Consider the following 57,671-nt stretch of genomic DNA (forward strand, 5'->3'; position numbering starts at 1 on the left):
AGCAATATCAAGTGCAAGACTTCCGGAACTCATCACCTGAACTTTTTGCTCAGCACGTTCTCCAAGGCGCATAACAGCTCCTTTTCCGAAATCTTTTTCAATGTTTTTTAAAGCGGTATTGAGGGCTTTTTGGCGCTCATCGCCGAATTTTTTAGTAATTTCTTCTGTTTTTTTTGCTTTTTTTGCCAATGTTTTCTCCTTTATTACAATGATAAAAAGGTTTAGATAGTGCGAAAAAGTGATAAGAAAAGCTTTCTTGACATTGGGAATCAGCCCTTTTCTTATTGTCCCATCTTTTATTATCACAAAAATAATATCATGCTAACCTTATATATTATAGCAAATTTCAGCCTTTTAATAAAGCTTGACGTATCAAATTGAAAGCAGACAGCGCGGCAATATAGCGCACATCGGAACGGCTGCGTCCCCCTAAGCTGAGCTTAATCGAATAAAGTCTGTCTTTACTGGAAAGACCGATAAAAACTGTACCTGCCGGCTGCTTTTCCAGCTCCTCCGGTCCTGCGACTCCTGTCAGTCCTATACCAAAATCCGCACCAGTCAACAAGCGAGCTTGTGCAGCCATTCGCTCAGCAGTAAAAGAGCTGACTACTCCGTTAGCCCGTAAATCTGCAAGCGGGATTTTCAGCATTTTTGCCTTTTCTTCTATACTGTAAGTTATAAAACCGCCGCTAAAAACCTGAGAAGCACCGGAAAATTCTGCCAAACTGGATTGAAATAAACCTGCCGTGAGACTCTCTGCTGCCGTCACAGTCTTTTTATTTTTTTTAAGCAGTTCAAAGACAGTTTGGGCCAGACTGTTATCATCACCATATCCATAATGCAAATCGCTTAATCTAAGTCCATCCAGAGTTTTTACTGCCAAAATCTTCTTTTCCAGCCGGTCAAGTTTTAAATCAGCATCCTTTTGGCTGGGGGCTTTAGTAGATAACCGTAGAGTCACCTCGCCGATTTTAGCGTAAGGAGCTACAGTAGGGTCTGTCTGCTCTTCAATAAAATCCGCTAAAACAGTAACCAGCTGACTTTCGCCAATGCCAAAAAACCGTAAAACACGGGAGTACAGCCGCTGTTTACCCTGTCCCAAAAGAGGAACAAGCTGTTCTAAAACCATAGGTTTCAGTTCACTAGGAGGGCCCGGCAGAACAACATAGGTTACTCCGTTCTGCTCAAGCACACCTCCCACTGCCAGACCGTTATTGTTTTGCAAAGGGGATGAACCGGCAATCAGTTGAGCCTGCCTCTCATTATTCGGTGTTCTGGTATGCTGAGGACGTTCCGCAAAAAAAGCATCTAAACGCTGGACTGCCTGACCGTCGAATACCAAGTCCCGGCCTAAATATTTTGCCAGAGTTTGCTTTGTTAAATCATCTTCTGTCGGACCAAGCCCTCCGCAAAGGACAACAAGATTGCTGCGTCTGCTGGCAATATCAATCACAGATAAAAGACGCTTTTCATTATCTCCTACCGCTGTTTGAAAAAAAACATCGATACCCAGCTCAGCAAACTTTTCAGATAGAAATTGAGCATTGGTATTTACAATCTGCCCTGTTAGCAATTCAGTCCCTACCGCAATAATTTCAGCTCTCATTTTTACCACCTTAATTGATTTATTCGTAATTTTCTCCTATTTTTAAGCACAAGTCCAAAGAAAAGAAAAAGAACCGTTCCTTAACTGCCAGCAGGATTGAAAACACAGTTCTCTTCGTGATCGTTAACCAGACCTGCAGCCTGCAGAAACGAATAAACAGCCACAGGACCGACAAATTTACAGCCCTGTTTTTTCAAATCTTTAGCAATTTTCTCTGAAAGTGCTGTTTTTGCAGGCGCCATTTTGTAATCGGCAATCTGATTATGAATCGTTTCATACCCGACAAAAGTCCAGATATAACTGTCAAAAGAACCAAATTTTTTCTGTATTTCTAAAAATGCCTGTGCATTCGCCCGTGTTGCAAAAATTTTCAGACGATTGCGAATGATATTTGGATTTTCCAAGATTGCTTCCAGCTGATCATCTGACATGGCCGCTACTTTTTCAATTTCATAATCGGCAAACACTTGCTTAAAAGCTGAACGTTTGTTCAAAACTGTTTCCCAAGACAGACCAGCCTGATATGTTTCCAAACAAAACAGTTCAAACAGCGCTCTTTCATCGTGCAGAGGCTGCCCCCACTCTTTATCATGATATTCTACATACAAGGGATTGTTTTCCTTAACCCAACCGCAACGTTTCATTGACAACTCCTTATTAAGATACAAAGGCCGTTAAGAACGCAAAGTAAAAATAGGAGCCTGACCGCCGAGTCACTAAAGACTCAAGGGAAGGCTATCTTTTTTACACAGCGTTTAGGCCGTGTTCAATTACAACAAGATACAAAGGCCGTTAAGAAATCCGTATGAAAATAGGGACTGACAAGTGATGCAAGCATCACGCTGACAGGCATCTTTTTCACTAGGATTTTAGGCCGTGTTCAATTCCACTAAGATACAAAGGCCGTTAAGAAATCCGTATGAAAATAGGGACTGACAAGTGATGCAAGCATCACGCTGACAGGCATCTTTTTCACTAGGATTTTAGGCCGTGTTCAATTCCACTAAGATACAAAGGCCGTTAAGAACGCAAAGTAAAAATGACGGTAAGTCCGAAATCTTTGATTTCGCAGACGCACCTCTGCCAAGACGACTAGAAAGCTGCGGTCGACTGTTAGGCGACAAAGCTTTCAGACGTCTACGGCTAGTTAACTTGAAATCAATTCTAAACTTAGCTGTCTTTTTTACACAGCGTTTAGGCCGTGTTCAATTACAACAAGATACAAAGGCCGCGAAAGAAATCAGCCGAAAAACAAGGCCTGAGCACTGTATTACTCGAATATACTCACCAAAAACCGTCTGGCGTAAGCACCGATGCCTGCTGCGATTGCAGCAGGCTTCCTTCCACAGCATCGTTTCAATCCTACCCTTATAAGCCTGTTCCTGCATCAGGAATCAGCTGCTGAAAGCAATTGAGAGGGTAATATTATTTCATAAGTTTTTTCAAACTGGACTTGATATAGCTTTCTGTTGTTTCATTAGTTCCTTCAAAGGAGGGACGAATTTTCTTGAGTTCACTGGGTTTATATCCCAGAGCCAAAAGAGCCTCGAAAGCTTCATCAAGTGCAAGATTGCTAGCCGGAACTTCTTTTTGCGGCTTATCAGTATCCGCTTTTGAGTCAGCAGCAAACTTCCCTGCAAGATCCAGAACCATTTGCTGAGCTGTTTTTTTCCCGATTTTAGGGAATTTTGTAAGGTACTTAATGTCATTGCTGTCAATCGCTTTGACCAGACCCTCATTATCACTGACCGCAATAATAGCAAGAGCTGTTGTCGGACCAATTCCTGAAACGGAAATCAGATTTAAAAAAACACTCTTCTCATCTTCTGTATGAAAACCATAAAGCAGCTGTGCATCTTCTCTGACAACATGATGCAGATAAATCTGGATATCCTGACTGACCATGTCTGAAAAACTGTAAGGGTTGGCAACATGGATAATATATCCGAGTCCACCAGCTTCAATCACAATATATTTTGCCGTAATCTTTGTTAATCTTCCTTTGATATAATCGTACATTTTTTCTTAACTCTCTCAATATTTCCCCAGTTCTCTCAAGCTGCTGTGATTTTCTTGAATACGCCGGAACATCTTTTCCATATCCGATTTAGTGAAATGGATCAGAACCGGCCGGCCATGCGGACAGTTGTAAGGATTTTTGCACTGGGACAGCTGAAACAGCAAATCACGTGCAGAATAGTCATCTAAAGTATGATTGGCTTTTATAGAACGTTTGCAGGACATCATAATAGCCAGCTCAGCCCGATAAGTTTTAACTGAAAGTTCATTTGTTAAAAGAAGTATATCGCACATCTCATAAACCCCAGCTTCAATCTCATCTTCTTTCATCCAGATAGGATGTTCCCGCAGAATAAAAGTATTCTCACCATAGGGTTCCAGACGAATACCCACTTGATTCAGCAAAGGCATTCTCTCCTGCAGGCTGATAAAATCGGCTGCAGAAAATTCAAAAAGCTGAGGAACCAGAAGCTGCTGTAAACTATTGTCAACCTCTCCAATTTTTTCACGGTAATATTCATATTTAACCCGCTCTTGTGCAGCATGCTGATCAATAATATAAAGTCCTTCAGCATTTTGTGCAAAGAGATAGGTGCCGTGCATCTGTCCGAAATATTCTAATTCAGGAAAGCTGGATTGCTCTTCATTATCCAGTTTATCAATCAGCTTATTTATTTTTGTTTTGTTATTAAAGTCAAATTCAGGATGCTCGTTATCATCATCTTCTTTCAGCTTGCGGCTGGCATATTTAACCGCAGAAGAACTGTCAACTTGCTTTACAGCTTTGTCAACGTCCTCCAAAGAAACAGCTGCTTCTTCAACAGTATCTTCCTTGATAAAAAAGTCCCTCTTCTGCCGATCATACTGAAGTTGACTCTGCTGTAAAGGCAAGCTGGTCTGTTCCGCTTTAGAACTCGTACGTGTACTAGATTTGGCGAGGTTTTCCAGTGCATCTGGGATAAGAGTCTGCTCATGAAGACTCTCTGCAATGGCTGAACTGATAAGCTGCATCAGTTCCTGTTCCTTTGAAATACGTACTTCCTGCTTGGTAGGATGAACATTGACATCAGCCAAATAAGGGTCAATCTGAATGTCGATAACAGCAATAGGAAAGCGCCCAACCATCAATTTAGATCCATAGCCGGACAAAATAGCACGATTGAGCAAAAAATTCCTGATATAACGGCCGTTGATGAGGATAGTAATATAATTGCGGTTGGCACGGGTCAGCTCCGGCAGACTGACATAGCCAGACACTTCAAAATCCAAGTCCGCATTAGAAATTTCCACCATTTTTTTGGCTGTATTAAGGCCGTAAACACCAGCAATTGCCTGACGTAAATCACCAGTGCCGGATGTTTTGATCAGCTGCCGTCCATCGCTGATTAAGGTAAAGGAGATTTCAGGATGAGCCAAACTAAGTCGGTTGACAACATCGACAATATGCGCCAGCTCTGCTTGGAGGCTCTTCATATACTTAAGCCGTGCGGGAGTGTTGAAAAAGAGATTTTCAACAGTTACTTTTGTTCCTGCCGGAGCTGAAACCGGCTCTTCTCTTTCAATCTCTCCGCCTTTAGCGACTATGAGAGTCCCGTGCTCTGCATCTGCAGTTGCTGTTCTCATCGTAAAAGTACTGACAGAAGCAATCGACGGAATGGCTTCCCCTCTAAAACCTAATGTTCGAATACGGAAAAGATCTGCCTGATTTCTAATTTTACTGGTTGCATGCCGCTGCAGACTTAAAGCAACATCTTCCAGAGCAATTCCTTCGCCGTTATCAGTTACTTGAATTTTTTGAAGGCCGGATTCTGCAACTTCAATAATAATCTGTGTGCTGGCTGCATCAATAGCATTTTCAGCCAGCTCTTTGACAACACTGGCAGGCCTTTCAATCACTTCCCCGGCGGCAATCTGATTGGCTAAAATTTCAGGTAATTCAATAATTTTTGACATTGTTTTCCTCACTTATAGATAACCATTATAGCACAAAACAGATTCGAAAAGAATCTGCCGGTTTTTAAGAAAATCTGCCTATTTCAGGCGCTGCTGGATTGGCAGCTACAGTAAGTTCTGCAGTTCAAAAAGCGCATTCAGCGCCTCCAAAGGCGTCAGATTGACAGCATCAAGGCTCTTTAATTTTTGAATAACGGCTTGATGAGCGCTTTCTTCTGCAAATAAACTTAATTGTTCCGACTGAGCAGGAGAAGCTGGTGAGGCAGAGGCTCCTATTTCTGACAAAGGAATATGTGCGGCATCAGCTTCCAAATTACTTAAGATTGAATCTGCCCGTTCCAGTAAGGCATCGGGCAGACCAGCGATTTTTGCAACATGAATACCGTAGGACTTATCAGCAGGACCGTCTGCAATCTTATGCAAAAAGGTCACTTCCCCGTTTTTTTCCAAAGTGGTGACATGAACATTGACAAGATGAGACAGTTCATTCGCAAGTTCCGTTAATTCATGATAGTGAGTTGCAAACATGGTTTTAGCGCCGATATTATTATGAATATACTCGATAATGGACTGAGCCAGCGCCATACCGTCATAAGTGGCTGTCCCCCGCCCAAGTTCATCAAAGAGAATCAAAGAATTCGCCGTTGCAGATTTTAAAGCCTGATTAGCCTCCATCATTTCTACCATAAAGGTTGACTGTCCGGATATGAGGTCATCTGCAGCACCAATACGAGTATAGATAGCATCAAAAATCGGCAGCTCTGCCTGGTCGGCAGCCACAAAAGAACCCATTTGCGCCATAATAACCGTCAAAGCCAGCTGGCGCATATACGTTGATTTCCCGCTCATATTCGGCCCTGTAATCAGCTGAATATGTGTTTCTTCATCAAGGGAAATACTGTTGGGAATATACTCTTGTGCCCCCATAACGGTTTCGATTACGGCATGGCGCCCGTTCTCCACAGCGATTTTTTGCTTATTGTTGAAGTGCGGACGTATGTAATGATTGTTTTCGGCAACAGCTGCCAAACTTTGCAGAACGTCAACTGTTGCTATCGCTTTGGCCAAGTTTTGCAGGCGGGAAATATAACCTTCTACCTGCCGGCGGATACGCATAAAAATTTCATATTCAAGATTTGCCGATTCTTCGCGTGCTTCCAGCATCTCCCCTTCAATTTTTGCCAGTTCGGCTGTTCCGAAACGTTCGGAATTTTTCAAGGTTGCCTTGCGGAAAAAATGATCAGGAACTAAAGACAGATTAGAATTAGTGACATGGAAATAATAGCCGTCTTTTCTGTTGTAGTCTATTTTCAGATTAGTAATTCCGCTGGCTTCCCGTTCTTTGCTCTCAATATCAGCAATCCATCCGGTTCCTTCGCGTATGACTCTGCGGTAATTGTCGAGTTTTTCATCGAAACCTGTGCGGATGATGTTTCCTTCTGTGATAACTGCAGCAGCATCTGGGTCAACAGCAGAACGGATAAGACTTTCCAATTCTGGAAGTGTGTCAAGCTGTTCGATGATTTTATCCAGCTCAGAAGCTTGGAAATTGCCTAAAATTGTTTTAATCAGCGGCACTTGAGCCAGAGTATGTCCCAACTGCAGCAAGTCTTTAGGATTGGCTTTTCCAAATGAAACACGGCTGACCAGACGCTCAATGTCATAAACCCCTTTTAAGCTGTCTGTTAAGTCACTGCGCTCAAAAAAGGAATCCAGAAAAACCTGAATAATATTCTGCCTTTCCAAGATGCGCTGAGGATTTACCAGCGGACGGTCAATCCAGCTGCGCAGCAGGCGCATTCCCATAGCAGTTTTAGTCTTATCTAAAAGCCAGTATAAACTGCCGTGCTTTTTCCCAGTTCTGGCATTTTCCAGAAGGTCTAAGCTGGTTTTACTGGTATAGGACATTTGCAGATAGTTTTTAAATTCGTAATGAATTAACGGCTGTAAATGACTGAGTTCGCGCTTTTGTGTCTGCTGAACATACTGCAGAAGTTTTTCTGCTGCGGAAATTTCAAGGGGAGACAGACTTCCGTCAATCAGATGAGGTGCTTCCAGCCTAGTCTGCTCCTGTGATAATAAAAGATTCATCTGCCCAGTAAGGATATGCGCATCCTCTTCAGACAAGCTGTAGCCAATGACAACCTCACGCGCCTTCAGATTCATAATTTCACTGCGAACACTGAAAAAATCGCCAAGCACTGTCGCATAAAACTCACCGGTTGACAGATCCATATAAGATAAACCAAAGCTAGTACCGTCTGAATCAACGGCAACTAAAAAATTATTAGCGCTGTCGGGTTTAGCAGAATCAACAACCGTTCCTGGTGTGATGACCTGAACAACTTCACGTTTTACAACACCGACTGCCTGTTTAGGATCCTCCATCTGTTCAGCAATGGCTACCTTATGGCCTCTTTCGACAAGGATATCAATATACTGCTGCGCCGAATGATATGGAACTCCCGCCATCGGAATCGGCTGATCAGCGTTTTTATTGCGGCTGGTCAGGCTGATTTCTAAAATCTGTGCAGCTTCCACTGCATCATCATAGAACAGTTCATAAAAATCTCCCATCCTAAAAAGCAAAAAAGCATCTGGATATTCTTTCTTAACATCCAAATACTGCTGCATGCCTGGAGACAGTTTTTCACTTGGCATCAGTTAACTCCTCATTAATCTTTTTCTCTAAGGTCTTAGTGATATACTGCAAAAGATCGCTGGCATCCTGCATTTTATCGCGGTAATCCTGGACAACAGGCAGCTGAGACAGTTCCTGCTCAAGCTTGTCCGCTTCCTGCCCTGCTTTAGAGGCAGCCTGATCTTTTTCAATTTTCTGAAATAAGACAGCATCCTGCTGGTAGGCTTTCATTTTATGAGCTAAATGCTCCAGCTCAGGTAATTTTTTAATATGCTGTTCCGCTTTTTTAAAGGCTTGAATGCTGTCATGCTTACGAATAGCTTCCAGCAGCGCCTCTACAGATTCATCAAACTTACTATTCATACTACACATCAATTACAAACCTGCCAGCAAATCCTGCTCAACTTCTGCTGCAACGGTTCCGTCTTTACAGATAAGGAGCAATGTGTCGGCACCGGCCACTGTTCCCAACAAATCCGGAAGCTGAGCGCTGTCAATAAGATTGGCTAAAACATCGGCTTCGCCTAGGTTCGTATGCAATACCAAAATAAAGTCTGCCCGCGCCACTTTTAAAATATAAGAACGAATAACAGGCGTAAAACGGCTAACTGAGGAACTCGATAGGCTGTAATAAAGTTTGCCGTCAGCATCGCGACGTTTAAGCAGGCCAATTTCACGTAAATCACGGGAAAGAGTGGCTTGGGTGACCTGAATCCCTTCATCCTGAAGAGCCCGTTTAATAGCTTCTTGTGTGCTGATATGGCCATTTTGGATAAGATATCTGATTTTTGCTTGTCTCTCTGCTTTATTCATCAATTTTCCCTTTAACTGTCTATTTGTACTTAAAATTATAGCAAAAAAGCCTGAATATTTCAGCTATCCTCCTTGCGGCTTATCAAACAGACACAGAACCTGTTTCTAAAACACCGCTTCTCCTCCGCAGTGCTTTTTTCTCGACTTTTCTTAGCCTTTGTTTTCCTGAGCTTTTAGGGCTGGGACAAAAGTCCTGCTTCTTTTTACTTTTTAACAGATGAGCTTGGCGCAGCGGCTGATTGGAAGATCCTATCCCTTGTCGCGCAAAGGATAGAGACTCCCTGATCAACTGTACGGAGGCGGGACGACAAAAGCGAAAGCGTCATGTTATGGCAATTTAACGATTTTTGTCCCACGCTCATCGCATTGAACTTTTGCTGTCTATTCCTCCTTGCAGCATAATTTACATCGATGACTCTCGTCTAATTTCAAGTTTTGTGTTAAAATAATGTGACTACTGTTTGAGGAGAAAGTTAAGATGGATACAAAAGATTTGGTTGCCGAGCAGATAAGAAAAGCTGTCCCTGACTTAGAAGCGGCAGCTGTCACTGATTTACTGGAAATTCCCAAAAATTCTGACATGGGTGATTGGGCTTTTCCAGCCTTTAGTTTGGCTAAAACCTGGCGCAAGGCACCTCAGCTGATTGCAGAAGAAATCATTCAAAAAATTGATAGCAGTCAGTTTGAAAAAGTACAGGCCGTAGGACCTTACGTTAATTTCTTTTTAGATAAAAGCCAAATATCAGCAGCCCTTATCGGCCAAGTTTTGGCAGAAGGCGCTGACTATGGTCAGGAAAAGATAGGAGCGGGGCGCAATGTGACCATTGATATGTCCAGTCCTAATATTGCCAAGCCTTTTTCAATCGGACATCTGCGCTCTACCGTTATCGGAGACAGTTTAGCACAAATTTTCCAGAAATTAGGTTACAAAACAGTCAAAATCAATCATTTAGGGGACTGGGGCAAGCAGTTTGGTCTCCTTATCCTTGCTTACAAAAAATGGGGACAGGAGGAAGCCGTTAAAGAACATCCGATTGAAGAACTTCTACAGCTTTATGTCCGCATCAATGAGGAAGTTCAAAAAAATCCTGAACTGGATGAAGAAGCGCGTGAATGGTTCCGCAAACTGGAAGAAGGAGATGAGGAGGCGCAGAATCTTTGGCAGTGGTTCCGCAAAGAAAGCCTGCTTGAATTCAGCCAGCTTTATGATGAGCTGGGAGTCACTTTTGACAGTTATAACGGGGAAGCTTTCTATAATGATAAAATGGCCGAAATTGTTGACCTCTTGTCCGCAAAAGGCTTGCTTAAAGAATCACAGGGCGCACAAGTTGTTGATTTAGAAAAATACGGCTTTGAGCATCCAGCTCTCATTAAAAAGTCTGATGGGGCAACACTGTACATCACACGTGACTTGGCTACAGCGCTCTACCGCAAACGGCAGTATGATTTTGCCAAATCTATTTATGTCGTTGGCAGTGAACAGGCCGGTCATTTCAAACAGCTCAAAGCTATTCTTAAAGAAATGGGTTACGACTGGACAGATGACATCCACTATGTTCCTTTCGGTTTAGTTACTAAAGGCGGTAAAAAGCTTTCTACACGAAAAGGAAATATTATCCTTTTGGAACCCACGCTTGCTGAGGCTGTGAACCGTGCCGCCCAACAAATCAATGCCAAAAATCCCGATCTTGCTGATAAAGAAGCTGTTGCCCATGCCGTAGGTGTAGGAGCTATAAAGTTTTATGATTTAAAAACTGACCGAATGAACGGCTATGATTTCGATCTTGAAGCCATGGTATCTTTTGAAGGAGAAACCGGCCCCTACGTCCAATATGCACATGCACGCATTCAGTCGATTCTGAGGAAAGCCGCTTTCTCTCCTGATACCGGCGCTTCCTACAGCCTTAATGACAAAGAAAGCTGGGAAATTGTTAAACTGATTCAAAACTTTCCAGACACTGTCAAACGCGCCGCTGACAGATTTGAACCGGCTCTTATTGCAAAACATGCGATTCATTTGGCGCAAAGTTTTAATAAATACTATGCTCACACTCGTATTATTGCTGCTGACCCTGAGCGCGACAGCCGGCTTGCTCTTTGCTATGCAACGGCCACAGTATTAAAAGAAGATCTGCGCCTGCTTGGCCTTGAGGCGCCAAATGAAATGTAACAGAAAAGAGTATGGGACAAAAATCGGTAAATTGTCATAACATGACGTTTTCGATTTTGTTGTCCCGCCTCCGCACAGTTGATCAGGGAGCCGCTAACCCTTTCGCAACATTTCAAACAGTCACTGCGCCAAATTCATATGTTTAAAAAAGTAAAAGGAGGCGGGACTTTTGTCCGAGACCGCTGGAAAAGTCTGCGGAAAAAACGAAGCCAATAAAAAACGGCTCATTGTCAACTGTAGTGGGTGACTTATAGCTAAGCACGAGAGAGAATCAGAGAGGTTCTCTCTTTTTGAATGTTCAAAGCGATTAGAATTTTAGTTTTAAAGTTTTTGAAGTTCCTAAAACCAAAGGCATTTCGCTTAATGTCTTTGATAATCTTATTGGTAGCTTCGAGTTTGGCGTTGGAGTAGGGGAATTCAAGGGCGTTGGTAATCTCTTTTTTGTATTTCTTGAAGGTCTCAAAGGTCGTTTGAAGCACTGAGTTGACCGTGCCCATGTGTTCTTCGATCAGTTCGAAAAAGTACTTGGAATTCTTTTGCTGAAAATGGAATAAGAGCAGCTGATAAAGATCATAGTAATAGCGAAGTTCGTCTGAGAGATTTAATGTTTTCTCAATGATTTCACGAGGTGTTAAAGTCTGTCTGAAAGTTCGTGAATAGAAGGGTTTGTCAGAGAGCTTCCGACTCTCTTTTTGGAAGAGTCGCCAGTGATTTTTTAAGGCACGATAAGGTAATGAGCCTTTATCAAAGGTTTTCATGATGGCAATTCTGGTAGCCAACATAGCACGTCCTAGGTGCTGCACAATGTGGAAACGGTCCAACACAATCTTGGCGTTTGGAAATAATCTTTTGATTAGGGGGATATAGCTTCCAGACATGTCTGCGGTCACGACCTTAACCTGCTCACGACCCTTTCGAGAGTACTTAAAAAAGTGGTTCTTGATAGTTGTTTGCCGGTTGTTGTCTAAAATGGCCATAATCTTTTTGGTTTGAAAATCTTGAGCGATAAAAGCGAGTTTTCCTTTTTGATAAGAGAATTCATCCCAGGATAAGACCTCAGGAAGTCTTGAAAAGTCCTCTTTGAAGGTCAATAGTTCTAACTGTCGTTGGACGGCAGAAACGGAGATATGAAGGGCTTTAGCGATGTCTGTATTGGTCCGTTTTTCGGTATGAAGCTGGGTGATTTTCTGCCAGACAGGATGCGAGATTTGGTGATTCTTCTTAACCAAACTTGTTTGAGCGACCCTGACTTTACGGCAGGACTTGCATTGGAAGCGTCTTTTTTTGAGTTTAAGGAGGGTTGGCATGCCTTGGATATCTAAGATTGGAATGGTAGATGGCTTTTGGAAATCATATTTAATCATGTGGTGATTACAGAGAGGACAATGTTTTGGTGGATAATCCAGCATAGCGTTGATGACAATATGACTATCGTATTTAACAGCACTCCCTATGATGATATTTGGGTCTTTCATTCCGATTAATTCTGTGGTATGCTTAAGATGTTCCATATGAGCCTTTCTAATGAGTTGTTTGAACGCTTTTCATTATAAGTCATATGGGACTTTTTTTCTACAGTCAAAAAGCTCCATAATCTCCAGAGTGGAGTTACCCACTACAGAAATTATAGAGCCTAAAAAACGAACGATTTATGCTAGTCAAACAGGACTTAGTTTATATCGTTCGTTTTTTAATTTGTTTTTATTGCTTTTCTATCAGTTTATTTGTTGATAATTTCATTGAGATGACTTTTTCAGCGGCCTTCTTTTGTCCCCTGCCTCTTTCCAGTGTCATAAAATGTTTAGATCAGTAAGATTTCAATTATATAAGAACAGCTCCTTCTTATTTATCATAATTTCTCCGGCGGATTTTAAAATCAGAACTGATTACCTCATCAACATCCATAATCGAAATAAAAGCATCCGGATCTAAGTGGGCTAAAATAGCCTTAACAGCTCTAACCTCACCGGGATTAAGGACAACATAAAGAACCTTCTGCTGCTGGCCAGAATAAGCCCCTTGGCCTTCCAGATAGGTAACGCCTCTATTAATCTCCTGAAGAATTGCCCTTGCTGCTGCTTCTGACTGTTTGGTAATGATAATCATGCCGCGGACAGAGTAACCGCCATTTTGAACAATAGTCAGCACCTGACTGAATACAAAGCTGGCAATCAGAGTATAGAGCATATGCTGAAGATCAATGTAAATCAAAGAGGCACAAAGGACCAAAGAATCGATAAAAAGCAAGGTCTGTCCAAGCTTAAACCCCAGTTTTTCCTCCGCCAGTCGGCCGATAATATCCGTTCCTCCCGTTGTTGCTCCATAGCGAAAAACCAACCCGCTCCCCGCTCCGGAACATAGACCGGCAACCACAGCTACCAGCATCATATCATGCTGCAGAACGATTCGCAGCGGAATGAGCTGCCAAAACCACATGAAAAACGACATTAAAACTGTCCCGTAAACCATCAAAGTCAGAGACTTTCTGCCTAAAACTCTGGCACCTATAATAAAAAGCGGGATATTAAAAAAAAGCGATGAATAAGCGGGATTAATCCCCAACAAAGAATGAATAATCAACGTGATTCCGGCAACACCGCCTTCTGCCAACCGATAAGCCATATTCAGCTTTACAAAACCGAAAGTATAAATCGCCACCCCTAAAGTGATTAATAATAAATTCCGAACCTGAATAATTTTCTCCTCTTTGACCATCACATATATCCTTTCCTAGCTAATCAGATCTAATTGAGACTCAGTCAAAATCAACAGTAGGCCGGCAGACTTGAACACTGACTGCCATAAATATCCGAATTTTTACATGCTCAGCAGGCTGCCGCTCCAGCAGCTTTTCGTCTTGACAAAGGATACTGAGACATAAAAACCAACCCTCTTATTCTGAGAGCCGGTAGACTTTTTCATTTATTGAAAGCCGCAAAGAAGACGGTGCTCCATTGCTGAAACCTTTTGAAATATCATCTTAGGGAGCAGTCATGCTCTCAACATTTCCTAATTGCTACTCCTCTACAAAATGCCCCATAATTTTCACGTTTTCCGCAATCGAAACGAAGGCATCAGGGTCGGCTTTTCTCATAATATCCTTGAAATCTTGGTACTCAGCTCGGGTGATAATGGTGATTAAAACAGCTTTTTTCTCATGATTGTAAGTCCCTTGGGCATCATTGATAGACGTTACACCGCGGTTAAGCTTCCGGTGAATTTTCTGTGTAACTCTCTCCGGTTGATTTGTAATAATCATAGCCTGCAGTTTCTTCTGCTTGGTAAAAACAGCATCTGTCACACGGCTGGATACAAAAATAGTTATCATTGAATACAGTGCGTACTGCCAGCCAAAAAGCAGACCGGCAAAGATCATAACCAAACAGTTTATAAAGAGTGAAATACTCCCAACATCACGCCCGGTTTTCCGCCGTATAAGCAGGCTGACAATGTCAGTTCCGCCGCTGGAAATATTAGCCCGCAAACCATAGCCTACACCAAGCCCCATAATCAAGCCGCCAAAAATAGCATTAATCAAAGGATCATCTGTCAAAACAACAACCGGCACAAATTGAATAAAGAAAGAACTGAATGTTACTGTAAAAAAGGTAAAAACAGTAAACTTGTGCCCAATTTTTCGCCAAGCGAGCAGAAGGAGCGGTAAATTAATAAGATAAAAACTTAAAGCAACAGGAACTGCATACCCTGTCAAACGTCCGCTCACTGCTGATAAAACCTGCGCCAGACCAGTTGCTCCGCTGGAATAAACATGTCCCGGCTGAAAGAAAAAGTTGACAGCAATACTGGAAAGAAGCCCATAGAGCAAAGCGGCTGATAACTTTTCGGTATACTTTTCCCGTGAAATACTCTGCAGGGTTTTAAAAACACCGCCCTTTTTAGCCTGTTTGCTGATAAGATAATGCATTTTTTGCTGATAACTGTTTTTAATCGTTTTCTTCATAATGATTGACCTGAAGAGCCAGTTCTTTCAGCTGTTCATCTGAAACAAGACTCGGAGCCTGTGTCATTGGATCAATGGCTCTATTATTCTTTGGAAAAGCAATGACCTCACGAATGTTGTCCTGACCTGCAAGCAGCATGACCAGCCGGTCAAGACCAAGTGCCAGGCCGCCATGCGGAGGAAAACCGTAGTCCATAGCTTCCAGCAGAAAGCCAAATTGCTCCTGAGCCTCTTGATCAGAAAAACCGAGCGCCCGCAGCATTTGTTCCTGAAGTTCGCGCTGATTGATACGTAAGCTTCCTCCCCCCAATTCATAGCCGTTAAGTACGATATCATAGGCCAGTGCACGTACTTTGGCTAAATCGCCATTCAATTCATGAGCGCTTTCTGAGGCAGGCAGTGTGAAGGGGTGATGAGCGCTTACATAACGGCCTTCTTCTTCGGACCACTCAAACATTGGCCAGTCTACAACCCACAGAAAATTAAACTTGGACTTGTCAACCATGTCAAGTTCTTTGGCCAAACGCAGGCGCAGAGCACCTAAAGCGGTATTGGCAACATCAAGCTTATCAGCCACAAATAAAACCATATCATTTTCTTCAAGCTGTAAAGCAGCTGTCAACTTTTCCTCGGCTGCAGTTAAAAATTTAGCAATCGGTCCTGTAAGCTTTCCATCAGTGTACTTCACCCATGCAAGACCCTTAGCGCCAAATTGTTTGGCGAAGTCTGCCAGCTTGTCAATCGCTTTACGTGAATAGCTGTCCGCCTGATTCTTCACCACAATAGCCTTGACAGCTGGTGCTTCTGAGAAAACCTTAAAATCAAGCCCCTTGACAAGTTCTGTCAAGTCTTGCAGCAGCATCTCAAAACGTGTATCTGGTTTATCAGATCCATAGTAGTTCATGGCATCATCATAAGTCATCCGCGGAAAAGGCAAGGTTACCTCAAGACCTTTGACTTCTTTCATTACTTTGGCAATCATGCCCTCTGTAATATCCTGAATTTCCTGTTCAGACAAAAAGGAAGTCTCTAAATCCACCTGAGTAAATTCAGGCTGGCGGTCTCCGCGCAAATCTTCATCCCGAAAACATTTTACGATTTGATAATAGCGGTCAAAACCGGCATTCATGAGCAGCTGTTTAATAATCTGCGGACTTTGCGGCAAAGCATAGAAATGCCCTTGACTGACCCGAGACGGTACCAGGTAATCACGCGCACCTTCAGGTGTAGATTTCGTCAGCATCGGTGTTTCAACATCGATGAATTCTAAACCATCCAAATAGTTGCGAATGGCATGAGTGACTTTAGCCCGCAATTTAAAATTGGCCAGCATTTCCGGACGGCGCAAATCAAGGTAGCGATAGCGCAGACGGGTATCATCTGCGGCTTCCACACCATCCTTGATTTCAAACGGTGTAGTCTTAGCTTCATTCAGAATTGTAAGAGCTTCTATTTTCAATTCAACAGCACCTGTCGGCAGATTGCTGTTAACCTGTTCACGTGCAGCAACCCGTCCGGTCGCTTCAATCACGAACTCATTGCGAAGGTTCTCAGCCGTCGCCATAACACTCTCAGATACGTCTTCCGGATTAATCACCAGCTGCATAAGACCTTCACGGTCCCGCAAATCAATAAAAATCAGACCACCCAGATCACGGCGGCGTGCAACCCAGCCTTTAAGGGTCATAGTTTGTCCAATATGTTCGCTGCGAACACACCCTGCATACATAGAACGTTTCACGATTAAGCTACCTAAAACAGATGACATGCCTCACCGCACCTTAAGAAAGAAGATGAATTTTCCAGTTAAGCACAGCAAAAACCTGTTTTTTTATTCCTTTCAAACTGACTGATACGCAAAAATCAAAGCACTCACCAATCACTGCTGCAGAGCAGGGCAGGCTGTCTTGATTTTCAAAAAGTAAAAGTCATCATTATTTATCCTTTCCTATTATAGCAAAAAGCAAACAAAAACCCCACCTGCAAGGAGGAGTTTTTTACAATCCAGCCGCTAAAGCCTTTCCAATCCTAAAGACCTTTAATCGGTCTGCCTAAGCTTATGTCTGTCAAGTCCGAATTTTTGGGCCAGAACAGACGGGACATCGCCTTCTGCCAAAAAGGCATCTAAGCGCTTATCACGCCGGTAGCTGGCATAAAAATCCACCAGCGGCAGGACAAGATAAAGATAAGCCCCCCAAGAGTGCAAAAAGTAAGCAGCCAGAATAATAAGCAGATTAAGAACAATAGTCGCCAATAAGCGGCGGCGGTAAAAATGATACAAAAGTGTATTCATGGAGGTTTCACGGCTGCTCTCTTTCAGTTCAATGATTGGAATGAGGTTGAGGGCTGTAATAACAGAAACATTGAGCAGGCCGTAAAAAAGCACGGATACCCAAACCGTATCATAAGAAACTAGCATTTTAATAGCAAGAGGAAAAAGAGACAGCAGACCATGAGCAAAAATATCCAAAAACAAACTTTCCAGCTTGGTAGGTACTGTTTGATGCTGAATCTTAGCCCGACGGTACCAAATATTAATCAAGAGAATAAAGGAAATCAAGAAAAGACTGACAGATTTGACAAACTCCGGCAGCTGATCAGCACTGGTCGGTGCTTTTACTTCCAACACCAATATGGTCATAACGATAGCGATAATAGCATCGCTCAGCGTATCAAACCGCCCGAAAATATATTTCACAGAAAAGCTCCTATCTCAAGCCGGCAAAAACACTTGTGAAGTCTGACATGAGTTTATCAAGACTAACTTCAGTCTCCTGACGGCTGCTGTTGTTCCTGACAGTTACTCGCCCTGTTTCGACTTCAGTTTCACCAAGAGTGATGAGAGTCTTTGCCTTAAAAGTATCTGCTGACTTAAATTGTGCCTTAATTTTGCGCCCAAGATAGTCACGCTCAGCAGAAAAGCCCTGTCTGCGAAGAGCCTGCACCAGCTCCAGTGCTTTGCTGTTGGCGCCCTCTCCCAGAACAGCAATGTAAACATCCAAACCATCCTCCAGAGGCAGCTCGATCCCCTGCTTGTCAAGGACGAGAAGCAGGCGCTCCAGACCGAGACCAAAACCAAATCCAGAAGTGGCAGGACCGCCAAAATAGTCCACCAGGCCATCATAGCGGCCGCCCGCACAAATCGTCAGCTCAGACTTGCCAACCTTGGTCATAAATTCAAAAATAGTATGATTGTAATAATCCAGACCGCGCACCATATTAGTATCAATCACATAAGAAATTCCAAGAATTTCAAGCATCTCACGTACAGCGTCAAAGTGTGCCTGAGACTCCTCATCCAGATAATCCAGAATGGAAGGGGCATGCTCAACGGCAGCCTGATCCTCTTTTTCTTTAGAATCCAGTACGCGCAGCGGATTTTCTTCTAAGCGGCGCTGACTGTCCTTGGACAAATTTTCCCGCATCGGCAGAAGATAATCAATCAAAGCCTGACGGTAAGCGGCCCGGCTGCTGGCATTGCCAAGAGTATTGAGATGCAAAATCACATCTTTTATACCAAGTTCCTGAAAAAAATGATAAGCCATGGCAATAGTCTCTGCGTCAGTCGCAGGGTTTTTAGAACCGAAAGCCTCTACACCGATTTGATGAAACTCACGCAAACGGCCGGCCTGCGGACGTTCATAGCGGAACATGGGACCGATATAGTACATCTTGACAGGCTTTTGAACCTCCGGTGCAAAGAGCTTATTTTCCACATAAGAACGCACCACCGGTGCCGTCCCTTCCGGACGAAGCGTAATATGGCGGCCGCCCTTATCGTAGAAATCGTACATTTCCTTGGTCACAATATCCGTGGTATCACCGACAGAACGGGAAATCACCTCATAATGCTCAAACATAGGTGTTCGAATTTCACCATAATGATATTTTTCAAAGGTTTCACGCGCAGTTTTCTCCACATACTGCCATTTAGCGCTGTCAGCAGGCAAAATATCCTGCGTCCCTTTCGGTTTCTGTAATTGCATAATTAAAATTCCTTCACTTGTAATCCTCTCTATTTTACCATGTTTTTGGAAAATAGCAGAGTTATTTTTCTAAAAAATCTGTCAAGTAACTTTACTTTACAAAAAAGATGTGCTATTATATTAAAGTTGATGAAAATCAAAATATCTATTTTACTGAGCGGGTTTAAAAAAGAGACCAGCTTGCCTTGGAGTAAACGGGGCGGCTGTCTTTCCACTATATAAGGTCCCTGCTCTTATGATCTTAATCTTGAAAGGAATGAAACAATGGCAGTACCTGCACGTCGCACTTCAAAAGCGAAAAAAAACAAACGCCGTACACACTACAAATTGACAGCTCCAACTGTAAAATTTGACGAAACAACCGGAGATTACTCCCGTTCACACCGTGTTTCCCTTAAGGGTTACTACAAAGGACGTCAAATCGCTAAAGCTAAAACAGCTGAATAATAGAAAGGAAACAGTATGCGCGTCAATATTACACTTGAACACAAAGAATCCGGCGAACGCCTGTACCTAACTTCAAAAAACAAGCGTAACACTCCGGACCGTCTCCAGTTGAAAAAATACTCTCCAAAATTGCGCAAACACGTGATTTTTACTGAAGTGAAATAAGACATTAAAAGAAAAGCCTTTGAAACCAATGTTTCAAAGGTTTTTTTTATGTTGCTTGAAAAGGAATTACTTTACAATTTTCTTCCACTTACGAATTTTAGTTCTGAATGTCCCAAAAGGGGCTACAGTATTAATGTGAATAAACTTATAAACTTCCCAGACCGCATTCTTGGTTGCCCCATCAGCCCATTTGCGCATATGAGGTTTAAATAAAACGTCTCCACCCATTGAATCAATCATGTCACATATAGCATACACATTGCTGTTAAGCAGAACTGTGAGTTCTTTAATTGTTAAACCAGCATAGGTATCAGTAAAATACTGATAAAGCTTCCCAAGTTGATTCCACTTAAATGTTTCAGTAGGTGTTTTAACTTCTAAACCTTTAAGTTCATCTGATTCCCATTTTAATACTAGAGTAGTCCATCCAACCTGATAGGCTAGATTCTCCGCCGGTGTCCTGTCAACCTCTTCGATTCTTAAATCCTTCAAATCTTCGGGAATGTCATCGAATTCAGCAATATACTTTTGATATGAGTTTGCTAAATTTCAAGTTGAAGTTAGCCACTGAATACAATTTCTCTAGGTGTCTTGTAGTTTAATATTCGTTTGGGATAATTGTTTATCCACCATTCAATCTGAGTGGCCAGTTTTCTGGTCGCTCTTGTTTTTCCCTTGGGTAGGAAACGTCGAATAAGACGGTTGTGATTCTCATTAGAGCCTCTTTCCCAAGAGCAATAAGGGTGAGCATAGTAGATCTTCTCTTCACTAAAAATCTCGCTTAGTCTAGCAAATTCTGCCCCATTATCAGCTGTGATTGACGTGATCTGATATTCCTGTAAAATGCTCGACAAGGCTTCGTTAACGGCTTGTGCTGTCTTACTGGGCAAGTAACGAATGATTTCATACCTGGTTTTTCGATCTGTTAATGTCAGAAAGCAAGGCGCTTTAGCCCGTGTCTGAACAACCGTATCAATCTCATAATGCCCAGCCTCCAGTCGTTGAGTGATCGCTTCAGGCCGCTCCTCAATCGACTTTCCAACAGGCATGAAATTAGGACTGGCTGTTTTCTTAGGGGATTTGCCTTTTCTTGGATACAGCCTATCTGCCTTAGTCAGCCCCAGGTACCCCTTGTCCATCCAGTAGTATATGGTGGATTGTGGGACGTTGACTTTACGTTTTGAAATCATCTCAGGTGACCACTTCAGCTTGATGTAGTGGACAATGGTTTCCTTGACTTTCTTCGTGAGACTAACAGCTTTACGGCTATTTTTTCGATTAATCTCATACACTTCCTGAGCTCTATCCGCCCTATAAAGCTTCTCAAACTTCCCCTTACGCACCTGTTGGAGGACCAGTCCACGTTTCATCTCGTTGTTTATCGTTTGAGGAGCTTTGCCTAAGAGACCTGCAATCTCACGATTAGATTTCCCTTCTTGCTTCCAGCGTTCAATCAAGCGGCGATCAGCTATTGTCAAGTGCTTGCCTGTTGGTGTATAATGGTCTTGCATCTCTATGTCCTTTACTTGTGTTTTCGTCAACTACAAGTGTAACATAGAGGTGTTTTTTTGCATCTAAGTGGCTAACTTCATTTTAGAACTTTCATTTTGATATGAGTTTAGTATTTCTTCCTTAAGTTCATCTTTATCTGCATATGTTCTCATTGTTTTACCTCCCTTGATACAATCAAAGTCATTGTATCATAATAACTATTCTTTTTTGGAAAGCGCGGCTATTATAATCCCATATTTTTTATCAATCTTTCAAGCTTTTCAGCCGCACCTTTCATAGTATCTTTTGGCTTCTTAATCATAAAAAACAGACACACTCGATTTCCCTAGTCCTAAGTTCTGCTCGCTATCGCAGCTTTTAAATCATTTTTATCACTTTTTTACCCGAAATTGTGAATTGTGGCATTCAACATATGCTATAATGAAAAATAGAAACGATAGATTTAGATTAGGAAGCTGGCCAAAGATGCAATACACAGGCGAAACTAAATTTGAAAAACAATTGATTGCTCAGCTCTCATCAGGTGAAAGTCCATGGACTTATAGGGATGATTTGAAAACAGAAGCAATGCTTTGGGACAATTTTTTTGCCAAACTAGCGCAAAATAATGTTTCTGTTTTAGATGACGTTCCTCTGACCGAACAGGAAAAAGCTCAGATTAAAAACCAGCTTAACTTTGTCAATTATTATGAAGCCGCCAAATGGCTGGCAGGTGAAAACGGTATCGCCAAGGTTCAAGTTCAACGTGAAGATGTCAGCCTTGGTACGATACGCCTTTCAGTCATTTGGCGCGATAATATTGCAGGCGGGACTTCATCATATGAGATTGTCAATCAGGTGGAACGGCCTAAAATCTCTCCGGCCGACCAAGACAGGCGTTTAGATGTGACGCTCCTCATCAATGGTCTGCCTATGATTCAGATTGAACTCAAAAATCGTCAACATCCCTTTATGGATGCCTTTCGCCAAATCGTTAAGTACGATCGGGAAGAAAAATTCCGCGGCATCTATGCCAGCCTGCAAATGTTCGTAGCATCAAACATAACTGAAACCCGCTATATTGCTGCGGCTAAGGAAAACAAGCTCAATGATCAATTCCTGACCAAGTGGGTGGACAAAGATAATCAACCAGTCATTGACCTTTTCGCTTTTGCCGATCAGGTCCTGACCATCCCGCGTGCCCATCAGATGGTCATGCAATATTCAATTATTGACGATGCTAAGAAAGCCTTGATTCTGCTGCGGCCTTATCAGATTCATGCTATTGAAGCTATTCAAACAGCCAGCAAACACCAACAATCAGGCTATGTCTGGCACACAACAGGTTCGGGCAAAACTCTGACCTCCTACAAAGTAGCCCGCAATCTTTTGCAAATCCCATCCATTCAAAAGACTATTTTTGTGGTGGACAGGCGAGATCTTGATCAGCAGACAACATCAAGTTTTCTCTCCTATGCTGCTAATGATATCGTTGACATTGATGAAACGGACAATACCCAGCAGTTGGTAACACGCTTATCTGCTGATGATAGGCGTGTTGTGGTGACAACCATTCAAAAAATAAACACTATGATGCGCAAAATAGAAGAAGGCAAATACAGACGTGAAGCCAGTAAAATCAAACAGCTTCATGTTGCTTTTGTTGTCGATGAATGCCATCGCGCCATCACCCCTCTGGCTCAAAAAAATATTTCCAGATTCTTTGTCAACAGTCTTTGGTATGGCTTTACAGGAACACCGATTTTTGTAGAAAACAAACGCAGGCAAGTCGGTGATTTGGCCCAAACAACGCAGCAGCAATACGGTTTACGGCTGCATGAATACACGGTCAAAGAAGCCATTCATGATAAAGCAGTTCTAGGCTTTCGTATTGACTATAAAAACACCTTGATTACCGATATGCCAGAAGAAGATATTCCTGATGAGGTCTATGAATCTGAAGATCACATGCTGGCAGTCTTGGACGCTATCATCAATCAATCCCGAGGTCAACTGGGCTTTCAAAATGGTGTCGGAAAAACTTATGCTGCGATTTTGACAGTCAAATCTATTGCTATGGCACAGAAATATTATGACCTCATCAAGCGCGTGAAAAAGGGAGAAACATCTATCACTATTTCAGAGCGTGTGAAGCAGGTCCTGCCTGATTTTCCCAAGGTTACCATTACCTACTCTGTGACGGAAAATAATGAGGATTCGACCCTCAACCAAGACAAGATGAAGCTTGCCATTGATGATTATAACCAAAACTTTGGGACCCACTATACTATATCTGATCTTAGGGCCTTCAACAGTGATGTCAATGACCGCTTAGCCCGGAAGAAAGATAAGTACCTCTTTCGTGAGGAACAGCTGGATCTGGTTATCGTGGTCAACCGCCTCTTAACAGGTTTTGATGCGCCTTGCCTCTCAACCATTTTCATCGACCGCAAACCCATGCAGCCCCAAGATTTAATACAGGCCTTTAGCCGAACCAACCGTATCTTTGATGCCCCCAAAAAGTACGGGCAAATCATCACCTTCCAGACGCCTCATCTTTTCAAGGATGCTGTAGATAATGCGCTACGCCTGTATTCCAACGGCGGCGAAAATGATGTCTTGGCTCCTGAATGGCCGGAAGAGCGTGCTAATTTTGATGAAAAATTAGCCAATCTCCAAACTCATATCTCGGATGAACCCGGTTTAGGCATCGATCTCGCCAACGCCAGTACTGAGCTGCTCAAGAAATTTGCTAAAGCTTACCAGGAATTTGACAAATACTTTGCTTCCATCCAAGTTTATTCAGAGTATAATCAAGAGCAAGTCTTTGAGGAAACAGGTCTGAATCAAGAGCTCATCGAACGTTACACTGGCACTTACCAAAATGTTATTGATGAAATCAGGCGCCGCAGAGAAGACGGTGACGACGGGGAGGAACCGATTGATGTTATGTATGAATTAGAATCTGTCCATGTCGATGATATCAACTACGAGTACATTATTTCTCTGATACAAGCCTTCATTCCTCAATCAGACGGGGAAAGCAAAGAGCTGAGTGCTAAGGATATTGAAACTGTGGACAGCTATATCGCTAATCTCTCCAAGACCAATTCAGGGCTGGCCCAAATCATTGCCAACCTTTGGTTGGAAATCCAGATGGACCCTGAAAGTTACCGCGGCAAATCCATTGCCAATATCCTAGACCAGATGATTGAATCAGTTATTGACAATGAGGTCCGCAAACTGGCTAAGAAATGGTATATGGGCTACGATCAGCTTCTCTATCTGGTCAAGCACTACCGCAAAGGATCCGATAAGCAGCTGGGAGAAAGCGAACTCAGCAGCAGCCAGCGCTACAAAGAGTACAAAACGGAGGTGGCAGAAGCTCTCAACCCCCTCAAATACAAAATCCAAATCAAAAAAGACTACACCAAACTCATCGAAGAAGTCATCGAACCACTGAGAGGGAGAAGGTAACTCAAGATACAAAGGCCGTTAAGCGACTCAAAGAAAAATAGGAAAGTTGATGCTGATGCAGCAGGCATCTAGGAGATATTATCTTTTTATACAGAGTCGTAGGCCAGTTCGATTTTGAGATACAAAGGGTGTAAAAAGCGATTAGGATTTCAGAAAGACAGCGATGTGTATCTGTACACAAGGTGTTTTGTCTAAACCTCGGGCTTTTAGGCCGTGTTCTACTAGTAATATACGGTACCGATAATCTATGTAAAATGGATTAGATGAGTTCAGATAGTAAGTTAAGTATACTAATTTGTAAATAAAGGGGAATCATGAGCCAAATATTTAAAAAATTAACCCCAATAAATGATGCTGATATCGACCAATCGCATATTGATGCAGTTGATTTTTCTATAGAAGATCCTGATGTATTAAATGTCGCTATATCCGGCAATTATGGTTCAGGTAAAAGTAGTTTCATTGAGACTTATAAAAAAAAATACAATAAGAAAAACAAGACCTTTCTGCATATCTCTTTAGCTCACTTTACTTCTGAAGATGAAATTGAAGATAAACAACAAATTAAGCAGAATACGAATAAAGGGGAAAACGATAATGTTTTAGAAGGAAAAATAGTCAATCAATTACTTCATCAGATTGATGCCGATAAAATTCCTCTCACTATCTTTAAATCCAAGCAACACCCTAAAACAAGTCAAATTTTTGGATGGTCTTTTATTGTATCCATTTTTTTACTGGCAATATCAGTCTTATGGAATTTTAAAAACCTTACAAAAACTGTAGGTGAGATTTCTCCTGATTTTTTGTGGTTTAGCCAAGTCAAATTGATAATCATTATAGTTTTGATAATTGATAGTTTAATTCTAATTTATGAATTACTCAGGCTTCAGCTATATCGTAAGTTATTCAAAGTTATATCTTTTAAAGGGACTAATGTTTCGGGGGAAATAGAAATCTTACAGGACTCTGAAGCTTCTTATTTTGATCAGTATCTAGATGATGTTCTTTACTTATTTGATAACTGCCAACATAATATTATTGTTTTCGAGGATATAGATCGGTTTGAGACTAATCTGATTTTTTCAAAACTTAAAGAAATTAATACTCTGGTAAATAGTAAAAGAAAAGCTAGAGGTGAGGGAAATAAGCTTCTCTTTATGTACCTTGTCAAAGATGATATGTTCATTTCTAAAGAGCGGACTAAATTTTTTGATTTTATCATTCCAATTATTCCAACGATAACATCATCAAATTCAAGAGAAAAATTCAGTGAGATTTTAGCTGACTTAGGCTGTGAAAAAGATTTTAAAGGAAGTTTTTTACAAAAAATTTCAATTTATATCGATGATTTGCGTCTAGTGACTAATATTTGTAATGAGTATGTCTTGTATAAAAACAATCTAACAGGAGAAGAAGTTAAAAATAAGCTCAAACTATCGAATGAAAAACTATTTGCAATGGTAGTTTATAAAAATATTTTTCCAAAAGATTTCTCTGAACTTCAAGGTAACTCCGGATTTATTTATAAACTTTTCCAAGAGAAGGATAATTTCAAAAAAGGACAGTTACATGATATAAATGAACAAATTTCAGAGATTAAACAGAAGATTCTAAATGCAGAAAGTGAAGTATTAAATAATGAGTTAGAATTATATTCTTCAATTTTAAAAATTCCTACTAATCGTCCCTTTTTAAAGGTTAATAATAAATTTGAATATCAATTTAATAGTCGTCTTGATTTTATCGCTGAATTGCTAAAAGAGGACGCTGAAATAGAGTCCTATAAAAATTACTCTTCTGTTGGTAATGGATATTATTCAAATAAGGAGACGAAGGAAACAATTTTTAAAATCCCTGATTCGGAACGAGATAACTTTGAGTCTCGACTAGAAAATATTAAAAATAAGGGTTCAATCGAATTATTAAAAAATGAAATAAACGCTCTTCAAAAGAAAAAACAAGAAATTCAGCGCCAAAAGTTGGCTAATTTAATTACAAGAGATAATATAGATAATATCGCTAGTGAAGAAGAATTTAAGTATATCAAAAATAATTCTCAATTTTCCATGATTACATTTTTAATTAGAAACAGCTTTATTGATGAAACTTATCCAGATTATATCACTTATTTCTATCCTAATAGCATGAATAGGGAAGATAAAGAGTTTATTATGGCTGTTCAGGGAGAAGATAATCGACTTCCTTGGGACTACCATCTAACAAATATTACGGAAATTTATAACAATAGAATAGATTCAGAGGATTTTAATCGTGATGAGATTTTGAATTATGATTTATTTGAATATGTCATCTCAGAAGGTAATGAGGAAAGACTAATACCGTACTTTATTGAGAATAGACTAAAATTTCTTATATCTTTTTTTGGTAAGTCGTCGTTGGATAGACAGAAAACTGTTGTCAGTTATATTTTAAATTATAATCCTGACTTAGTTGAGTCACTGCTATCTTCTAAGGATTTTCTGCATACTGGTGGCTTTGCTATGACTCAGTGTATGCTATTTAATGATTTCTTATTATTAAGTCGAAAATTGTCACCGCTACAAAAAAAGCAGCTATCGCAATTCGTTTCCGATTCTTGGAATTTTATTTGGTATGAATTTAAACAAACTGGAGAAGTTGATGATTATATAGATTTAATATTGAATTTAGAACATTTGAATGTAAAAATAAATAAATTTAATTTTGGTTCAGAGTATGGAGATCTTAATGATAAAGTTTATAATAATAACCTTTATCAATTGAATGCTATCAATATCACGAAATTATTATTATATTTGGATTCTTCTTTGAATGAAAATGATATTAAATACCGAAATTTTACTATTATCAATTCTGATAATAAATTTAGTTACCTACTGGATTATGTTAACGAAAATTTGGAAGATTACCTTAAAATTATTGTTGAACAGTCTGACGGTGTGATTAGAGATGATGTAAAATATATCTATGCTATTCTTAATCATGCAAATGTTTCAGATGAGATTAAAGTAGAGTATCTGACTTGTGTTAGTGATAACATTTTAGAATTATCGAAAATTAATAACATATTAATTGGGGACAAAGCAATTGAACTCAATAAAGCAATCTTTAATACTAAAAATATTTTAGACTACTTCATTGAACATGAAGAATGGAATGAAATCTTGATAAATTTTGTAAATTCTAAAGAGAAGCTTAAATTTGATAATAATGCTTTTAAAGAACTATCTAATGAAAATCAGGAAAAATTCTTTGAAAAAACGGTAAAGTGTAACGCTATAGAGAATAAACATTATCGAGTTGTCTTGTCTTCACTCGGCTGGTTTTACAACTCTCTACCAGAAGATCTTGATGATGATAAGATTTATATTTTGATAGAGAGTGGTACTATCTCAAAAGAGTTTGAAGTAACTGTTCTTTCAGATTTAAGAGATAACTATCCCGAAAGTGTTATTAAATATATTCTAAAATATCTAGATGGCTATATTGAAAATATAGATGATTGCTACAATGAAGATGAAATTTTAGAAATCTTGGGACAAAAAATTCCTTTTGAAAAAGCCCAAGTACTAGTCGATAGCTTTAATGCAACTATTAGTGTTAAAGATAAGAATTACAGTTCAGAATTGATAGCATATATTCTAAAAAATAAATTTGATGATGAAGATTTGCCAATGATCTTGAAAGAATATCAAGCATTCGATAAGATTGCTCAGGATGTTATTATACAAAAAGGAACAGAAAATATAAAAGCAATTTTAGACAAATTTTATTCTGTCGAAAAAAATCTGCTTCTATCTTTAATGCAAGATCGTAATATTAACTTAGAAGATAGACGCTTACTTTATAGTAGAAATATCCCACATAATAATGTAGAGAAATTATTTGAAGATCTGCATTTTCTAAATTTATTTGAAGAGTATAATCAAGTTATTCAAGAAGTTAGAGAGCATAATAACCCCAAAATTCTCGCTTTAGAGTACAATAAACATATTCTAGATTTTTTACAAGATAAAGGTTTTTTTAAATCATTTAGGGTAGATTCACATAATGATAATTACTATAGAATTTATAGCTTTAGAAATAGTTAAAAATTGACAAATGTACGGAAAGAGAACTTACATATGACAAACCAAAACATCCCCAAAATCAGATTTAAAGGGTTTGACAATAATTGGGAAACTGGTATTGAACTAAACGATACTATTGAAAAACAATTTAAAGGTAAAGCAAGACAAGAACAACTTAATGAAGGAGTTGTTATGTATCTCGATGCAAATACTTTAAACGGAAATACTCCATTTCTGTCTAATGCTGAGGCTGATACAGATTCTAAAGATATATTAATTATGTGGGATGGCTCAAATGCTGGTAAAGTCTTTACTGGTTTTGAGGGAGCACTAGGCTCAACATTAAAAGGTTACAAAGTAAAAGATGAAAATGATTCTTATTTTATTTTTAATTACCTTGTGAAATATCAGAAAAAGATTTATGAGCAATATCGCACCCCAAATATCCCTCATGTTATAAAAAACTTTACGGAAGTATTCAAAGTTTCTCTCCCTTCCCTCCCCGAACAATCCGCTATCGGTACTCTCTTCCAAACGCTTGACGAGCTGTTATCTGCCTATAAGGATAATTTGGCCAACTATCAAGCCTTTAAGGCGACCATGTTGACCAAGATGTTTCCAAAGGCAGGACAGACCACGCCTGAAATCCGCTTAGATGGGTTTGATGGCGAGTGGGAGGAGAAGAAGTTAGGAGAATTAGCTGAAATCGTTCGTGGTGCTTCTCCTAGACCTATCCAAGATCCAAAATGGTTTGATGGATCATCAGAGGTTGGCTGGTTGCGTATTTCTGATGTTACAAATCAAAATGGAAGAATTTACGATCTTGAGCAACGAATTTCAGAATTAGGTCAAGAGAAAACTAGAGTACTCAAAGAACCGCATTTATTATTGAGTATAGCAGCATCTGTCGGAAAACCAGTGATCAATTATGTGCAGACTGGTGTACACGATGGCTTCCTAATTTTTCTTAATCCAATTTTTGATAAAGAATTCATGTTTCAATGGTTGGAAATGTTCAAAGATGGTTGGAATAAATATGGTCAATCTGGAAGTCAAGTAAACTTAAATAGCGATATTGTAAAGAATCATAAACTAAAAGTACCGACTCTTAACGAACAACATGCCATCGGCGCTTTCTTCGCTAACCTTGACGATTTAATTTCATCTTACCAAGCCAAAATTACTGAGCTTGAAACTTTGAAGAAAAAGCTCTTGCAGGATATGTTTGTATAAGATAGAGAGGAGACCTTAAAATGGTAGTTACAGAATTTCAACGCGAAACTAAGGGAAACAAGCCAGTTATTGCCTTATGTTACGATTTTGATAAAACTTTATCACCAGATGATATGCAGGCACAAGGATATATTCAGACTGTTCAATCTGACGGACAAGATATGGTAGGTGATTTTTGGAGAGAGTCCAATGGTTTAGCAACGGATAATGACATGGATAAAAATCTTGCTTACATGTATACAATGAAAAAAAAGGCTCGTGGGCAACTTTTATTTACTAAGGAAAAATTAGTTGAATATGGTTCAAAAGTTGAGTTATTTTCTGGTGTTGATAACTGGTTTGAGAGAATTCGAAAATATGGTGAAGACAGAGGAATAATTATTGAACACTATATTATTTCTTCAGGTTTGAAAGAAATGATTGAAGGAACCTCGATTGCAAAAAGCTTTAAAGAAATTTATGCTACATCATTCTATTTCGATGATGATGGAGTTGCAGTTTGGCCAGCTCAGGTCGTGAATTATACTAATAAAACTCAATTCTTATTTCGAATTTCTAAGGGGGTGTTAGATGTAAATGATGAAGCAGTTAACGATTCATTTGCTCCAGATGAGATTCGAATACCCTTTAGAAACATGATTTATTTTGGAGACAGTGATACTGATATTCCTTGTATGAAGTTAGTAAACTCTCATGGAGGCTATTCAATTGGAGTTTACAATCCTGACGAGAATGACGAAAGAAAAGCAAAGAATAAGGTTTATAAGATGATAAAAGATAATCGTATTAGTTATTTTGCTTCAGCTGACTACTCTGAAAACAGTGAACTTGATGAACTTGTTAAATTAATCATTGATAAAACAGTATATAATGAAAAACTTTATTCTAAAATGTTTGCTAATAAAAAAGAAGCTATAACACATGTTAGACCCCAAGATGAACAAGAGAAGGCAGATTTAATTGATGCATTAGAAAGCAGCGGTAATTTTAAAAATACCCATAGTGTGATCAGAAAATTATCTAAGTTTACGAACTGGCAGCCTGATGAAATTGAGGATCTTTTTTCTATAGCGAAGATTAACAGTCAAGTTCGATATATTCTTGAAGATAAGGATATTAAGGACTTTTATGAGAAACTCTTCGAGGAAGTTTCACCTAACGATAAGAACGCCATTGAGATTAGAGAGATACTTAATAAAAAGACAGGTGACATCTAAGTATAGGTAAATGAATTCTGATAACGAAATTGGGGATAAATATATGGTATCGGTTACGCAAAGAATTAGTGCAATCAAGCAGCCTAGAGGTGGTTATCTACCTTCAAAAATGTTTGCTGTTCGAGAGTTAACAGATAGTAAAGAACTAAATGAGGTTGAAAATCTTCATGCAGTCCTTATCGGAATCTGTGTTGATTATCTGACAAGATTGATGAATGGTGCTGCCAAAGAAGAGGCTTTTAGGGTTTCTTTGATTGGTGCTATGTTAATTCGAAAGCAAGAGATAGCTGCTAAACTTTTGGATGAAATTACAGGTCTTGATGATTCCTCGATTATTAATGCTTGTCGATTATCTGGTTTTGATGTCGTCTATAGAGCAGGTAGCGCAAGGTACAAGCCTGTTGAGGAGATTAGTCCAGATAAGGCAACTATTGACAATATTCGGATTATGGTTGAGAGGAGTCTGGCATTTCTTGAAGAATTTGGACCAGTTAAAAAAGATGGCTTCACTTTTGAAGGGGGCTATACCGACACTATTGATAGTGGTGATGGGGACTTTTTAACTGAAGATACTTTGTGGGATTTTAAGGTATCTAAGTCTGCTATCAAGAAGGAACAAACGCTTCAGCTACTCGTCTACTATCTTATGGGGATAAATTCGGTTCATGGTGAATTTCAGATGATAGATAAACTGGGAATTTTCAATCCTAGACAAAATAAGATTTACTTGTTGGAAATTGATAGGATTTCTGACGAAACAATTGAGCTAGTTTCCAATGAAGTCATAGGATATTAATCATCTTATTAACTTGACCAGCTGAACAGATCTGCCATTTTCAATAAAACAAGAAAAGGAAAATATAGGTAAAAAATAGTGAAAAATCCGCTCAAAATCCGCTTATTTTGTGAGCGGTGGTTAATGATTTTTAAATCAACAATAATTACAAGAATTAGAAAGACATACACATGGAAGAAACACAAACCTCTGCAGCGCTCTATCAAGCGCTGTGGAACTCAGCGGATATTCTCCGCTCCAAAATGGATGCCAACGATTACAAGTCCTACCTGCTTGGGATGGTTTTTTATAAGTACTTGTCGGACAAGCTCCTTCTCTTTGTAGCAGAGACCATGGACGAAGAAACTGATGATCTGCAGGAGGCGCTTGCCATCTACAGCAAGTATTATGATGATGTCGATATGCACGAAGACTTGATTGAGGTCGTCAAAAATGAGCTCAGCTACGCGATTGAACCCCAGCTAACCTTCACAGCTCTGGTCAACCGTATCAATGACGGAAGCTTCCAGCTGGAAGATTTGGCACAAGGCTTCCGCAATATCGAGCAGGACGATGAGCTCTTTGAAAATCTCTTTGAAGATATTGACCTTTACTCGAAAAAGCTAGGCGCAACACCGCAGAAACAAAATCAAACTATCGCTTCGGTCATGAAAGCTTTGGCTGTCCTTGATGTAGCTGCGCATGCTGGTGATATGCTGGGGGATGCCTATGAATACTTAATCGGCCAGTTTGCGACAGACTCAGGTAAGAAGGCAGGGGAGTTTTACACCCCTCAGCCCGTCGCCAAACTCATGACCAGAATCGCCCTTTTAGGACGCGAAGGCAAGAAAGGTTTTACCCTTTACGACGCCACCATGGGATCGGGTTCGCTCCTGCTCAATGCCAAGAAATACAGCCATGAGCCGAATACCGTTTCTTATTATGGTCAGGAGCTCAATACCTCCACCTACAATCTGGCGCGTATGAATATGATTCTGCATGGGGTGCCGATCGAAAACCAGTATCTCCACAATGCTGATACTTTGGATGATGACTGGCCAACGACAGAGCCGACCAACTTTGATGGCGTTCTGATGAATCCGCCCTACTCAGCTAAGTGGCCAGCAGACAGTGGTTTCTTGCAGGATCCCCGTTTTTCAGCTTTTGGAGCTTTAGCGCCTAAATCCAAGGCAGATTTTGCCTTTTTGCTGCACGGTTATTATCATCTGAAACAAGACGGGGGTGTCATGGCCATCGTCCTACCGCATGGTGTTCTTTTCCGAGGCAATGCTGAAGGGAAAATTAGGAAGCACCTCTTGGAAGAAGGGGCCATTGATACGGTGATTGGCCTGCCGTCAAATATCTTTTTCAACACCAGCATTCCAACTACAGTCATTATTCTCAAGAAAAATCGCACCAACCGTGATGTCTTCTTCATCGATGCCTCCAAGGAATTTGACAAGGGAAAAAATCAAAACCTGATGACAGATGCTCATATCGAGAAGGTTTTAGAGGCTTACAAAAATCGCCAAAATATAGATAAGTTTGCTCATCTGGCCAGCTTTGAAGAGATTAAAGAAAATGACTTCAATCTCAACATCCCCCGTTATGTGGATACCTTTGAAGAGGAAGAAGTGGCACCTCTAGCTGAGATTGTGGCCAATATCAACCGAACCAACCAAGAAATAGCGGACAAGTCTTCTGCACTGATGGATATGCTCGGCCAGCTTAAAGGCACCACACCAGAAGCCAATCAAGATCTCCAAGCACTCCTTAACAACTTTAAAGGCTAAGAACAGATGAAAAAGCAGCTGTCTGTGAACTACAGCGACAGATATCAGCTATAATCTGGAGGAAAATAAATGACTTATTCTTATCAAAACCCATACACCTACTTATCAGGACAGCTCACAGATAAAAAACTAATTCAAGCAGGCTTTACTGAAAACACCTATGACACAGGGACAGTTTCACTGAACTATATCGTCGGACCGAACAAGGGACCGAGTTTGCTGCTTCTTCCTGCTCAAATGGGAATGTGGGAGAGCTACAAAAAAGTCTTGATCCCGCTGTCTCGGCATTTTCATGTCTATGCTGTGGATATCAGAGGACACGGAAAATCAACATGGACACCGGGACATTATTCGTGGAAAATTGTGGGAGCCGATTTAAAAACTTTCATTGAAAATGTGATTCAAGAACCTGTAATCATCAGCGGTAATTCTTCTGGCGGAATATTAGCATTGTGGTGTGCAGCCAATATTCCTGATTGGGTAGCCGCTATTGTCCTGGAGGATGCTCCTGTCTTTTCGGCGGAAATGCCGCGTTTTAAAGAAAAGGACCGATTTGTCTATAACGGCTTGAAACATCTTGTTGAACAGATCGGCACTATTGAAAACAGAGACTTGGCAGACTACTTTAAAGGTATGGAAATACCGGCCTCTGACAAACGGATAAAAAGAATCCCAGACTGGTTTGTCAGCTGGCTTTCCAAAAAAATCAGACGTTTTCAGGATGCTCATCCCAATATGCCGGTAGAAGTTGCCTTCCCAGATAGTTTAAGATTACTGATTAAATCGTTATCCATGTTTGATCCAGATTTTGCCAGAGCCTTTGTCGATGGCCGCTTCTACGATGGCATCAGCCATGCAGAAGCCCTAAAACAGACTGCCTGCCCTATCCTTTTCTTACACGGAGAATGGAAGAGAGATAAGCGTTACGGCTTGATCGGTGCATTAGATGATGATGATATCAAACATCTTACAGAATTGGCACCGCAAACTATTTATAAAAAAATTTCTGCTAATCATGTCATCCATTCTTTTAAACCGAAAACATTTGTTAAAGAAGTAACTGCATTTTACAAAAGTCAAAAAAACTCAAACCAACTCAAAAAGCCTGTGAAATAACATTTCCAGGCTTTTTATGCTGCTTATAGTGAGACTTTATTTGATGGATTTCAGCCTATCAATCTCCCTTTCATAAAACGCAATCTTCTCCACCAGTTTTTCTCTATTTTTCAGCAAGCTATCCATATTGCTATCTAAAACGCCTAAATGAGACTTTAACAGCTCTAATCTGTCAGCATAGGTACGGTCGCCTTCTAAGCGTAAATCAGAATATCTTTTAATTTCCTTAATAGGCATCCCAACTTTTTTCAAGCGTTGAATAAACTGTAACCATCTATAATCTTTCTCATCATAATAGCGTCTGTTCCCTTCATCACGTTTTGGGCTGACCAGACCTTCTTTTTCATAATATCGCAGTGTATGTATACTAAGTTTTGTCAGTTCTGACATTTTGCCAATTGAATAACGCATTTTTTCTCCTTTTGACTTGATCTAGAGTTAACTCTAGGTGCTATCATTAGTATAACGTAAAAAGGAGGAATTGGAAAATGTCAGCCACTTTAAAACAATATGTCTGTATCACTGGAGCCAGCTCCGGCATCGGTTTGGAAGCCGCAAAAGCTTTCGCCGGTCTTGGCTTTCATTTAATCTTAGTCGCAAGACGCCAAAAACAATTAGAAGACCTGAGAAAAGAAGTGCTGCAGCAATACCCTGATTTGGACATTCTTGTAAAAAGCCTTGATTTATCGATTCCAGACAATGCCTATCAGCTGTACAACAGCTTAAAAAGCTTCCATGTCACTGTTTGGATTAACAATGCTGGATTTGGAAATTATGACAGCGTTGCTCATCAAAATCTAGAGAAAATTTCTGCAATGATTCATCTGAATATTGAAGCTTTAACCCTATTATCCAGCCTTTATGTCAGGGATTACCAAGATATTGACAACAGTCAGCTGATCAATATTTCTTCCCGAGGAGGCTATATGTTGGTCGATAATGCTGTTACTTACTGTGCAACAAAATTTTATGTCAGTGCATTTACGGAAGGACTGGCATTAGAAATGAAGAACCGCCATCATAAATTGCAGGCAAAGGTACTTGCTCCTGCTGCAACCAAAACAGAATTCGGGAAAGTGGCCACTGATTCCAGCAGCTACAATTATGATGAACATTTCAAGCAGTATCACTCTGCTAAAGAAATGGCTGATTTCCTCATTCAGCTCTATAAAAGCGATAAAACTGTCGGCCTCGTTGATGTCAAAGATTTCAGCTTCCACCTCAGTCAGCCTCTCTTTAATCATTAAGATTATTGCATATCACGGAGGACTTGCCTCAGTCAACATGATGTCTCGTAAAACAACATCTGGGATTATATGAAACACATAATACTTTTATATACTTTATCCATTGGAACAATTTATTAAGTGCACATATTTTTTAAACTTTTTATATTTTTTTTGATAGTAGCTTACATACTTACTTTGGGGTTTAAGTGGGATCATGGTCAGATAATCGCTGCTAACTGGAGTTTGTAAATATTTATAACCAATAATTATTGAACCATGAACTGACATCACATTTAAATTAAACGTATTGATAACCCTGTTAAATACATTTGCCAATATTAATAACCATAAATCATTTCTTGCTCCGCCACCAACAACATTAATTGATCCTGCCAAGGGGATATTTTGCTCTTCATACAGAAGTTTTAAAGCAAATGCAATCCCTTCAAAAATTGATAATCCCATTTTTTTTGATGAAGCTGTTAAATCTAATTCTTGAAAAGAACCTAAGATATTTCGATTCTTTAAAATGTACTTTTCGCCAGCAAAATATGGTATAAATATAACTTTATTGCTAACAATGTCTTTTTCTGAAATGTCAGATAGTCTTAAATATTCATTATTGCGAGTAATTTCATTTTTCCACCATTCAATTATTTCTCCGCAAGTAGATAGAGAAGTCTGGCTAATAATTTTTAAACCGTTCTCGCTGCCAAATAATATATTTTTTCCAACATTTGACAGGTTTTTTATTTCGCTTAATACTACACCAGAAGTCCCTAAGGAAATAGTTAAATTTGACTTACTAAATTCATTTATAAAGGCCATAGTAGCAGCATTATCTCCTGTACCTACCACCACAGCTACATCATTGTGTAAGTGAAATCTTTTTTTTAATGAGGCACCTAAAAATGAAACCCTTTTATCTGAATTTTTTATTTCTGGAAATATCCTATTTGGGAAACCATAATGTTTTATTATCTTATCAGACCATTTTTTTGTTGCTAAATCCATTAAACATGATGTTGAAGCATCACAATAATCTGTTACAGCCTCACCAGTAAGTATATAGTTAATGTAGTCTTTAACCATACACATCTTAGCAATTTTTTTGTATTCTTCTGTCTTATATTTCTTTAGCCATATTAGATTAGCTAAGGGACTGCCAGTAGAAATTATATTAGCATTTTTTGTCATCCCAAGAGTATTAATCAGAACATCCCTTATTTCGGGAATTTGATTAATTGTTCGTCTGTCATTCCATAATATAGCATTCCTAAAAGTATCACCATCTGAATCAAGAAATACAGTACTATGCATCTGAGCAGTCGTGCAGATAACTTTAATATTATCAGCAAAATCTGAATTAAATATTTTTTCCAACTCATCAAGTATAATTTTTTTCCACACTTTTGGATCCATCTCTACATACCCCTCGCTAGGGTATACTAGATCATATGCTATTGAATTAGCATACACTGTATTTAAAGACGAATCGCTCACTAAAAATTTTACCGATGAAGTCCCTATGTCAAGCCCTAAAACTAATTTTACAGTCATAAAATCACCAAAATTATTTTTGATTAATATTATTTGAAATCGTTACAACACTTTCCGAAACAGCTTTTATAGCTAATTTAGATAATGACTTTACATCAAATGCATTATGATTTTTTTCGTAGGCTTTTCCAAAAGTTGATATGAAAACTTTTCTCAAGTCAGAACCATAGTTTACTTTAATTAAGTTGCTTCCACGAGCTTTTCTAACGTCATCAAAAGGAATTCCTGAACCGCCGTGTAATACTAATGGAACCGTACTCACTGAGGCTATTTCTTTGAGCAGCTCAAAATCAATATTTGGTTCTTTGGCTAAGCCGTGAACATTGCCAACGGATACCGCTAATAGATCACAGTTAGTTTGCTCTAAAAATAAGCCTACATCTTCTGAATTAGTTTTCCCTTCTTTATTCAAAGCCTCAGCCTCTTCTTTTCCACCTATCGCGCCTAACTCCGCTTCAACTGGGATATTAAAGTAATGGCAGTATTCTGTAACTTTCTTTACTTCTTCAATATTTTCTTCAAGTGGTAAATGTGAAGCATCAATCATAATTGAAGTAAAACCGGCATCAATACACGCTTTAACATCATCAAAAGATTTACCATGATCCAGATGCAGTACAATAGGGACATCTACATTTAGATCTTTCATTGCAAACCTGACCATATCAACAATAATTTGAGGACTTGAAAGCTCCAAATTATTCGACGAAATTTGAATATACCCTCCACGCCCGGAATTTTGTAAACCTTTTATGATCCCATATGTTAACTCATAATTAGTTGTATTAAAACACGGCAGTACAATCCCTTTTCCTTTTGCATATTCCATCAATTTGAAACCATTAATTAAATTCATATTATTTTCCTCACATCATTCTAAGCCACTAAAAATTTCTTTTAATAAACTTTCTCTATCTTCATTTTTTGTGAGAACACTGGAAATTCCAGTACCGTCAACACCTAATGAAATCAATCTTCGGACATCATCACCACAAGTAATCCCAGCTCCTTCCATGATTAATATATCTTCATCAACTTTTTTAATCGCATCTATGGTTTTTGCTATATAAGATTCATCACTGGTTTGTCCTGTACTGATTAAATTATATGGTTCACATAAAATAATATCTGGATGCATATGAGCAAGAATTTCGGCTTCTTTTTCAGTATCAGCACAAACAATAGTTATTATACCTAATTCTTTAGCTCGTTTAACCGATAAAACTAATTCTCTGAACTCCATTGGACACTCCATGTGATTCATAAATGTTGCTCCAACACCATAGTATTTTAAACTTTCTAATAATGTTCTGCCCATTCCTCTTCCTGGACCAAACCCATCAGCTGTCTGTGCTGTAACAATAAGATTTTTAGTGTTTTTAACAATTGTTGGCAAATCAATCGCTGGCGCAACAAAGAAAAATGTTGCACTGCTGTCTTTTACAATTTTATCAACTAATTTTGCGAGATTTAATAACTCTTCGCCATATAAATACGCTTTAGGACTAACTGTAAAAAAAGGACTTCTAACTTTTTGTGTCATCTGCTCACCTCTCAATACCAAAGTATAATCTATGAAGAAGTTTCTGAAACTTCTTCATAGATCATGCTATTGTTTTTATTTTCTGTTCCTTTATTTTTTCAGCGCAACCTTGAATTGCTTTAATAAATTTATCTTCATTACTACTATTAATGATTTGATCAATGTTTTTCCCAACAATATCATCTTTCTTTTTGAATTTTGAGAAATTAGTATATCCATACAAATATTTACATTCTGTTATTGTTCCATTATAGTCAGTGACTATAATCATCATTACTTTTCTAAAAATATTAACTTTTTTAACTACGGCCCCCATGAACCTCTCTTTTCCTTTATACATTTTTTTCAAAGTAACAATTTCGTTATTGACTTTTTTAAAATAATAATATGAAGATAAGGCATTTAGACTCCATAACAATAAAAGAAAGAGTAATGCAATAAAAGGGTTACTTAACATGACAAACTCCTTTTATAAACCAAATGAAAATAAATATCCAATTATGACTGCAAAAGGACCAGTTATTAGTTTACTAAATAGAAATGCAGGCACTCCTGCTTCAATAGTTTCCGGTTCGGCTTCCATCAATGTCAAACCAACAGGTACAAAATCAGCACCAACCTGAGCATTAACAGCATACATTGCCGGCAGTGCGTATTGAGGGGGAATAACTCCAGCACCAATTTGGTTACCAACTAATACACTCATGACTTGAGCAAGAATAGCCCCTGGAACAATAAGCGGAGACAAAAATGGGATACTGCATATTAAGGCTAACAGTAACAATCCCCATAAACTTCCAGCTAATGGCGTGAGTACGTTAGCGATAATTTGAGCAAAACCCGTATAATTAATTATCCCAATTAATACTGAGACAAAAAGCATAAATGGAATAATATTTTTTAGCATGTTGTCTACTGTCTCACGCGCTGCAGAATAAATAATGTTAATAGCATTACCTACACCTACACCAATTTTATTGACAATATCCATCACGCTGTTTTTATTTTTTTGTCCTATTTCTGATGCGGCATACTTTTCTCTAGCTTCCTTTGTGATACTTTTTCTTTCAGAAGTTTTATCTGAATTCGAACTATTTTGTGCAGAAACAGTAATTGGCTCATCATCTGCAAGTTCAATATTTTCCTCTTTAACACCTGATACAAAAATCTCTTCTTTAATATACTGTGCTAAAGGGCCGGATGGCCCGCCGCGTTTTACATTGATAGTAGGAATACCTAATTTAGGATAAGTTCCGCATCTAGCAACTCCGGCACAATCAATAACGGCACAAAAAACCTCATCTGTATCAGCCGGAGTAGAAAATTGGTCAACAACTTCAGCTCCGCTTAACTCACCAATTTTTTTCGCAACTGGATTAATACCTCCTGTTGTAACACATAAAACATATTTTCTGTTGCCTGTTGGGGCGACAATTAAAGGACCGCCCCAACCGCCTTCACCTTTACTAACTTTAACTGCATTAGTCATAACTTTTCCTCCAAACAATTATGCTTTTTGACGTTTTTTAAAGAAAATTGCTAACTTTTCAGTAACAATCCCTCGCATTAAAATAACAACAAAACCACTCATCAAAAATCTTAACGCTAATTCACTTGTATTTCCTAGCGATTCATATCCTGATGAAATACCTAGCCAGACAAATAATTCAGAAGCATTTGCATGGGGAAATAGACCAGTGATAGGATGCAGCATTGAAACTGTTGCATCATAAAATCCTGGCTTGTATTCCTCTTCTAAAAATGTCCCAAAAGTATAGCACATGGGATTGGCAAAGAAAAAGCAAGCTAAAAATGGCAGAACAGTATACCGCAGAATTGTATACTTTGTTAACTTTCTCATGAATCTCTGTACTCTATCCTTACCAATAAATTGAATCAGTGCATTAACAGTCAAAATCATTACTGCCACTAAGGGGATTAAATTAGTAATAAAACTTACAAATTGATCAGCAGCAGCCTGAAAAAGTCCTGTAAAGTGATCAGCTAGCGAAATCAAAAAATCCATTTTTTTCTCCTTCCTTTATAAGCAACCAATTTGACATATACAACTATAGATGTTAATATATGAGTATGTACAACTTATCTATAGTATAAATCAACCGTTTTCATTTGTCAATATTTTAAAGGAGGTTTTTATGAATATTTATGAAACAGAAATTTTGTCCATTGGAAATGATGCTTTTTCCTTTTTAAGCGAGAATATGTTAATATTATTTGGAGAGCATGTTCCTCCTGAATTAATGGATTTTTGTTTTAAGATTAAAGTAAATCAAATAACAGGTTCTATTGAACCAGGTATGTCCATGCATTTTGGTGATAAGAGTTATCTGATTACTTCAGTAGGTGATGATGTCCTTGATAATTTAAATAATTTAGGACATGTTACAGTAAAATTCGATAATGCCATTAATGCTGAATTACCTGGGACTATTCATCTAAGAGCAAGCACTGCTCCACTACCACAAGTTGGAGATAAAATTATAATAAATTAGTTATATCTATGTGAGGTTTAATATGAAGCTTAATCGAGAGTCCCTTGTTCCTTTATATGAGCAAATAAAAGATTCAATACGTAAAAACATTCAAAATAACAACTGGAAGAAAGGAACAAAAATCCCGTCCGAAAATTCTTTGATGAAAGATTTAGGAGTAAGTAGGGGTACAATCAGAAAAGCTATCTTAGAGCTTGTTGATGAAGGAGTTCTCGTTCAAAAACAAGGGTTGGGGACTTTTGCCTCAAGCGAGAATTTTGCTATTCCTTTAACAGAAGGTTTGCATTCTTTCTATGAACATATGAAATCTCAAAATATTTCTTTTGAAACAACTATATTAAATAAAGAAATACAAGTAGCCAATGATGAAATCATCCGTTTAATGAAACTTAAACCTGGATCAGCTGTATTTTTCTTAGAAAGAATACGTACAATTGATGATGAAGTCGTTATGCTAATTCAAAATTATATAAACTTACTGCTTGCACCCAATATCATGTCTGAAGATTTCATTAACAATGGCTTATTTAATATTATTGAGCGTCAAACAAAAAAACGTGTTGCTTATAGTGAAACACGTTTTGCTGCAGTAGAATCAAATCAAATTCAATCTAAGCACTTTAAAATTAAATTAGGCAGCCCTTTGCTTTTTCAAGAACAATTAGTCCATTTAGATGATACTTCCATTGTTGAGTTAGGACGAGTATGGTTAAAATCTAATAGATTTTACATTGGAACTACAATGAGAAGAACGTACTAATTGAGACTGGGCAAAAGTCCCAGCTTCAATACTCCTATAAATTTAGCCTTCAGTCTATTACCTTTCAATTTAAATACTGTTATAGTCTTTATGATGGGAAGGAGGGCTTATCTTTTTCTGCATAATAAAACAGCCACCCTATCCAACTGTGAGTTGATGGAAATTATGATTAACGGGTGGTGTTTTATTTGTTTCGCGGAGCGAGACGGACTAAAAGTCATACAATAAGGAAAAACGTGATTTGTTCGAAATCACGTTTTTCCAATCTCTTTTATATCCACTTTTAAGCCGATTCATCTATTCGTTTTAAAATAGATGTTGTAGTAGAGATACAGGCTAAAAAGCAACAGCGGAATGCCTCCCAGTAATCCTATCGGCAGCGGGCCGAAAATTAAATCATCCTTGAAAGCAGCGTTCAAAAAGTACAGGCCAAATACAGCCGCATTGGCTGAACCGTGCATAAGAGAAGGTCCCCAAATACTTCCAGTCCTGACAAAAATCCAGTCAAGCAGAATCCCAAAACAAACAGTAAAAACCAGAAATAAAAGACCGCCCAGAACAGGATAGCCCCAGTAATCTGTTCCGTATTCATAGCCAAAAAGCATTATCGGCCAATGCCACACTCCCCAAATCAGTCCTGAATAAATGATCCCCTTTTTAGGCCCGTATTTTTCTTTCAGATAAGTATGCATGAAACCGCGCCAGCCCACTTCTTCACCTAGTGCAAATAACATATTAATAAATGGTGCATAGGTCATTGCAGATATAACCGACAGATAAGCCAGAACCTGCGGCGTCAGACCTTGAGCTTTTAAATCTGCCGACTGCTCACCGGTGTACTGGGACATAAGGTATGAAGCATTGCTGTCGAAGGCCTGCGGTTTGATGAGAAAGTAGATTGCTGCCCCTAAGACTGCTAAGATAACCGGTAAAAACCAGGCTGTTAAGAAAAACAGCCATTTTTTGTCCTTTAAATGAATCTGCCAGCCCATATCTTTTAAAGGCATCTTAGCCGTCAGCACCCCCAAAAAAGGGCTGTACATAGCAAGGAGCAAAAGAACAGTATAAAACAAATTAGCGCCGCTGCTTTGATAAAAGAATCCTGCACATATTTGCAAGATCCAGGCCGGTACAAAAGCTGAAAATAAATAGATATGAAATGCTTTCGTTTTATTCATTGCTGCCCCCTTTCTTCAAACGGTTCAGTCTAAAGGAATAGACAGCCGGAACTAAAACCATGACAGCCAGCAGCACTGCCAGTACATAAGGGAAAAGAATCTGTATAAAACCTTCCACAAAAATCATAAAACCGCAGATCACCCAGATTTTTCCAGCCAATCGATGTGTTTTATTCCAATTTTCCTCATCATCTAAGGTCCACGGCAGTCTGATGCCGATAGAATAATTTTGCCTCATTTTAGGCATATAATTACCGAAACCCATAGCTAAACAGCCCAGCAGCAAGCCTGATAAAAGCATTGGATTGAGCAGCAAGCCAAAAAAAGGACTGTAAATCGCAGCCATCACCCAAAGAGATACCAAAGGAACAATCCAGTAAATGAGCGAAGCTATTTTAGGACTGATATTTCTAGATTTGGGATCATAAGATGTGAGATAAAGGCAAAGAAGATGGAGCCCTAGAAGAAAAAGAGGCAGACCAAAGACAGTGATTGTTTTGCTGGTAAAACCGTTGGCATTGCCGTTAAAATCAAAATGAGTCGCTATAGTATCAGGCAGCTGCGGCCAGTAAACAATACCCACCAATACCGGCAACAGAATAACAAAGGATGTCAGAATTACTTTTTCTTTATTGATTTTCATCATTGCTGCCCCCCTTTAAATCAATTAACCAGGCCATCACATCTTCTAAAACAGATGTGTTTAACTCATAATAGATAAAGTTCTTTTCTTTCGTCTCTTGCACCAAGTCAGCTTTTTTCAAAATACTGAGGTGATGGGAGATTGTGGCACCTGCCAGATCAAAGTGACTGGATATGTCCCCTGCCGACAGTCTGCCCGCTTTCAAAAGCTCCAAAATGTCTCGTCTGATAGGATTTGACAAAGCTTTGAACGTTGTTGCAAAGCGCATCTCTCCCCTCCTTATCAAGATACAAAGGCCGTTAAGAAATCCGTATGAAAATAGGGAAAGACGAGCGATAACTTGCATCGCGACGGACTTCATCTTTTTCACTAGGATTTTAGGCCGTGTTCAATTCTCAAGTTATTTCGAAAATTTTCTAAATAGATTATAGTCTTCTTGTGGTATTTTGTCAATACACAGTCCTCAAAATTTTAACTGAGACAGCCGAGAAAAGCGACAGCTTTCTCAATAAAATAATACAGCACCCCTTAGAACAGATAAAAATCCATTCTTCGTGGCGCTGCATAAAGTTAGCTGCTTTTATATCTTATTTGTAAATATAGGTTCAGGAATCTCTTGGGCAACAGGACACAAATAACCTTATCTTTTAAAAACAGCAAAAGCACTCGTGTTGCAATACGTGCGAGTTTGGGACAGATAAAACAATAAGTAGCATTCCCCCCTACTGTTTCCAGCATTGCCCGCTAAATCCCCCCAGCCAGCTCCACAAACACCTTCCAGATAAAAGTAATTATCCAATAAAAATGTGAAAGCCGCTATCAATCATTAGACTAATTTTTCCACCATCACAGTCAATATGATACTGAGCATCAAAGTTAACAAGGGAGTGACAATCTAGTAAAAACTGCTTTGGAATAGGTGAAATCGAAAGTGTAAAGGGGAATAGAAAATACTAAAGCTTGACTTAAAAACTTTTCCCCAGCCATTATTTTAAACCTTTAAACGAGTCCACCTTAATCTGTTTAATGTTAATCCCCTTATCTTCAAGAAGAAACGCCTTCATCGCTTCAACATCATCAGGCTGACCAGCTAAGAGGTAGATAGCCTTACTGCCATATTTCTCTGCAGCCTTTCCTAACTCATCTTTACTTTGAGAAAAGCTAGCACTGGTTTCATAGCTAAATTGGGAGACTTGTCTGGCTAATGCTGCTAGTTCTTCATCAAAAACAGTAACGCCCTTATCCAGATGGTTCAAGGTAATCGTGCGCCGACCGGCCCATTGTCCGGCAATCGGTCGCAAAGCTGAGATACCAACATCAGATGCGAAGCAAACCAGCGGTTCTTGCCCGTCTCCAACTGGCAAATGTGAATCTTGCCAGCTCATCTCAACTTTTGCACCAACTGGCAGACTGGTTAAAGTTGTCTTATAAAGGCTGCCGCTGTTGTGCGTTAAAATAAGAATTTCGCTTTCATCACTATTAGAAGCGATTGTCAGCCAGCGAGTTTTTTGTCCACTTTCGTTAACTTCAGGTAATTCAAACTTAGCAAAGGAACCAGCTTCCCAAGCCATATCCTCAGGTTTTGTTAGGTGAATAAGATAAATATCTCCGCTGGGATTCTCAATGGATTTGACTGATAACGATTGACTTCGTCCAAGAAAAGCAATAACGCCCCAAGTAATTAGGCAGCCAACAAATCCTACTGAAAGAATAGATACGACAATAGTTATCATTTTAGAACGTCCTTTCATGTTTTTCTCCTTAAAAATATCTGCTAATCCCACAATTTAAAAGACAGCCAAACAGCAAGAGCAAGGATAGGGATAAAGCCAATTATTTTAACAACGAAATCAACTTCTGTAAAACTGCAAAGATAAAGTATAAGCATTACTGCTGCCAGCCAGATGCCTGACATTTTACAAATAGACGGCAGATAAGAAATCATACAAAGACCGACAGCAAGCAAGACAATCCCTCCAGCTGTAAAGCTCATGAAATCGGGGAAGGTTAAATCAATGGGAAATAATGTTGCCCCCCAAATGACAACTAAAATTCCTATGACTGCACAAGAAATTCCTATCATTGTTAAGCCGCTCATTTTCTTTTTTCCTTGTTTATTCATATAAAAACCTCCTTTGTATTGAGTGAATATTTTTTATTATTCATTCATTTTTTCTTGAAAATAAAGGGCTGACACCCTCTATTCAAAAAGTCCTTTAACAAAATAAGTTGCCAAAAACTCAATTGTTCTGCTGATATTTGGAAAATCAACTTCTGTGATATGCGTATCCATGTAGTAGAAAAGCTGATAAACCTGTAATATTTCTTGGATTTTATCTGACGAGAACCCCTCTGCGCTCATTCTTGCACTGAATGTTTCAAGTAAAAACAGATGAAAAGGATCGCTGTCTTTGTTTTTCTCCGAGGAATAATGAGCATGCAGATAAGATGAAATGGCTGGATTATACCACTCTGACAATATTTTATTAAACGAAATCAGACTGCGTAACTTTTCAAACAGCTGGCTAACCAGATGAACTGCATCGCCCTCCCAGTCAATCTCCCGCATAAGTTTCTGGCGAATACGATTATTTTCCTCAGTATAAACAGCCAGAAAAATAGCTTCCTTAGAATCATAATAATTATAAAAAGACCCGACAGCAACCCCAGCCTGCTTGGCAATTTCAGAAATCCCTGTTGCTTTATAACCTTTTTTGGAAAAAATATCATAAGCTGCTGACTTCAATTTTTGTTTCTTATTTTCCGGCATTTTGAACTCCCTTTTAAAAATAAATGAATGAATATTTTTATCTGTTCATTCATATTTTATAATAGCTGTCTGCAGATGTCAAGTAAAACTTGCACCCTCTTCTAATCCAGTTCAAAATAAATCGGTTATCAGATACAAACAGTCAGAAACAACACGTTTACCCGTCATACATAAAAAATCTGAAGCCTTGTGCCTCAGATTTTAGAAGAAACTGTCAAAAGTTTACTGAGTACAGAGTACTAAGAATGATACTCTGAAAACGTTGCTTTAGTGTCCCTTCCTCTTTTGCTGTTTTAACTGATATTTGCGTCTCTTTTCTGCCTCACGCTGCTGTCTGCTGCGTATTCTGCTTTCTTTCTTCAGATTTTCATGCATTTCCTGCATAGCAGTCTGAGCCTTTGTTGAGACAGCAGGCTTATTTCTTGCCCTGCTTATTTCTCTCTGCAGGCGTTTAGGATTCTTCTTCCCGCTGCCTGTTTCAGAAAGATGCTGACGTCCAGAAAGATGCTCATACCAACTGATCATTCTCCCTAAGGTTACTGACGTTTTTTAACGCTTGCAGACTACCAACTGCAATGTGTTTTTATGCTGCCATTATTATAACATTTCAATAGGCAAAAAACTGCCATTATTCGTTATTGCTGAATCGTGTATCGTGCTTCTTCTTCCATTCTTTAATATAGTCTAAGCGCTGTTTAATTTTTGCTTCCCTGCCCTCTTGGGTAGGTTTATAGTAAACATGATCTTCAATGCTTTCAGGACGTGTCGGCATAGTGGTCAGTTTATCCTCATAAAAATGTGCTAATTGATAACCTTTTCCATAACCTGCTTCTTTCATCAAACTGGTGCTGGCATTTCGTAAATGCAAGGGCACCGGTTCGTCAATAGTTGCTTTAATATCCTTTTTAACTGCCATTCGAGCTTTGTAGACAGCATTGGATTTTGGAGCCAAAGACAGGTAAATCACGCACTGGGTCAGATGGACATCACATTCTGGCAAACCGATATATCGGCAGGCCTGAAAAGTATTGACAGCTAAATTTAAAGCACTGTTGTCAGCTAGACCGATGTCTTCGCTGGCGAAGCGTATTAAGCGGCGCGCAATATAAACAGGATCCTCACCGCCGTCAATCATTCGGCCCAGCCAATAAATAGCAGAGTCTGCATCACTGTTACGCATGGATTTATGCAAGGCAGAAATAATATTATAATGTTCTTCGCCATCTTTGTCGTAATAGGCCGTTTTTTTATCCAGCAGCTCCTCAAGCAAATCACCTGATATGACAACGCGGTTCCCCGACCTATCGCTATTAATAACCAGCATCTCTAAGGTATTAAGAGCCGTTCTGGCATCACCGTTAGAATAAACTGCAATTTGCTTTAAGAGCTGAGGTGCTATTTCAATATTCAAATCTGGAAAAGCCTGAGGAGATTTTAGCACCTTTTCCAGCAGCTCACTAATATCGGCTGCTTCCAGCTGTTTAAGGATAAAAACGCGTGTTCGTGACAGCAAAGCAGAATTAACCTCAAAAGAAGGATTTTCGGTTGTGGCACCAATCAAAATAATACTCCCTTTTTCAACATAAGGGAGAAAAGCATCCTGCTGTGCCTTATTAAAACGATGAATTTCATCAATAAAAACAATGGTCCTCTCCCCCAGCAGACGATGCTCTTCCGCCTCATTCATAATCTTGCGGATCTCCTTGATGCCATGCATAACTGCACTAAAGGTGATAAACCGTGATTTTGTTTTTTTAGCAATAATTTCTGCAAGGGTTGTTTTGCCGACCCCAGGCGGACCCCAAAAAATCATAGAAGACACCTGATCTTTATCAATCATTTCACGCAAAAATTTCTTTTCCCCTATCAGATGTTTCTGACCGACAAAATCTTCTAAACTTGTCGGGCGCACTCGGCTGGCTAAAGGAGCAGCCATAGTCATTTCTTGATCAAAAAGCGATGTTTCTTGCATTTTTGCCTCCTTTGTCTTCCCAGCGGCATATCCTGTTTTAACTGGCATTTGCTGAACCCATATACGATTGACAAAAAGCATTTCAGATGTCTTTTATCTGCTGCCGATTTTATCCAAAACGAATAACATTTTCGTCAGCATCAACTTCTGCCATCACGCCAAAAGGAATAATGCATCTGGGTGTAGCATGGCCAACATTGACATTATAAAGAATAGGAAGTTTACTGTCAGCGACTGTATCAAGCAAAATCTGTTTATACTCTTCATAGTACAGTTCATTTAACGGTTTTCCAATAATGAGACCGCTGATTACTGTAAATATACCAGTAGCTTTTAAAGTTTCCAGCATTTTTTGATACATTATAGGGCTCGGCTGTTCCTCACTTGTTTCAAGCAGTAAAATTTTTCCTTTCCAGTCAGAAAGAGAAGGAAACAGCTGGTACTGCCGGCACAAGTCAACTGTATCAGGATAGCGTGAACCATCAAACATGTCATAAAGTGACTCTAAACAGCCGCCTAATATCTCCCCCTTAAATTTAGCAGCACCCTGCAGCAGCTCAAAACCCTGATTTTTATGAGCTATTCTTTCTGTGCCCAAAGCTTTTTCACTGTAGTCTAAACGCTCTTCATACCATTTCTCGCTGGATCGAACTTCTGATATGGTTGCTGTTTCGACTAACTCCTTAAAATAATGGAAAGAGTAAGGCAGCATGTCATCGGCCAATTCACAGATATCCGCTAAAAAAGACTGGCCGTAAAAGGTTTTTATCCCTAATTTATGCAGCATGAGATGATTGATTGTGGTATCTGAAAACCCTAAAAAGGGTTTTTGTTTTACCGCCTTTGCTAACTGTTTATCTGAAAACAAGTAAGGCAGTAAACGGTAGGTATCATCGCCTCCAATCGCACATAAAATCATATCAATACTGTCATCTGTAAAAGCGCTGATTAAGTCTTCTGCTCTCTTTTCCGGATGCTTTTTCAAATAATCCATGCCTTTCAGGGCATGAGGGAGAATTTTGACTTGCAGACCCAGACGCTCTAGGCGCTTTAGCCCCAAGGCCAATTCATGCTCAACAGATTCTTCTCCAAGAATACCGCTTGACAAACTGACTAAACCAACTGTACGTATCATAATTTCTCCTTTTTTGTATTACATTATATCACAACCCATCTGCCAAATGGCCTTTGCAAACAAAAAACGAAAAGACTCACTTGAGCAAGATGAATTTAAAACAGGAGGACAGTTCGGCTGAACATGGCTGACTGCAACTAATCTGTTACAACGCCAGCAGACAAAAGAATAACCTTAGCGATTAAATTTTGGTAAAATAGTTTTGGAATAATAATGAGCTGTACTTTGGGAAGCCACAGCAATAATATAAGGGAGGTTAGTCATGAAATCCGATAAAGAACTTAAAAACAGGGCACTGGAGCTTTTAGAAGAACGGGAAGTGAGTATTAAAGATATTGCGGAGCTTGTCCTTTTTTTACAGAATCCCTACATTAAAGACTTAACTATCGAAGAGTGTGTAGACAGTGTTTATACAGTTTTAAACAAACGAGAAGTGCAAAACACGATTATTACCGGTATCGAAATGGATAAACTCGCTGAAGAAGGAAAACTCTCTCAGCCCTTAAACGACATTCTGATGGAAGATGAAGGACTTTACGGTATAGATGAAATTATGGCCCTTTCTATTGTTAATGTATATGGTTCAATCGGTTTTACTAATTACGGTTATATTGATAAACTTAAGCCAGGCATTATTAAAACGCTGGATAGAAAAAACAAAAATCGCTGCCACACTTTCTTAGACGACATTGTCGGCGCTTTAGCTGCTGCTGCAGCCAGCCGAATTGCCCATGCTGATCCTGGTAAAAGTGCTATAACTAATATGAACTAACTTGGCAGCAGCTGACTTAAAAAACGAGCAGATTCTTTTGAACATGCCCGTTTTTTTATTATGAAGAAAATTGACACGGTTCATAAACCGTTAGTTCAAAGATTTTACATCAGTGAAAAATAAAAATACTGAGAAGTGCTAATAAAGCTGGCCCGCCTTGAGTCAAGAGTATTTTTTTACTAGAACTTAAGGCTCCGTAAACAGCAGCTCCAATCACAAAAAGTACAAAAACTGTCACCATTTCAAGATTAACCGAAATGAAGAGAGCGTACAAAAGGCTGAGTCCCAGTAAGCCATTATAAATACCTTGATTTTTCAAAAGAAGAGAAACAGATTGCCGCGAAAGCTCGTCTTCAGTCAATCCAAAAACGCGGCTGGTTGTTGCTGACTGGGTAGCAATTGTTTCCAAATACATAATATAAAAATGTTCCAAAGCTACAGCTGTAGCTAATAAAATGGTTATAAGTGACATATTACCTTCCTTTAGTTATTGATAATAAACCTAATTAAGTATATAAAGTTACCATAAAACTGTCAAGAATATTGACTTCTTTTTCATTAAAATGCTAGTAAAAGGATATTAGCTTGCGATTTATTCTAAAGTAAAATCTATTTTACTGCTTTTTTTAACATAAAAGTAGAAAACCAATTGAAAACAACAAGCAATGAAGTTGACAAATGCTTGACTGAATATGTAAAGATCGTCAACTTTATGTCAAGAACCTATTTTCTGTCTTCCAGTTAAACAGAGAATTTCTGGCTGTTCAAAGCCTGATCAAGGTTCTTTACGGATTTATATAAACTGTAAATCATTTGTCAATTTATTGTCTTTAGACGACAATTGGTCTACTGTTCGGTCATTTGCCGTTAGAACATCAATGCAAAAGTTTTACTAGAAGTTCTTTACAGCAGTGTCAAATACAATGCAGACAATAAAGCATATTTTTAAGAACAAGCAGATCAGTTTAATTGCGGTTTGTATAGTTTACACAGCTTGACATATTTGTCAAGTTGTGATTTTCAAACGACTGTCTTCCCCCAAAAACACTAACCTAGTTGATATTCTACAGTAAAGCAATGATCAACTGGAAAATATTTATTTTATTCAAAAACAAAAAAAGAAGAGCCAGATAAGGCTCTTCTTTAATTTTACTATTGCTGATTACAATTGTTTGTTGTAGTATTCAACAATAAGGGCTTCATTGATTTCTGGATTGATTTCATCGCGCTCAGGCAAACGTGTCAAAGAACCTTCAAGTTTTTCAGCATCAAAAGTGACAAAAGACGGACGTCCCAAAGTGCTTTCAACGGCATCTATAATAGCTGGGACTTTAGCAGACTTTTCACGTACTGAAATAACTTGTCCTACTTCAACACGGTAGCTAGGAATATCCACGCGCTTGCCATCAACAAGAATATGCCCATGGTTAACAAACTGACGTGCTTGACGCCGTGTTCTTGCAAGGCCTAGGCGATAAACAATATTATCGAGACGGCGTTCGAGCAGAACCATGAAATTAAAACCAACGGTTCCTTCTTTAATTTTAGTTGCCTGAACAAACAAATTACGGAACTGCTTTTCACCTAATCCGTAAGAAAAGCGAAGTTTTTGCTTCTCTGCTAACTGCAGACCATATTCAGATAATTTACTGCGGTTATTAGGACCGTGTTGCCCTGGTACATAATTGCGGCGGGCTAATTCTTTCCCTGTACCTGTAAGAGATAAGCCGTAACGGCGTGATTTTTTCCAAGATGGTCCTGTATAACGTGACATAGTAATGTCCTCCTCAAAAAATAGTTTTGCAGGAAATAACATTCTAAAAGAAAATCCTGATTCGTGCAGTTACCCTTCGCCTCAACAGCAAAAGGCTACTCTAATTGTATTCAGTCATTGACAGTCAGTCAAATATAAGACTGAGCCGCTTTCACAGAGCAACTGTTGACGAGCTTCATATTTTCTCTGCTGCTATTTCACACAAAGTACAGTATAGCACAGAAAAAAATGCTTGTAAAGCCCTACATTAGGAAAATTCTATCAGACAGTCTGTTTTTTTTTTGCTAAAGCAGGCCCTTATTGCTAAATTCTGCTGCTCTTTTTCTTCTTTTGACAAAGTGCTGTCTAAAGCCAGATGCTCTGATCAAATCAGAAAATCCCTATAGTTAGCTTTACTTTCACAGCCTTTGCTAATCAAAATAACGAATTAAGGTTTTTTCAGTCAAGATATCAGAATATGTGTAAGATTCAACATAAGTGTTTTCTATCTCACCGGGAACAGTTGCTTCATCCTTATATTCAACAATGAATAAAGAAGAATAGACTTCAATCAGCCGGCCGATTTTATTTTTTTCACGTTTGCGTCCGTTTTCAAGCGTCAGCTCAACTAACTGTCCTTCGTGATTTTTGATTTCTTCTTTAATTTTTTTCATTTTTGCAACATCAGCAAATGCATCACTCATTAAATTTTTCTCCTTATTCAGGGAAATAAACCGTTCCCTTTTATATTATCTGTATCGCATTTTACTTAATAATAATGCGGTCATCTCTCTTCAAACTGGGCTATACTGGAAAATTTATTATACTCTTTTTGAAATATGAGTTTTACAGTTCCGCGAGCACCACTGCGGTTTTTCTCAAGGATAACTTCAATCGTGTTATCTTCTATCATATCTTCAGGACTTTCCCCTTCCTTGCGATAATAGTCATCACGATAAAGAAAAGCAACGATATCTGCATCCTGTTCAATGGAACCAGATTCACGAATATCCGATAAAACAGGACGCTTGTCCTGACGCTGCTCAACCCCCCGTGATAGCTGACTGAGAGCAATCACAGGAACTTTCAGCTCCTTGGCCAAAATTTTTAATTGGCGTGAGATTTCTGAAACTTCCTGCTGACGGTTATCAGGACGAGTCCCTGTAATTAGCTGCAGATAATCAATAACAATCAGCCCGAGACCGCCTTCGAGTTCTTGGGATAATTTTCGAGCACGAGCGCGAATCTCAGTCACCTTAATTCCAGGGGTATCGTCAATATAAATAGGAGCTTCAGCTAAAGCGCCTTGAGCAATTGTCACATTATTCCAATCCTGATCAGTTAACTGACCTGTTCTTAAAGCATGGGAATCAACCATACCTTCAGCTGCCAGCATACGGTCTACCAAACTCTCCGCACCCATTTCCAGTGAAAAAATAGCAACCGGACGATTTTGCTTTGTCCCAACATTTTGGGCAATATTTAAAACAAAGGCAGTTTTGCCGACAGCCGGGCGGGCAGCAAGGATAATTAGCTGATCAGCGTGCAAACCTGTCGTAATTCGGTCCAAGTCACGAAAACCTGTTGGCAAACCAGTGACATCTGTTGTTTGCTGGGAACGCATTTCGAGATTTTCATAATTAACTTTTAAAACATCTGAAATTTTGCGAAAACCGCTGCGATGGGTATGCTCATTGATTTCTACTAGGGCCTTTTCGGCGTCTGCAATAATATCCTCAGACTCTCTCGCCCCCTCATAAGCGAGGTTAACAGTGTCTGTCAGCTTCGAAATTATGTTCCGCAGCATAGCCTTTTCAGCCACTATTTTGGCATAATACTCTGCATTAGCACTTGTTGGAACACTGTTAACAAGTTCTACAATATAAGAAAGGCCGCCGATATTCTGCAAATCCCCCTGATCATCTAAAATTGTTCTGACAGTTGTCGCATCAATGGCTTCATTGCGGTCATTCAAGGTGATCATCGCCCGAAAAATAATTTTATGAGAGTATTTGTAAAAATCATCTGGTTCAACAAATTCTCTGATGGCAATTAGCTTTTCTGGAGAAATAAAAATGGAACCTAAAACCGATTGTTCTGCTAAAATGTCCTGCGGCTGAACTCTCAGCTCTGGTACTTCTGCCAAAGCTGTCACCTCCCTGTCTAAAATGCTTATAAGTTTTACCAACCATCAAATCATTCAGATAGCTTTACTCTCAAACTTCTTTTATGTTTAATTTAATGTCAGCCTTGACATCTTTATGCAGCTTTACAGGAACTTCAATCAGTCCCAACACACGGATAGGATGGTCTAATTCAATATGGCGTTTATCTACTTTAATTCCAAACTGTTTTTCCAGCTCCTCAGCAATTTTTTTCGCTGTGACAGAGCCAAAAGTACGACCGTCCGGACCAACTTTCTCCAAAAATTGAACACGAATTTCCTCCAGATTAAGTTTTTCCTGAATAGCTTTTGCTTCTGCCAGATGCTCTGCCTGAACCTTAGCTTCGGATCTTTGCTTTCCCTTCAATTCGCTGACAGCCTGTTTCGTCGCTTCTTTAGCTAAATTCTTCTTTATAAGAAAATTCTGGGCATAACCTGTAGGAACTTCTTTAACTTCACCTTTCTTACCTTTTCCCTTGACATCTGCTAAAAAGATAACTTTCATTCTTCTGCTGCCTCCTTTTCTATTAACTCACTCTCAATAACGCCAAGCAATTCTTCCCTTGCTTGACTAACCGTCAAATCCGGTAGCTGACAAGCTGCTAAATTAAAATGACCGCCGCCAAGACTTTCCATAATACGCTGAACATTAATCTGATTCCTGCTGCGAGCCGATATAGAAGTCACTTGAGCACTATTACGTGTCACGACAAAAGTCGCTTCTATTCCAGCCATAGAAAGCAGCATATCAGCAGCTTTACTGGCTATAACATTGGTGTAAACAGCATGTTCAGAGCCGCTAGCCAACAAAATATGTTCTCCAACTTTTTCGCCTTTCAGGACAAGCTCATTAATCAGCCGATATTCATCAAAATCAATTGCAGCAATATTTTGGATTTCCGCACTATCGCTTCCCAATGTCCGTAAATAGCTGGCAACATCGAAAGTACGGCTGGTTACACGTGTTGAAAAATTCTTAGTATCCAGCATAATCCCAGCCATCAAAATACTAGCCTGAATTTTATTCAGCCGCTTACGGGCATTCTGAAACTGAATCAGTTCCGTTACCAATTCACTGGCACTGCTTGCTCCGCTTTCCACAAAGGAAAGGACGGCATTATCGGGAAAATCTTCATCACGCCGGTGATGGTCAACAACGATAATATCCCTAAACTGCATATACAGTTCTCTTGATAAGGTCAGAGACACCTTTGAATGATCAACCATAATCAGTAAGGAACGGGGAGTCAGCATGTCCAAAGCCTGCTCGACTGTAACCAAATGCATTTGTTCATCGGTTTGCAGTCTTGCTACCGCTCTGGCAATATCTGGATTCATATCGGAAGGATTATAAACTGTGTAAGCATTATCCGTAATATTGCTGGCAAAAAACTGCATCCCGACAGCAGAGCCCAAAGCATCCATATCAAGATGTTTATGCCCAACAACAAAGACACTGTCGACCGTTTTGAGCCGGTCAGAGATTGCTGTCATCATTGCACGTGTTCTTGTCCGAGAACGTTTAACTGTTGAAACTGAGCCACCGCCAAAATACATAGGCTGTTTTTGATCGTCATTCTCGCGGACAACAATTTGATCTCCGCCTCTGACAAGAGCGATATTTAGGTTTTGTAAAGCGACTTGGCCAATTTTATCATGCTCACTGTCACCATAGGATATCCCCATACTTAAGGTCAACGGAAGCTTTCTTTCCTGTGCCTCTTTGCGAAAAGCATCCAGAACAGAAAATTTTACTGCCATAAGATCGCTTAGTACAGAGTAATCAGTAAAGAAATAAAAACGATCCATGTCAACACGGCGGTAAAAAATCTTCTTTGCCTGCGTGAAATCAGAAATAAAGTTTGCAATAAAACTATTGATTTGCGAAACATCTGCATCTGATAAATCGTCTGTCACATCATCATAGTTATCAACTGAAATAATACCTATAACAGGACGCAGTAAACTGACATCTCCTAGCTGCCTGTTGCCCATAGAAGCATCAAAGAAATAAAAAATACCAGTTGATTCATCCAAATAAATAGAATATTTATTGCCGCTTTTTTCAAATGACTGACTGGCAGAACCATTGCGCTTGTTAGCAATGACCTCTTTGACAAAGCGATACTCAAATTCACCGTTTTCATTAGTGAATATAAGCTCGGCATAAGGATTAAACCAGACAATTTCATTGCTGGATAAATCAAATTGAATAATGCCTACTGGCATCTGCTCCAGCAAGTTTTTTAAATTGACTTCAGTCTGATCATTCAGCAGCTCTATCTGCTCCAGTTCAGAAATTTCATAAGTCTCTTTCTGATAATAAAGCAAAGCAACAACAAACAGCAAAGTCAAAAAAATGGCTGTTAAAATAGCTGTTTGACTCTGAAAAACCCTAACACAGATTGCCAAAATACCAAAGAGTATCAAACCAATCATAATCAGATGAATAGTTGCAAAACGAAATCTTCTCATTTTAAACCTCTTAACTGGTCTATTATAGCATAAAACACGTCTAAAAAATAGAGTTAGCTGTTTATTTACACCAGTATTTAAGATTTACGAGCTGCTTTTTGTTTGCCTTCAAGATAGACCATTAAAATACTGATATCTGATGGATTTACACCCGAAATTCGGCTGGCCTGACCAATTGTTTCTGGATTAATTTTCTTAAACTTTTGTCGTGCTTCTGTTGCAATAGAATCAATGGCGTCCCAATCAATGTTTTTAGGAATGGGTTTTG

Annotated in this window: 52 protein-coding genes and 1 pseudogene (2 of these 53 running past the window's edge); 14 read left to right on the forward strand and 39 right to left on the reverse strand. The window is 39.2% G+C overall.

Annotated elements, in window-relative coordinates:
- The 8 genes from recA to argR all read right to left on the reverse strand — a co-directional run.
- On the reverse strand, positions 1-189 hold the 5' end (the start) of the coding sequence (recA, locus tag DDV21_RS11300) for a recombinase RecA (RefSeq protein ID WP_116877802.1). The gene continues 966 nt to the left of window position 1, outside the view; 189 of the gene's 1,155 nt are visible here — the first part of the coding sequence; it begins with the start codon at positions 187-189; its stop codon lies off the left edge, out of view.
- A gap of 157 nt (positions 190-346) precedes the next feature.
- Entirely contained in the window at positions 347-1,606 is a 1,260-nt protein-coding gene (locus tag DDV21_RS11305) for a competence/damage-inducible protein A (RefSeq protein WP_116877801.1), read from the reverse strand.
- Between the two features lie 80 nt (positions 1,607-1,686).
- Complete coding sequence (locus tag DDV21_RS11310; RefSeq protein ID WP_116877800.1) at positions 1,687-2,250, reverse strand: DNA-3-methyladenine glycosylase I; 564 nt, start codon at positions 2,248-2,250, stop codon at positions 1,687-1,689.
- A gap of 781 nt (positions 2,251-3,031) precedes the next feature.
- Positions 3,032-3,625, reverse strand: coding sequence for a Holliday junction branch migration protein RuvA (gene ruvA, locus DDV21_RS11315; RefSeq protein ID WP_116877799.1), 594 nt, complete (start codon positions 3,623-3,625; stop codon positions 3,032-3,034).
- A 15-nt stretch (positions 3,626-3,640) separates the two neighbouring features.
- Positions 3,641-5,578 carry a DNA mismatch repair endonuclease MutL gene (gene mutL / locus DDV21_RS11320; protein ID WP_116877798.1) on the reverse strand — a complete coding sequence of 646 codons (1,938 nt, stop codon included), beginning with the start codon at positions 5,576-5,578 and terminating at the stop codon, positions 3,641-3,643.
- A gap of 105 nt (positions 5,579-5,683) precedes the next feature.
- Complete coding sequence (mutS, locus tag DDV21_RS11325) at positions 5,684-8,239, reverse strand: DNA mismatch repair protein MutS (protein ID WP_116877797.1); 2,556 nt, start codon at positions 8,237-8,239, stop codon at positions 5,684-5,686.
- Positions 8,229-8,582, reverse strand: a complete 354-nt coding sequence (locus DDV21_RS11330) for a YlbF family regulator (protein WP_116877796.1) — start codon at positions 8,580-8,582, stop codon at positions 8,229-8,231. Before DDV21_RS11330 ends, mutS begins: the two co-directional genes overlap by 11 nt.
- Positions 8,583-8,594: 12 nt before the next feature.
- On the reverse strand, positions 8,595-9,032 hold the full coding sequence (argR, locus tag DDV21_RS11335) for an arginine repressor (RefSeq protein WP_116877795.1): 438 nt from the start codon (positions 9,030-9,032) through the stop codon (positions 8,595-8,597).
- A gap of 478 nt (positions 9,033-9,510) precedes the next feature.
- On the opposite strand from argR, the gene argS reads away from it, so the two are divergent.
- On the forward strand, positions 9,511-11,202 hold the full coding sequence (argS, locus tag DDV21_RS11340) for an arginine--tRNA ligase (RefSeq protein WP_116877794.1): 1,692 nt from the start codon (positions 9,511-9,513) through the stop codon (positions 11,200-11,202).
- Between the two features lie 254 nt (positions 11,203-11,456).
- Here the strand turns inward: argS and DDV21_RS11345 are convergent, their stop codons facing one another.
- The 6 genes from DDV21_RS11345 to hisS form a co-directional block, all read right to left on the reverse strand.
- Positions 11,457-12,713 carry an ISL3 family transposase gene (locus DDV21_RS11345; protein ID WP_117287804.1) on the reverse strand — a complete coding sequence of 419 codons (1,257 nt, stop codon included), beginning with the start codon at positions 12,711-12,713 and terminating at the stop codon, positions 11,457-11,459.
- Positions 12,714-13,044: 331 nt separating this feature from the next.
- On the reverse strand, positions 13,045-13,917 hold the full coding sequence (locus DDV21_RS11355; protein ID WP_116879096.1) for a YitT family protein: 873 nt from the start codon (positions 13,915-13,917) through the stop codon (positions 13,045-13,047).
- A 301-nt stretch (positions 13,918-14,218) separates the two neighbouring features.
- Positions 14,219-15,163 (reverse strand): YitT family protein, encoded by a 945-nt coding sequence (locus tag DDV21_RS11360; RefSeq protein WP_116879095.1) that lies wholly within the window; start codon positions 15,161-15,163, stop codon positions 14,219-14,221.
- Positions 15,147-16,904 carry an aspartate--tRNA ligase gene (aspS, locus tag DDV21_RS11365; RefSeq protein WP_116879098.1) on the reverse strand — a complete coding sequence of 586 codons (1,758 nt, stop codon included), beginning with the start codon at positions 16,902-16,904 and terminating at the stop codon, positions 15,147-15,149. The genes DDV21_RS11360 and aspS overlap by 17 nt, the downstream gene beginning before the upstream one ends.
- 297 nt (positions 16,905-17,201) lie before the next feature.
- Positions 17,202-17,861, reverse strand: a complete 660-nt coding sequence (locus DDV21_RS11370; RefSeq protein WP_116879094.1) for a TMEM175 family protein — start codon at positions 17,859-17,861, stop codon at positions 17,202-17,204.
- A 10-nt stretch (positions 17,862-17,871) separates the two neighbouring features.
- On the reverse strand, positions 17,872-19,149 hold the full coding sequence (gene hisS / locus DDV21_RS11375) for a histidine--tRNA ligase (protein WP_116879093.1): 1,278 nt from the start codon (positions 19,147-19,149) through the stop codon (positions 17,872-17,874).
- Between the two features lie 264 nt (positions 19,150-19,413).
- Here hisS and rpmF point away from each other — a divergent pair, with 264 nt between their 5' ends.
- Positions 19,414-19,596: a 50S ribosomal protein L32 gene (rpmF, locus tag DDV21_RS11380; RefSeq protein ID WP_116879092.1), complete on the forward strand. Its 183-nt coding sequence runs from the start codon at positions 19,414-19,416 to the stop codon at positions 19,594-19,596.
- A gap of 15 nt (positions 19,597-19,611) precedes the next feature.
- On the forward strand, positions 19,612-19,761 hold the full coding sequence (rpmG, locus tag DDV21_RS11385) for a 50S ribosomal protein L33 (RefSeq protein WP_002262412.1): 150 nt from the start codon (positions 19,612-19,614) through the stop codon (positions 19,759-19,761).
- Positions 19,762-19,827: 66 nt separating this feature from the next.
- Here rpmG and DDV21_RS11390 read toward each other — a convergent pair.
- Both DDV21_RS11390 and DDV21_RS11395 read right to left on the reverse strand, forming a co-directional pair.
- Positions 19,828-20,292 (reverse strand): annotated as a pseudogene (locus DDV21_RS11390) (ClbS/DfsB family four-helix bundle protein); the annotation flags it as partial.
- A 29-nt stretch (positions 20,293-20,321) separates the two neighbouring features.
- Complete coding sequence (locus DDV21_RS11395) at positions 20,322-21,272, reverse strand: IS30 family transposase (RefSeq protein ID WP_116879182.1); 951 nt, start codon at positions 21,270-21,272, stop codon at positions 20,322-20,324.
- A 466-nt stretch (positions 21,273-21,738) separates the two neighbouring features.
- Here DDV21_RS11395 and DDV21_RS11400 point away from each other — a divergent pair, with 466 nt between their 5' ends.
- The 7 genes from DDV21_RS11400 to DDV21_RS11430 all read left to right on the forward strand — a co-directional run bounded on the left by DDV21_RS11400 (position 21,739) and on the right by DDV21_RS11430 (position 34,936).
- Positions 21,739-24,729, forward strand: a complete 2,991-nt coding sequence (locus DDV21_RS11400) for a type I restriction endonuclease subunit R (RefSeq protein WP_116878290.1) — start codon at positions 21,739-21,741, stop codon at positions 24,727-24,729.
- A 314-nt stretch (positions 24,730-25,043) separates the two neighbouring features.
- Positions 25,044-28,823 (forward strand): YobI family P-loop NTPase, encoded by a 3,780-nt coding sequence (locus tag DDV21_RS11405; protein WP_116878289.1) that lies wholly within the window; start codon positions 25,044-25,046, stop codon positions 28,821-28,823.
- Between the two features lie 33 nt (positions 28,824-28,856).
- A complete protein-coding gene (locus DDV21_RS11410; protein ID WP_116878288.1) occupies positions 28,857-30,035 on the forward strand; it encodes a restriction endonuclease subunit S in 1,179 nt (392 codons plus the stop codon).
- Positions 30,036-30,055: 20 nt separating this feature from the next.
- The gene (locus tag DDV21_RS11415; RefSeq protein WP_116878287.1) at positions 30,056-31,252 is read left to right on the forward strand and encodes an HAD family hydrolase; all 1,197 of its coding nucleotides are present in this window, start codon (positions 30,056-30,058) and stop codon (positions 31,250-31,252) included.
- A 43-nt stretch (positions 31,253-31,295) separates the two neighbouring features.
- Positions 31,296-32,048 (forward strand): hypothetical protein, encoded by a 753-nt coding sequence (locus DDV21_RS11420; protein ID WP_116878294.1) that lies wholly within the window; start codon positions 31,296-31,298, stop codon positions 32,046-32,048.
- A 170-nt stretch (positions 32,049-32,218) separates the two neighbouring features.
- On the forward strand, positions 32,219-33,820 hold the full coding sequence (locus DDV21_RS11425; RefSeq protein ID WP_116878286.1) for a type I restriction-modification system subunit M: 1,602 nt from the start codon (positions 32,219-32,221) through the stop codon (positions 33,818-33,820).
- Positions 33,821-33,889: 69 nt separating this feature from the next.
- Positions 33,890-34,936 carry an alpha/beta fold hydrolase gene (locus tag DDV21_RS11430; RefSeq protein WP_116878285.1) on the forward strand — a complete coding sequence of 349 codons (1,047 nt, stop codon included), beginning with the start codon at positions 33,890-33,892 and terminating at the stop codon, positions 34,934-34,936.
- A 36-nt stretch (positions 34,937-34,972) separates the two neighbouring features.
- Here the strand turns inward: DDV21_RS11430 and DDV21_RS11435 are convergent, their stop codons facing one another.
- Entirely contained in the window at positions 34,973-35,347 is a 375-nt protein-coding gene (locus DDV21_RS11435) for a MerR family transcriptional regulator (RefSeq protein WP_116878284.1), read from the reverse strand.
- 77 nt (positions 35,348-35,424) lie between these two features.
- Here DDV21_RS11435 and DDV21_RS11440 point away from each other — a divergent pair, with 77 nt between their 5' ends.
- Positions 35,425-36,183, forward strand: a complete 759-nt coding sequence (locus DDV21_RS11440; RefSeq protein ID WP_116878283.1) for an SDR family NAD(P)-dependent oxidoreductase — start codon at positions 35,425-35,427, stop codon at positions 36,181-36,183.
- A 96-nt stretch (positions 36,184-36,279) separates the two neighbouring features.
- Here the strand turns inward: DDV21_RS11440 and DDV21_RS11445 are convergent, their stop codons facing one another.
- The 6 genes from DDV21_RS11445 to srlA form a co-directional block, all read right to left on the reverse strand.
- Positions 36,280-37,725: an FGGY family carbohydrate kinase gene (locus DDV21_RS11445; protein WP_116878282.1), complete on the reverse strand. Its 1,446-nt coding sequence runs from the start codon at positions 37,723-37,725 to the stop codon at positions 36,280-36,282.
- 13 nt (positions 37,726-37,738) lie between these two features.
- Positions 37,739-38,581: a class II aldolase gene (locus DDV21_RS11450; protein ID WP_116878281.1), complete on the reverse strand. Its 843-nt coding sequence runs from the start codon at positions 38,579-38,581 to the stop codon at positions 37,739-37,741.
- 15 nt (positions 38,582-38,596) lie between these two features.
- The gene (locus DDV21_RS11455; protein WP_116878280.1) at positions 38,597-39,268 is read right to left on the reverse strand and encodes a triose-phosphate isomerase; all 672 of its coding nucleotides are present in this window, start codon (positions 39,266-39,268) and stop codon (positions 38,597-38,599) included.
- 61 nt (positions 39,269-39,329) lie between these two features.
- Positions 39,330-39,725: a transcriptional regulator GutM gene (locus tag DDV21_RS11460; protein ID WP_116878279.1), complete on the reverse strand. Its 396-nt coding sequence runs from the start codon at positions 39,723-39,725 to the stop codon at positions 39,330-39,332.
- A gap of 12 nt (positions 39,726-39,737) precedes the next feature.
- Positions 39,738-40,757 (reverse strand): PTS glucitol/sorbitol transporter subunit IIB, encoded by a 1,020-nt coding sequence (gene srlE / locus DDV21_RS11465; RefSeq protein WP_116878278.1) that lies wholly within the window; start codon positions 40,755-40,757, stop codon positions 39,738-39,740.
- Positions 40,758-40,775: 18 nt separating this feature from the next.
- The gene (gene srlA, locus DDV21_RS11470; RefSeq protein WP_116878277.1) at positions 40,776-41,294 is read right to left on the reverse strand and encodes a PTS glucitol/sorbitol transporter subunit IIC; all 519 of its coding nucleotides are present in this window, start codon (positions 41,292-41,294) and stop codon (positions 40,776-40,778) included.
- Between the two features lie 130 nt (positions 41,295-41,424).
- Here srlA and DDV21_RS11475 point away from each other — a divergent pair, with 130 nt between their 5' ends.
- Together DDV21_RS11475 and DDV21_RS11480 are read left to right on the forward strand one after the other, a co-directional pair.
- The gene (locus DDV21_RS11475) at positions 41,425-41,781 is read left to right on the forward strand and encodes a PTS glucitol/sorbitol transporter subunit IIA (RefSeq protein ID WP_116878276.1); all 357 of its coding nucleotides are present in this window, start codon (positions 41,425-41,427) and stop codon (positions 41,779-41,781) included.
- Positions 41,782-41,803: 22 nt separating this feature from the next.
- Positions 41,804-42,541, forward strand: a complete 738-nt coding sequence (locus DDV21_RS11480; RefSeq protein ID WP_116878275.1) for a GntR family transcriptional regulator — start codon at positions 41,804-41,806, stop codon at positions 42,539-42,541.
- Between the two features lie 293 nt (positions 42,542-42,834).
- Here the strand turns inward: DDV21_RS11480 and DDV21_RS11485 are convergent, their stop codons facing one another.
- The 9 genes from DDV21_RS11485 to DDV21_RS11525 all read right to left on the reverse strand — a co-directional run bounded on the left by DDV21_RS11485 (position 42,835) and on the right by DDV21_RS11525 (position 50,239).
- On the reverse strand, positions 42,835-43,719 hold the full coding sequence (locus tag DDV21_RS11485) for a CPBP family intramembrane glutamic endopeptidase (RefSeq protein WP_116878274.1): 885 nt from the start codon (positions 43,717-43,719) through the stop codon (positions 42,835-42,837).
- The gene (locus DDV21_RS11490) at positions 43,712-44,362 is read right to left on the reverse strand and encodes an SdpI family protein (protein ID WP_116878293.1); all 651 of its coding nucleotides are present in this window, start codon (positions 44,360-44,362) and stop codon (positions 43,712-43,714) included. The genes DDV21_RS11485 and DDV21_RS11490 overlap by 8 nt, the downstream gene beginning before the upstream one ends.
- Positions 44,349-44,630, reverse strand: coding sequence for an autorepressor SdpR family transcription factor (locus tag DDV21_RS11495; RefSeq protein ID WP_116878273.1), 282 nt, complete (start codon positions 44,628-44,630; stop codon positions 44,349-44,351). Before DDV21_RS11495 ends, DDV21_RS11490 begins: the two co-directional genes overlap by 14 nt.
- Before the next feature lie 718 nt (positions 44,631-45,348).
- Positions 45,349-46,113: a ferredoxin reductase domain-containing protein gene (locus DDV21_RS11500; protein WP_116878272.1), complete on the reverse strand. Its 765-nt coding sequence runs from the start codon at positions 46,111-46,113 to the stop codon at positions 45,349-45,351.
- A 23-nt stretch (positions 46,114-46,136) separates the two neighbouring features.
- The gene (locus tag DDV21_RS11505) at positions 46,137-46,460 is read right to left on the reverse strand and encodes a hypothetical protein (protein WP_181963482.1); all 324 of its coding nucleotides are present in this window, start codon (positions 46,458-46,460) and stop codon (positions 46,137-46,139) included.
- Between the two features lie 102 nt (positions 46,461-46,562).
- Entirely contained in the window at positions 46,563-47,132 is a 570-nt protein-coding gene (locus DDV21_RS11510; protein ID WP_116878270.1) for a TetR/AcrR family transcriptional regulator, read from the reverse strand.
- A gap of 267 nt (positions 47,133-47,399) precedes the next feature.
- A complete protein-coding gene (locus DDV21_RS11515; protein ID WP_116878269.1) occupies positions 47,400-47,657 on the reverse strand; it encodes a DUF2992 family protein in 258 nt (85 codons plus the stop codon).
- A 103-nt stretch (positions 47,658-47,760) separates the two neighbouring features.
- Positions 47,761-49,104 carry a replication-associated recombination protein A gene (locus tag DDV21_RS11520; protein ID WP_116878268.1) on the reverse strand — a complete coding sequence of 448 codons (1,344 nt, stop codon included), beginning with the start codon at positions 49,102-49,104 and terminating at the stop codon, positions 47,761-47,763.
- Between the two features lie 109 nt (positions 49,105-49,213).
- On the reverse strand, positions 49,214-50,239 hold the full coding sequence (locus DDV21_RS11525; protein WP_116878267.1) for a S66 family peptidase: 1,026 nt from the start codon (positions 50,237-50,239) through the stop codon (positions 49,214-49,216).
- 262 nt (positions 50,240-50,501) lie between these two features.
- On the opposite strand from DDV21_RS11525, the gene DDV21_RS11530 reads away from it, so the two are divergent.
- Entirely contained in the window at positions 50,502-51,011 is a 510-nt protein-coding gene (locus DDV21_RS11530; RefSeq protein WP_116878266.1) for a phosphatidylglycerophosphatase A family protein, read from the forward strand.
- Positions 51,012-51,120: 109 nt separating this feature from the next.
- On the opposite strand, the gene DDV21_RS11535 is transcribed toward DDV21_RS11530, so the two are convergent.
- The 7 genes from DDV21_RS11535 to mnmG all read right to left on the reverse strand — a co-directional run.
- Positions 51,121-51,483, reverse strand: a complete 363-nt coding sequence (locus DDV21_RS11535; protein ID WP_116878265.1) for a DUF1304 domain-containing protein — start codon at positions 51,481-51,483, stop codon at positions 51,121-51,123.
- Positions 51,484-52,173: 690 nt separating this feature from the next.
- Positions 52,174-52,785, reverse strand: a complete 612-nt coding sequence (gene rpsD, locus DDV21_RS11540; RefSeq protein WP_116878264.1) for a 30S ribosomal protein S4 — start codon at positions 52,783-52,785, stop codon at positions 52,174-52,176.
- A 410-nt stretch (positions 52,786-53,195) separates the two neighbouring features.
- The gene (locus DDV21_RS11545) at positions 53,196-53,468 is read right to left on the reverse strand and encodes a Veg family protein (RefSeq protein ID WP_116878263.1); all 273 of its coding nucleotides are present in this window, start codon (positions 53,466-53,468) and stop codon (positions 53,196-53,198) included.
- A gap of 80 nt (positions 53,469-53,548) precedes the next feature.
- Entirely contained in the window at positions 53,549-54,910 is a 1,362-nt protein-coding gene (gene dnaB / locus DDV21_RS11550; protein WP_116878292.1) for a replicative DNA helicase, read from the reverse strand.
- Between the two features lie 70 nt (positions 54,911-54,980).
- Positions 54,981-55,433, reverse strand: a complete 453-nt coding sequence (rplI, locus tag DDV21_RS11555) for a 50S ribosomal protein L9 (RefSeq protein WP_116878262.1) — start codon at positions 55,431-55,433, stop codon at positions 54,981-54,983.
- Complete coding sequence (locus DDV21_RS11560) at positions 55,430-57,403, reverse strand: DHH family phosphoesterase (RefSeq protein ID WP_116878261.1); 1,974 nt, start codon at positions 57,401-57,403, stop codon at positions 55,430-55,432. The genes rplI and DDV21_RS11560 overlap by 4 nt, the downstream gene beginning before the upstream one ends.
- A gap of 77 nt (positions 57,404-57,480) precedes the next feature.
- Positions 57,481-57,671, reverse strand: partial view of a tRNA uridine-5-carboxymethylaminomethyl(34) synthesis enzyme MnmG gene (mnmG, locus tag DDV21_RS11565; protein ID WP_116878260.1) — the final stretch only. 1,705 nt of this gene lie beyond the right edge of the window; 191 of the gene's 1,896 nt are visible here — the last part of the coding sequence; its start codon lies off the right edge, out of view; its stop codon occupies positions 57,481-57,483.

This window comes from Streptococcus chenjunshii (genome assembly GCF_003086355.1).
Classification (GTDB): domain Bacteria; phylum Bacillota; class Bacilli; order Lactobacillales; family Streptococcaceae; genus Streptococcus; species Streptococcus chenjunshii.

Excerpts from the sequence above, each read along its gene's own strand:
- DDV21_RS11420 (WP_116878294.1), top strand. The coding sequence starts at position 31,296 with ATGGTATCGGTTACGCAAAGAATTAGTGCAATCAAGCAGCCTAGAGGT.
- mutS (WP_116877797.1), bottom strand. The coding sequence starts at position 8,239 with ATGCCAAGTGAAAAACTGTCTCCAGGCATGCAGCAGTATTTGGATGTT.
- DDV21_RS11345 (WP_117287804.1), bottom strand. The coding sequence starts at position 12,713 with ATGGAACATCTTAAGCATACCACAGAATTAATCGGAATGAAAGACCCA.
- DDV21_RS11455 (WP_116878280.1), bottom strand. The coding sequence starts at position 39,268 with ATGACACAAAAAGTTAGAAGTCCTTTTTTTACAGTTAGTCCTAAAGCG.
- DDV21_RS11360 (WP_116879095.1), bottom strand. The coding sequence starts at position 15,163 with ATGAAGAAAACGATTAAAAACAGTTATCAGCAAAAAATGCATTATCTT.
- DDV21_RS11405 (WP_116878289.1), top strand. The coding sequence starts at position 25,044 with ATGAGCCAAATATTTAAAAAATTAACCCCAATAAATGATGCTGATATC.
- ruvA (WP_116877799.1), bottom strand. The coding sequence starts at position 3,625 with ATGTACGATTATATCAAAGGAAGATTAACAAAGATTACGGCAAAATAT.
- DDV21_RS11400 (WP_116878290.1), top strand. The coding sequence starts at position 21,739 with ATGCAATACACAGGCGAAACTAAATTTGAAAAACAATTGATTGCTCAG.
- hisS (WP_116879093.1), bottom strand. The coding sequence starts at position 19,149 with ATGCAATTACAGAAACCGAAAGGGACGCAGGATATTTTGCCTGCTGAC.
- DDV21_RS11425 (WP_116878286.1), top strand. The coding sequence starts at position 32,219 with ATGGAAGAAACACAAACCTCTGCAGCGCTCTATCAAGCGCTGTGGAAC.
- DDV21_RS11415 (WP_116878287.1), top strand. The coding sequence starts at position 30,056 with ATGGTAGTTACAGAATTTCAACGCGAAACTAAGGGAAACAAGCCAGTT.
- DDV21_RS11500 (WP_116878272.1), bottom strand. The coding sequence starts at position 46,113 with ATGAAAGGACGTTCTAAAATGATAACTATTGTCGTATCTATTCTTTCA.
- DDV21_RS11515 (WP_116878269.1), bottom strand. The coding sequence starts at position 47,657 with ATGATCAGTTGGTATGAGCATCTTTCTGGACGTCAGCATCTTTCTGAA.
- srlA (WP_116878277.1), bottom strand. The coding sequence starts at position 41,294 with ATGGATTTTTTGATTTCGCTAGCTGATCACTTTACAGGACTTTTTCAG.
- DDV21_RS11440 (WP_116878283.1), top strand. The coding sequence starts at position 35,425 with ATGTCAGCCACTTTAAAACAATATGTCTGTATCACTGGAGCCAGCTCC.
- DDV21_RS11510 (WP_116878270.1), bottom strand. The coding sequence starts at position 47,132 with ATGCCGGAAAATAAGAAACAAAAATTGAAGTCAGCAGCTTATGATATT.
- DDV21_RS11410 (WP_116878288.1), top strand. The coding sequence starts at position 28,857 with ATGACAAACCAAAACATCCCCAAAATCAGATTTAAAGGGTTTGACAAT.
- argR (WP_116877795.1), bottom strand. The coding sequence starts at position 9,032 with ATGAATAAAGCAGAGAGACAAGCAAAAATCAGATATCTTATCCAAAAT.
- DDV21_RS11495 (WP_116878273.1), bottom strand. The coding sequence starts at position 44,630 with ATGCGCTTTGCAACAACGTTCAAAGCTTTGTCAAATCCTATCAGACGA.
- rplI (WP_116878262.1), bottom strand. The coding sequence starts at position 55,433 with ATGAAAGTTATCTTTTTAGCAGATGTCAAGGGAAAAGGTAAGAAAGGT.
- argS (WP_116877794.1), top strand. The coding sequence starts at position 9,511 with ATGGATACAAAAGATTTGGTTGCCGAGCAGATAAGAAAAGCTGTCCCT.
- DDV21_RS11310 (WP_116877800.1), bottom strand. The coding sequence starts at position 2,250 with ATGAAACGTTGCGGTTGGGTTAAGGAAAACAATCCCTTGTATGTAGAA.
- DDV21_RS11395 (WP_116879182.1), bottom strand. The coding sequence starts at position 21,272 with ATGCAAGACCATTATACACCAACAGGCAAGCACTTGACAATAGCTGAT.
- DDV21_RS11485 (WP_116878274.1), bottom strand. The coding sequence starts at position 43,719 with ATGAATAAAACGAAAGCATTTCATATCTATTTATTTTCAGCTTTTGTA.
- DDV21_RS11560 (WP_116878261.1), bottom strand. The coding sequence starts at position 57,403 with ATGAGAAGATTTCGTTTTGCAACTATTCATCTGATTATGATTGGTTTG.
- DDV21_RS11490 (WP_116878293.1), bottom strand. The coding sequence starts at position 44,362 with ATGAAAATCAATAAAGAAAAAGTAATTCTGACATCCTTTGTTATTCTG.
- DDV21_RS11445 (WP_116878282.1), bottom strand. The coding sequence starts at position 37,725 with ATGACTGTAAAATTAGTTTTAGGGCTTGACATAGGGACTTCATCGGTA.
- mutL (WP_116877798.1), bottom strand. The coding sequence starts at position 5,578 with ATGTCAAAAATTATTGAATTACCTGAAATTTTAGCCAATCAGATTGCC.
- rpmG (WP_002262412.1), top strand. The coding sequence starts at position 19,612 with ATGCGCGTCAATATTACACTTGAACACAAAGAATCCGGCGAACGCCTG.
- DDV21_RS11435 (WP_116878284.1), bottom strand. The coding sequence starts at position 35,347 with ATGCGTTATTCAATTGGCAAAATGTCAGAACTGACAAAACTTAGTATA.
- srlE (WP_116878278.1), bottom strand. The coding sequence starts at position 40,757 with ATGACTAATGCAGTTAAAGTTAGTAAAGGTGAAGGCGGTTGGGGCGGT.
- DDV21_RS11450 (WP_116878281.1), bottom strand. The coding sequence starts at position 38,581 with ATGAATTTAATTAATGGTTTCAAATTGATGGAATATGCAAAAGGAAAA.
- DDV21_RS11520 (WP_116878268.1), bottom strand. The coding sequence starts at position 49,104 with ATGCAAGAAACATCGCTTTTTGATCAAGAAATGACTATGGCTGCTCCT.
- rpmF (WP_116879092.1), top strand. The coding sequence starts at position 19,414 with ATGGCAGTACCTGCACGTCGCACTTCAAAAGCGAAAAAAAACAAACGC.
- rpsD (WP_116878264.1), bottom strand. The coding sequence starts at position 52,785 with ATGTCACGTTATACAGGACCATCTTGGAAAAAATCACGCCGTTACGGC.
- DDV21_RS11530 (WP_116878266.1), top strand. The coding sequence starts at position 50,502 with ATGAAATCCGATAAAGAACTTAAAAACAGGGCACTGGAGCTTTTAGAA.
- DDV21_RS11525 (WP_116878267.1), bottom strand. The coding sequence starts at position 50,239 with ATGATACGTACAGTTGGTTTAGTCAGTTTGTCAAGCGGTATTCTTGGA.
- DDV21_RS11505 (WP_181963482.1), bottom strand. The coding sequence starts at position 46,460 with ATGAGCGGCTTAACAATGATAGGAATTTCTTGTGCAGTCATAGGAATT.
- DDV21_RS11460 (WP_116878279.1), bottom strand. The coding sequence starts at position 39,725 with ATGTTAAGTAACCCTTTTATTGCATTACTCTTTCTTTTATTGTTATGG.
- DDV21_RS11535 (WP_116878265.1), bottom strand. The coding sequence starts at position 51,483 with ATGTCACTTATAACCATTTTATTAGCTACAGCTGTAGCTTTGGAACAT.
- DDV21_RS11330 (WP_116877796.1), bottom strand. The coding sequence starts at position 8,582 with ATGAATAGTAAGTTTGATGAATCTGTAGAGGCGCTGCTGGAAGCTATT.
- DDV21_RS11430 (WP_116878285.1), top strand. The coding sequence starts at position 33,890 with ATGACTTATTCTTATCAAAACCCATACACCTACTTATCAGGACAGCTC.
- DDV21_RS11355 (WP_116879096.1), bottom strand. The coding sequence starts at position 13,917 with ATGGTCAAAGAGGAGAAAATTATTCAGGTTCGGAATTTATTATTAATC.
- DDV21_RS11305 (WP_116877801.1), bottom strand. The coding sequence starts at position 1,606 with ATGAGAGCTGAAATTATTGCGGTAGGGACTGAATTGCTAACAGGGCAG.
- DDV21_RS11475 (WP_116878276.1), top strand. The coding sequence starts at position 41,425 with ATGAATATTTATGAAACAGAAATTTTGTCCATTGGAAATGATGCTTTT.
- DDV21_RS11480 (WP_116878275.1), top strand. The coding sequence starts at position 41,804 with ATGAAGCTTAATCGAGAGTCCCTTGTTCCTTTATATGAGCAAATAAAA.
- DDV21_RS11545 (WP_116878263.1), bottom strand. The coding sequence starts at position 53,468 with ATGAGTGATGCATTTGCTGATGTTGCAAAAATGAAAAAAATTAAAGAA.